The sequence below is a fragment of the Dietzia sp. NPDC055877 genome, from assembly GCF_053615975.1.
This window is the reverse complement of the sequence record NZ_JBSHCV010000016.1, coordinates 1-56,236: the sequence shown is the minus strand read 5'-3', so window position 1 is coordinate 56,236 and position 56,236 is coordinate 1. Positions and strand designations below refer to the sequence as shown.

Sequence of the window (56,236 nt, the reverse complement as noted above, 5' to 3'; positions counted from 1 at the left end):
CTGGAGCAAGGAGGCTTTTCGATGTTGATGCGTACGGATCCGTTTCGGGAGCTTGATCGGCTGACTCAGCAGGTGATGGGGACCGCATCACGGCCCGCGGTCATGCCCATGGACGCCTGGCGTGAGGACGACAGGTTTGTTGTTGAGTTCGATCTTCCCGGCGCCAACGCCGACTCGATCGATCTGGACGTCGAACGCAATGTGCTGACCGTCCATGCCCAGCGTCCCGAGCGGGAGAGCTCCACCGAGATGGCGGTGGCCGAGCGTCCACGGGGAGTGTTCAGTCGCCAATTGTTCCTCGGTGACAGCCTGGACACTGACAAGATCAACGCGCAGTACCGCGACGGTGTCTTGAGGCTGGAGATCCCGGTTGCCGAGCGCGCGAAGCCTCGCAAGATCGCCATCTCCACCGCCCAGGACGCCTCGGAGCCGAAAGCGATCAAATCCTGACATCCGGGGGCCCTATCTAACAGGCCGGTGAGGAGGTGAAAGCAGCGATGACGGCCCCGACTACACGTTCCCGCCCAGTCTGGTTGGCTACAAGCGATGATCGGCTCGCACTGGAACAGATGTGGCTGGCCACAGTCATCGAGGACATCTACGCCGACATTCTGGACCCGCCGGCGAAAGCGCCGGCCTCGGTCGGCACCTACTGCGCAGCGACCGCCCCCCGGCCCAGCGAGACCGGTCGGCGCCCGCACGCGAGCTCGACACCCGCTCAGCCGCGACGCCCGCTGTATCACCAGCGCTCGCCTCCGACATCGTGGACGAGCTCATGTCTGCCGCCATCCCCCGGAAGCGGATTAGATGGCGGCGGACATGAGTGACCGGTGCGGCATCGCTGGGTGCTGCGGCCACAGAGCCGGGCGCAGTGCGGCCGTCCGTACGCGAGTGCGGGGCGGGGTCATCCGGTGCGGTGTCGACCGGCCAGGTTGTGTCTGTCGATCTCTGTCAGCCCGCCCCACACTCCGTACAGCTCGTTGGTTTGCATCGCGAACTCGCGGCAGGTGGTGAGCACGGGGCAGGTGGCACACACGGTCTTGGCTTGATCTTCTTTGCGACGCCGTTGCCCTTTGAGTTCATCCTCCGTGCTGTAGAAGAGGTCCTCATGCCCGATGCAGGCCGCCTGATCACGCCAGGCCCAAAAGTCGGAGGTCGGCTCGAGAGTGCGGTATCTAGGTATATGCGCTCCTGACATTGTCTGGAGTGCTCCACAGTGAGCCCTAAAGTCCAGGGCGATTACTCGACCCCCCTGACCCTATGCGCTATCGAACGCTTGTGCACAATGGCCGGGGTTGCCGCGTCGTCGATGGGCGCTCGCTCGCTCGGCTTCGGACTTACTGCCGAAGTCGCATTTCAAACCAGATCTACCCGACCCCGCCCGTCCTGGCCGCTGACACAACCGCCCCTGCGGCCGAATGGGCCCGGACCTCGCCATGAGGCGGGGTCCGGTTAGTGGTTTAACCGTAGCGGATCTTTAGAACAGGGCGGGATGCTCCGGTGGTGGGGTGATGCCTGAGGCCGCGGCGTAGGCGACCGGGTCCCAGCCGTGCCGTAGTGCTTCGCGGACGGAGACCGGGCGTGCTCGGCGGTCGTACGAGGTGGCCGGTCGCCTGGTGTCGCCGGCGCGTCCGCCCGCGACGGCGTAGCGCAGGTTTGCTGACTGGGTGGAGGCGATGACGTGGCCCGGGTCCACACGAACGCACAGGGGTTCGTTGCAGCGTTGTTCGGCGACGATGCCCTCGCGTAGTTGGCCGGCGAGCAGAAGTGCGAAGCGGTGTCCGGATTCGGTGCGGCTGACATCGCCCGATCGCCACGAGATGCGGGTATAGCCATCGACTCCGGCGACCGCCGCAACGAGCAACCAACAGCCGTCGCCGGCGCTTTGACCACTCGGGACCAGAAGCGGTGCACAGCCTTGAACCGTCCCAGGTTTCCCGCCGCTCCCTATGTGGGCTGCAGCTCTCGGTTGAGAGCGGTCTGCCGGTGTTCTTCGCCGACCCCCGCAGCCCATGGCAGCGCGGTTCAAACGAGAACACCAACGGATTGCTGCGCCAGTACTTCCCCAAGGGCACCGACCTATCCCGCTGGACCGCAGAGGACCTTGCAGCCATCGCGCACACGCTCAGCACGCGGCCACGAAAGATTCTCGGATGGCGAACTCCCGCCAAAGCTCTGGACGAGCATCTACAGTCACTACAAACGTCAAATGTTGCGACGACCGATTGAATCCGCCTTGACTGCCTGCGTCCGAGGGGCTGATCAGCGATTTCGGCTCGACCGGGTGTCCCTCGCGGTCCCGTTGCCACAGCGTCATCCGCAGCGGCGTCATCACCAGATCTGTGGCCATGGTGGTCGCTGCATTCCAGGTAACGATGCACTGGGAGAACACGTTGACGATGAACGCGACGTAGGTGAAGCCGGCCATCTGTTGGCATATGGCCACGAGTCCGTCGGCAGCTTTATCGGCCGCCGCACCGGAATCAGCGCCGCGCACTAAAACGACAGTGCCGCTACGCAGAGCCTGTCGTCGGCACCGCGCCCACGAGAGAATGGCAAGAGCGCAGGGGGACAGGCCATAGCTTGGCATAAAGCCTGGTTATCGGTGTCGACGCGAGATTACGGTGAGGAAAAGCGCTCGACGGTAGCCGACGGTCTCACCGCGCCAGCAGCCCCTTGGCGATGTGGGTCACCTGGATCTCGTTGCTGCCCGCGTAGATCATCAGCGACTTGGCGTCGCGGGCCAGCTGCTCCACCCGGTACTCGGCCATGTAACCGTTGCCGCCGAACAGCTGCACGGCGTCCATCGCCACGTCCGTGGCCGCCTCGGACGAGTACAGCTTCATGGCCGACGCCTCGGCCAGCGACAGGGGTTTGCCTGCCCGCGCACGCTCGATCGAGTGGAAGACCATGTTCTGCACGTTGATCCGCGCGATTTCCATCTTGGCGAGCTTGAGCTGGATGAGCTGGAATTTCCCGATCTCCTGGCCCCACAGCGTCCGCTCACGCGCGTAGTCGATGCACAGCCGGCGGCACTCCTCGATGATCCCGAGCGCCATGATCGCCACGCCCGTCCGCTCGGCGGTGAAGCTCGACCGCGCCGACTCGCGCCCGTCCCCGCCGCGGCCCTCCTCCGACTCGCCGAGCAGCCGGTCGCGGCCCAGGCGGACGTCGTTGAAGAACAGCTCTCCGGTGGGGGAGCTGTGCAGTCCCATTTTGGCGAAAGGCGCACTCTGGGTCAGCCCTTCCATGCCCTTGTCCAGTACGAAGGTGAGGACCTTGCGATTGCGCTTGTCCTCAGCAGACGCGCCTCCGGACGAACCGCCCGCGGCGCCTTCGTCGAGCTTGGCGTAGACGATCATCACGTCCGCGTACGGGCCGTTGGTGATGAATGTCTTCTGGCCGTTGAGGATGTAGTCCTCGCCGTCGCGACGCACGTAGGTCCGCATCCCGCCGAACGCGTCCGAGCCCGAGTCCGGCTCGGTGATGGCCCACGAGGCCACCTTCTCCATGGTTACGATCCCCGGCAGCCAGCGCTCCTTCTGTGCCAGCGTCCCCCGCGACATGATGGTCGTGGCACCCAGCCCGAGACTCACCCCGAGCGCCGACACCAGCCCCATGCACACGCCGGCCAGCTCGCTGGTCACCACGGCCATCAGCGAGTCCTGCCCCTCGAAGGCGCCGCCACCGCGCTCGGTGTCCGAAGTGCCGGCGGCGTTGTCGTCGTCGTCCTCACCGGAGGCCTTTGCCCGCTCCCGGGCCAGCAGCTTCTCCACGCCGTCGCGGGCCATGGCGTCGATCCCGAACTCGGCGAACAGCTTCCGGATGATCGGATACGGCGGGATCTCGCCGCCCTCCAACGCGTCGAGATTCGGGCGGATCTCCTTGTCGATGAAGGCCCGCACGGCGTCGCGGATCATCAGGTCGGTCTCGGACCACTCGTACATCGGCGTCTCGTCTCCTCGGTGTTGTTCTGCAACACGTTCCCGGCCAGTCTGGACCGGCCCCGCGATGGCCGCGGGCGTTTGGCCCAGACGGCCGTCCAAGTCCGGCACACTCGGGGATATGAGTGGCAACCTTGACCCAACCGCCATCCCCACCGCCGGTAGCGCAGGCCGCCCCGCCGGCCGTGGCCAGCTGGGTCGCGTCGGACTGTGGACCGGCTCCCTCGAGGGCCTGACGCCCGGACAACTCCCCGATGTCCTCGGCGAGCTCGATGACCAGGGCTGGGGCTCGCTCTGGTTCGGCGAAGCCGTGGGGCGGGAGGCGTTCACCGCCGCCCAGATGTATCTTGGTGCGACGCGGCGCACGGCGATCGGCACCGGCATCGCCAACATCTATGGCCGCGACGCCTCCGCCGCCGGCGCTGCCGCCCGCACGCTCGAAGCGCTCCACCCTGGCCGGTTCGTGCTGGGCCTGGGCGTCTCGCACGCGCCGCTGGTCGAGCGGCATCGCGGGCACCTCTACGGCCGGCCGTTCGCGGCGATGCGCGAGTACCTCGACGCCCTCGACGGCACGCGCGCGCTCGCCGCGGGTGAGGACGTCATGCCGCCGGTCGTGCTCGCCGCGCTGGGCCCGAAGATGCTGGAGTTGGCGCGCGAGCGCACCGCCGGCGCGCACCCGTACCTGACGTTGCCCGAGCACACCGCGCAGGCGCGCGAGATTCTCGGCGGGACCGCCGACGACGGCCCGGCCCTGGTCGTGGAGACCGCCGCGGTGGTGGCCGAGGGGGTCGACGACGACGAACTCTGGCGTTCCCGCGCCCACGACCACCTGAACGTCTACACGGGTCTGCCGAACTATCGGAACTCGTGGACTCGGCAGGGGTTCGACGAGTCCGACTACGTGCGCGGGGGCAGCGACCGGCTCAAGGCGGCGCTTGTCACGCGCGGGCTGGAGGCCACGCGGGCGCGGGTGCAGGAGCATCTCGACGCCGGCGCCTCGACCGTGCTCGTGCAGGTGCTTGGCGAGAACGTGCTGGTCCCGCCGGTGGCGGACTGGCGTCTGGCCGCGCAGGCGCTGCTCGGCTGACGCACAGCGCGCGGTCTGGTCCGCCGCCGTCAGCCCGGCCGCGGATCGAAATGCATCCGATTCAACACCTGTCTGTAATGTCCGACGAAGGGCTTCGGAAGGACACGGGATGAGTGCACGGGTGCGGGGCGCGGATGTCGGCCGGAGTGAGGGAAGCCGGCTCGTCGCCGTTCTGGCATTCGGTGGAATCCTGATGTCGGTCAGCCAAACCCTGGTCATTCCACTGTTGGGCATGCTGCCCTCGATTCTCGGCACGACTGCCGTTAACGCTTCGTGGGTTGTGACCGTCACCCTGCTGGCGGGCGCGGTGGCGGGGCCGGTCATGGGTCGACTCGGTGACCTTTACCCCAAAAAGTACGTGCTGATTGCCTGTGCGGCGGTGGTCGTGGTGGGTTCTGTGATCTGTGCGATGGCGACGTCGTTGTGGCCTATGGTCATCGGACGTGCGCTGCAAGGCGTGGGAATCTGCGTCATTCCAGTCGGCATCGCGACCATGCGTGAGGTGCTCCCGCCGTCGCGACTGGCTCCGTCGATCAGTTTGATGAGTTCTTCGCTCGGGGTGGGCGGCGCCCTCGGCCTGCCAGCCGCCGCTGCACTGGCCCAGTACGGCTCCTGGCAGTGGATGTTCTGGGGCGTGGCCATCATGGGGATGGCATTCATCGTGATGGCGGGGCTGGCGTTGCGGCCCGTTGCGGCGGCCAAACCTGACGGCACACTCGACCTGGTCGGGGCGGCGGGCTTGGCGGTGGGGCTGGTCTCCTTGTTGCTCGCTGTATCCAAGGGCGCTGACTGGGGCTGGGCTTCCGGGGCGACAGTAGGGTCGTTCCTCCTCGCGGCAGTGGTGCTTCCGGCGTGGGGGCTCTGGGTGCTGAGGCATCGATCGCCGCTCGTCGACTTGCGTGTGGCCGCTCGCCGTCCGGTCCTCATGACCAATATCGCGACGGTGCTGATCGGGATGGGCATGTTCGCTCAGCTGTTGATCATCCCGCAGATTCTGCAACTGCCAGTCGCAACCGGGCACGGCTTGGGCCAGTCGATGGTCGCCATGGGCTTGTGGATCGCCCCGGGTGGCCTCACGATGATGGCAATCTCCCCGCTGAGTGGGCGACTGATCTCCGGAAAAGGACCCAGGGTCACCCTGGTGCTGGGTGCAGTGGTGATCGCGGCTGGATACGGTTCAGCTCTGTTCCTCATGGGGTCGACGTGGGGTCTGATGATCGCGTCGATGGTCGGAAGTGCGGGAGTCGGCCTTGCGTACGGGGCGATGCCGTCGTTGATCATCGCCTCTGTACCCAATTCTGAGATGGGCTCGGCTAACAGCTTCAATACTCTGATGCGTTCGCTCGGCACCACGACTTCTGCAGCCGTCCTCGGCATTGTTCTCACTCAGATGTCCACCGAAACCGGCGGACTGTCCGTCCCCACCGAAGACGGATTTCGGGTCGGTCTGGTCTTGGGTTGCGCCGTCGCACTGGTGGCCGCGGCCGTCGCAGCCAGGATCCCTCCGCCTTGGGGCGAGAAGGACTGACTCTGGGTCGTCGCCCGTCACGGTTATCGCTGCTGACTGAGCAGGGCACTGCCAGCCTCGTCCTACCGGCGGCCGGCCGGCGATGGGCGGGCATTTCCCGGTTCGTGGTCCCGTCCATCGATGAGCTGCCCCGACACGACGGTTGACGTCACGGTGGCCAATGGCTACTCTTGCGGTTGTCGCCAGCAAGGTGATCGTCGTCACGTTGAGGCCTCAGGTCTATTCACTCGGGCACTCACACCCCAATTGCACGGAGCAAAGCGATGCCATACGCAGTTGACCCGGACTTCAGACCGCTGATGGAACATGTCCCGGTCCTCGATATCGCCGATGCCATAACCACCCGAGAGCGACTCCGTGAGCAGGCGCCCGCAGAGCCGATGTCCGTCGTCCCCGAGGGGGTCGAGGTCAGCGACCACTCGGTTCCGGTGCCAGGCGGAACTGATGTCGGACTGGTCATTTTCCGCCCGGGTAAGCACATAGGTCGCGCGCTTCCGGTCATCCTCTACTTCCACGGAGGCGGGTTCGTACTCGGCGATGCGCGCACCGATGTGCGCGTCCCGTCCCGCCTCGCTGCAGACCTCGACGCCGTGGTGGTCTCGGTCAACTACCGACTCGCTCCCGAGCACCCGTTCCCTGCGCCGTTCGACGACGGCTACGCCGCACTCGAATGGATCGCTGCGAATGCCGATCCGGGTTTCGACTCATCCCGGCTGGTTGTCGCAGGCACCAGCGCCGGCGCGGGGCTGGCAGCGGCGGTGGCGCTCAAGGCGCGGGATCACGACGGTCCGCAGATACTCTTCCAGGCTCTGGACTCGCCAGTCGTCGACGACCGCGTCGTCACCGACTCCGCGACGCGGTACACAGACACTCCTATGTGGACCAGGCAGAACGCGATCGACAGCTGGAACCACTACCTGGGACACGACACCGACCGCGACACGCTCTCCGAGTATGCCGCCCCGGCTCGCGCACGGGATTTCTCGGGACTGCCCCCCGCCTATATCGCGGTGACCTCATTCGATCCACTCCGTGACGAGGGGATCGAGTACGCCCGGGCTCTTCTCGATGCCGGCGTACCGACAGAGCTCCATCTGTCACCCGGCACGTTCCACGGAGCCACGAGCCTGTTTCCGCACCTGGATGCCTCGAAGCGGGTCAACGCGGAGTTCACCTCGGCGATCCGCCGGGCCCTGGACAACTAACCGGCGACGTCGGCGGGAGACCACCACCGAGATCGGAGAAACATGCCACACCGTTTTGAAGGAAAGGTCGCGATCGTCACCGGCGGGGCGAGAGGCATGGGCGAGCAGATCGTCCGGTTGCTAGTTCGTGAGGGCTGCGCTGTCATGATCGCCGATGTTCTCGAAGGGCCTGGCCAGGCGCTTGCAGATGAACTCGGGGACAGAGCTGTCTACGCGTGCGTCGACGTGGCTTCGGAAGCCGACTGGGAAGACGCGGTGGCGACGGTGGAGATCACCTATGGAGGCCTCGACGTTCTGGTCAACAATGCGGCGATCTACCGTCGGCAATCGCTGGAGAACGAGACCGTCGCCGAAATAGACAAGGTCATGGCGGTCAATCTCCACGGTCCGTTCCTTGGCATCAAGGCGGTGGCCACCGCGATGCGGGAACGAGGTGGGGGTTCGATAGTCAACGTTTCGTCGCTGGCCGGCACCACGTCCTACGCGGCACACGGCGCGTACAGCATGTCCAAGTGGGCCCTACGTGGATTGACCAGGACCGCGGCCATCGAGCTGGAGCCGTCGGGCATCCGGGTGAACGCCGTCCTCCCCGGGAATATCCGTACCGAGATGTCGCCCACGACAGCGTCCGGCGAAACGCCGACTGGCCTGAAACGTCAGGCAGACCCCAGTGAAACCGCCAACGCGGTGGTCTTTCTCGCCTCGGATGAGTCCTCGTTCGTGAACGGGACAGACCTCATCGCGGACGGCGGTTCCCTTCTCGGGTAGCGGACGTCACGTCGAGCACTTCCTGTCGCATTACCTGTATTCCCGCGATCCAGAGCGGGCTGAACCCTGGAGGATCATGACCACTTCGACTCCGAACAACGGTGTCGCCGAGCACTTCGATGTCGTTGTAATCGGCGCCGGATTCAGCGGGATGTACGCGCTACACCGCCTACGGCAACAGGGTCGGAAGGTCGTGTGCCTCGAGGCCGGAGACGGTGTGGGAGGCACCTGGTACTGGAACCGCTACCCGGGCGCACGTGTGGACATCGAGAGTGTGCAGTACTCGTACTCCTTCGACGAGGATCTCCAGCAGGAGTGGTCGTGGTCGGAGCATTTCGCTCCTCAGCCCGAGCTGGAAGCGTATGCCAACCATGTCGCCGATCGGTTCGGAATCCGCGAGGACATCCGTTTCGACACCGTGGTGGACAGGTTGGAATTCGACGAGTCGACAGATAGCTGGAGCCTGGGCACGGCGGCCGGGCATGTCTTCACCGCGCGGTTCGTCATTGCCGCCACAGGAAGTCTCGATGTCTCCAATGTTCCCGACTGGCCCGGCCTGGAGACTTTCCGCGGCCAGGCGTATCACACCTCGCGGTGGCCCGAGGGGGGCGTTGAACTCGCCGGTAAGCGGGTCGGAGTGGTGGGCACCGGGTCCACAGGAATTCAGGTTATCCCGGAGGTCGCGGCAGTTGCCGAGCACCTCACGGTCTTCCAGCGGACCCCGAACTACAGCCTCCCCTCCTTCAACCGGCCTCTGGACCCGGAACACGAGCGGAGCTGGAAAGCCGAGTACACACAGCGGCGTGCTGCGGCTCTCCAGACGTACGGCGCGACACTGATGGACCACATCGATGAGCCGCGGTCGATTTTCGACTACACCGTCGAGGAGCGGGAAGAGGTGATGGAGCGGGCCTGGAACGGACGCAAGGGGCTCGAATTCATCCGGACCTTCACCGATACCTCGTCCGATCCGGCGGCCAACGAGATCCTGGCCGAGTTCGTCCGCAACAAGATTCGTGCGACGGTCATCGATCCGGCCACAGCTGAAATGCTCTGTCCGAAGACCTACCCGATCGGCGGTAAGCGCATCTGCCAGGACTCCGGCTACTTCGAAACCTACAACCGGGACAATGTCGATCTAGTTGATGTGAAGACCGATCCGATCGCCGAGGTCACCCCCACAGGACTACGAACGAGCAGCGCCGAGTTCGATCTCGATGTGATCATCTTCGCCACCGGCTTCGACGCCATGACCGGCTCGATGCTCAGGATGAATCCCGTTGGAGTCGGCGGAGTGCGTCTTGCTGACCGGTGGAAGAACGGGCCCCGGGCGGTGTTCGGGCTGATGACCGCGGGATTCCCCAACTTGTTCATGGTGCACGGGCCGGGTAGCCCTTCGGTCCAAGCGCAGATGATCACCACGGGCGAGTGGCAGGTCAACTGGATCCTGCGCGCCATCGACCAGATGGACGCCCAGCAGATCTCCCGTTTCAGCGCGACAACCGATCTCGAGGACGAGTGGTCGGCGGAGTCGAACACGGTGGCCGCACGCACGATGCACACGAAGACCGACTCCTGGTACACCGGCGCGAACATCCCCGGTAAGCCCAGGCAGCTGCTGATGTACGTCGGCGGATTCAAGCGGTACTCGGAACTGGCCAACGAGGTAGCCGAGTCGGGATACGCAGGTTTCGAACAGCTGGGGTTGGAGGCGAGCGCACGATGACGGCTGATTCGGCCGTGGGGATGGGTACCGGGCTCGGTGAGGGAGAGGGCCCGGGCTTTCAGCTGGAGGTGATCGACGTCATCGACGAGACCCCGGACGCCAGGTCAATCGTCATGAAGGTGACCGACGATCTCCGGGAGCGGTTCACCTATCTGCCCGGGCAGTTCCTCACCTTCCGGATCCCCAGCGATCAGACCGGGTACGTCGCACGGTCATACTCGCTGTCGAGCGCCCCGGGAATCGACGACGGGCTGAAGGTCACGGTCAAGCGGACCGCAGGCGGCTACGGCTCGAACTGGATGTGCGACAACGTGGTGTCCGGCAGCACTGTCCACGTCATTGCACCGTCGGGTCGGTTCACCCCGGACGGGTTCGCTCACGATCTCCTCCTGTTCGCCGCGGGAAGCGGAATCACGCCGGTCATGTCGATTCTCAAGACCGCGTTGACACGCACAACCCGAAAGGTGGAGCTGTTCTACGCCAACCGTGACGTGGAATCGACCATCTTCCGGGACGAACTGGCCGCCCTGGCGGACCGGTACCCGGACCGGTTGACGGTGCAGCACCATCTCGATGACCAGCAGGGTCTCGTCACCCCGGACTCCCTGGTGGAACTGGCGAGAACGCACCACGCGTCGGAAGCCTTCGTCTGCGGACCGGCCCCCTTCATGGACCTGGTCGGGGATGCGCTCAGAATCGCCGGAATGCCGGCCGACCGTCACCACCGTGAGGTGTTCCTCTCGCTGACCGGGGACCCGTTCGGTGTGGTGGCACCGGTTACCAACGACCCGTCAGAGCCGACGGTCGAGACCGTCGTCCACCTGGACGCCCAGTCACACCGCTTCGACTGGCCGGTTGGACAGACGCTCGTCGACGTCCTCCTCGACCGCGGCGTCGACGTCCCGTTCCAGTGTCGCTCCGGTGAATGCGGTTCCTGCGCCTGCACGATTGTGGCCGGCCAGGTCACCATGGCGAACTCGGAGATCCTCGACCCCGTGGATGTCGCGGATGGCTTCATCCTCGGCTGCCAGTCGAGACCCGACGCCGGGCCGATCGAGATCGAGTTCTGATCCGGGGCCCGGTCTCAGATTCCCCAGGCGATCCATATTTCAAGAGCCAATCCAGGATTTCTAAAGTAAGGGTTCCAATGAGAGCAATCATTTACGACGGCACGGAGAACAAGCTGGTCGACGGGGTCACTCTCCGTGATCTCCGTCCGGGTGAGGTCCGCGTCCGGATCGTCGCCAGTGGCCTGTGCCAGAGCGACCTGAGCGTGATCAACGGGAAGATCCCGTTCCCGGTCCCGGTCATTCTCGGACACGAGGGCGCGGGCGTCATTGAGGAGGTCGGTCCGGGTGTGAGCAGCCCCGTCGTCGGCGACCACGTGGTCTTGTCCACCCTTGCCACCTGCGGGCGGTGCGCGCAGTGCACGTCGGGCCGCCCGACCATGTGCCGGGAGTCCTTCGGGAAGACGGCGACCCCGTTCGATCTCGAGGGGAAGCCGGTTCACAACTTCGCGACCCTCTCGACATTCAGCGAACAGATCATCGTTCAGGCCGGTCAGGCGATCCCGATCCCGAAGGAAGTGTCCATGACGACCGCCTGCCTCATCGGCTGCGCGGTCCTCACCGGAGCCGGAGCAGTGCTCAATCGCGCGCGTGTCGTCCCGGGCGACACAGTTGTGGTGATCGGAGCCGGCGGAATCGGACTCAACGTCATCCAGGCGGCGAAGGTCGCCGGGGCCACGACGATCATCTCCATCGACACCAACTCGGACAAAGAGAAGAAGGCCAGGGCCTTTGGTGCGACCCACTTCGTCCTAGCCGGGAACGTCGATACCGTAGTGGCGGTACTCGAGGTCACGGGCAGCGGCGCTGATCACGTCTTTGACTGCGTGGGTGGTGAGGCAATCACGAGCCAGGCGATGGAAATGGTGGGCTGGGGTGGCCAGATGATCATGCTCGGCGTGGCCGGCCCGGAGACGAAACTATCGGTACCCGCCTCCACGTTTTACATGGACCGCTCAGTGCTCGGGTGCCGCTACGGTTCCTCCCGGCCCGGGGCTGATATCCCCAGGTACATCGACCTGTACCGGAACGGCGACCTCCTCCTCGACGAACTGGTCACCAAGACGTATGAGTTCGAGAACTACTCTGCGATGTTCGACGACGCCCGCGCCGGCAAGCTGGACCGGGGCGTCCTCCTCATGTCGTCCTGAGAATTCCCCGACATGCTCCTCCACGAGGCTGGCAGCACACGCGCCCGGATCGGTTACCGATTCGGGCGCGTGGCGTAAAGCAGCACCTTGAGCATGTCGGTGACCTCGTCGCGGACATCTTGGGGACTGCGGTCGGGCATGTCTGCGAGCTCGGCGAAGTACGGTTCGTACAGCTCCCACACCGAGCCGACGAGCGCGATCAACGAGGCCAGAACATTCGAGTCGAAAGTGTCCCTGACCTGGGGTTCCGCCGGGTTTTCCCAGAGGTCCTCGATCTGGGCGCGGTATCCGCGAGAGCGGACCCCACCGAGGAGTCGTTTCGGTTCTGTCCCCTCGAACACGGCCCACGTCAACATCCGACCGAACTGGCCCGAGTCGAGGTCGGCGCCGAACGAATTCTCGATGGCGGCGTAGGCGTTGCTCTCACTGGTCAGGCGTTCGCCACCGTAGTTCACCAGGAGGCTCATCACGGCCACGAGAAGATTCTCCTTGGTCCGGTAGAACCGGTGGATCAGACCGTAGGACACGCCTGCGGCCGCGGCCACTTCCCGCAGGGACACCTTGGCCGGCCCCTTGCGGGCGAAGAGATCCGCCGCGGCCACGAGAATCGCCTGTTCTGCTCCGTTCCCCTCCTCGCTGGTCGGGGTCCAGTCGGCTACATTCCGGCGGTTGCCCGAGGGCTCCGGAGCGGCTGGAGTCCTGTCCACGTCGTCCAGGTCGTCCGCGATGTCCCGGCGGCACGAGCGCGCCAGTGCGAGGGCTTCGTCCTTGCGGGCGGGGTTGAGGAGGAGTTCGGCCGGAACCCGTTCGGTGTCGGGCTGGGGGGTGATGGACCACCGCGCGATCACGTCGGCAGGGATCGACTCATCGAATGATTCCAGAAACTCGGCTATCTCCGGACGGACAGCAGAGTTCTCCACGTCGAATTGCCACGTCGGGAACCGTGTTTTCCCACCGCCAGGATAGCCGAGCATTTTTTTATTCTGGACGCGCTTGTTGATCGCCTGTCGGCTGATTCCCAAGAATTCGGACACCTTAGGAGTAGTCCACGCCTCACCCGAGGCAGCGGCGTCGGCACTCGATATCGACATTAGGTAGAAACCTCCAAGTGCGTTCCGGGAAAAATGCTCGGCCCCAGCGTCACCTTTGGGCAATACGGACAGGAACCCACTCGAAGTGAGGCCACTGGCTTCCCCTAGACACTACCCAGTTCCGAGGATCGGCGGCGAAGGTACCTCTCAACGGCGCCGTGGTCAGGTCTCGAGGTGAGAATCGCGTCGCAGAACTGGCAGATCCCGGCTGGTCTCGGAAATGGCGGCGTCACGACTCAGCGCTGGCCCGGCCACCGGAAAGTCGTGGCAATGGTCAATTGATTACCTTGCGCAAACCGTGGATTTAGATCGGTCGAATGGGCCGAGGCAAAACGCCCAGATTGTAGAATCATGGCATGTCAACCGATATTGAAGCGCGATTGAGCGTCCTGGAAAATAGGACTGAGATACTCGAATTAGAGGGCAGGTACACTCGCTTTTTCGATAATCATGAAGGGGCTGCCTGGAGTCAATTGTTCGTCGAGGACGGGATCTATCGAGCGCGAGAGCCCGGGGGGACATACGTGAGTGGTCGGGCGGCATTGAAGGCGTTCTGCGACGAGGCGCCGTTCGACGGGCTCCACCTCTTTCATCTTCCCCAGATCACTATCGACGGTGACCGGGCAACGTCTCGCATCCACCTGGAGTACCGGGGAGTGTGGCCCGGCGAACCCGGCGCCCCCCGCGTGGACATGATGGGCTACTACGACGTGGCCTACGTCCGGGTTGACGGAACGTGGCTCATCAAGCGGCGCGTGACGACCACCTGCTCGCACCACGCAGCGTCAACTGCGGGGTACCTGTCTGGCAGCGGCCTGAGTGATCCGCAGCTGACCTGGTGATCTGCCGCTGGGCAGGGCCGGTCCCTCTCGGGACCGGCCCTTGTCGCCGTCAGTCGCTCTGGCTGACCCGGGCCTCGGCGGCGAGCTTCTCGCAGTGCGTCCTGAGGGCCAGGGCGGTCTCGTCAAAGGCACGCTTCACCCATGCTCCGGAGTCGGCCATGATCTGGTGAGCCTCGACACCCAGGAAGGCATCGGTCGAGTAGTACAGGGTCTTCCCGCCCTCGAGCCGCTCGAGCACCTGGTCTCGGCGCGCCGCCTTGGGGTCGTCGTCTGTGGCTCGGAGCTCCCAGGACAGCAGCTGGTTGGGGACGAATGCGCACACATACTCGGTGTTGAGGGAGGTTCCCCCGTTGCCGGTGTAATCAGCGAGGACCATGTCGACAGGAGCGCCCATCTCGAGCGTCGACCGCGCCTCGAGGCAGAACGGGTTCCAGTCTCCGTAGTTGTCCATGTCGGTGAGTACGTCCCACACCACCTCGGGCGGGGCGTCGATCGTCACTTCCACCGAGCGGATGGTCGTGGCGGGGTCGTAAGTCGGGATGGCGAGGTCGGGCGTGGGATTCCTTTCGTTGAAGGGTCGAAGATCTCGAAGAGCAGGGTGGGCGTGAGCAGGGGTCGTGCCTGTGTGCCTCACACGGTGGCCGGGTCGAACCGCGGGTAGTCGATGTATCCCTCGGGCCCGCCTCCGCCGTAGTAGGTGGCCGGGTCGGGTTCGGTGAGCGGCCAATCGTTCCGGAGCCGATCGACGAGGTCCGGGTTGGAGATGAACGGCTGACCGAACGCCGGCATGTCGATCAGGCCCCGGCCCACGAGATCGTCGGCGATGTCCTTGCTGATAGCGCCGGCCAGCAGGATCGTCCCCGTGAAAAGGCCTCGGAACTCGGTGAGGAAGTCCGGGTCCAGGAGCCGGCCGCCGTCTCGGTTCTGGTCGATGAGATGGGTATATGCGATGCCGCGGTCGGACAGTTCGGACGCCAGGTGCAGGTAGGTGTCCCGGGCCTCCGGGTATGCGGGCATGTCGAACAAGTCGCTGAACGGGGAGAGCCGGATGCCGACGCAGTTCGGGCCGACCTCGGCGATGACCCGGTCGACCGCCTCGAGCAGGAACCGGCACCGATTGGTCAAGGACCCGCCGTACCTGTCCGTCCGGTTGTTGGTCGCCGGGTTGAGGAACTGCTCGAACAGGTACCCGTTGGCGCCGTGGAGTTCCACGCCGTCGAATCCGGCGCTGAGCGCGCTCGCTGCGGCGGCGGCGAAGTCCCCGTGCACCCGGGCGACCTCCTCAGTGGACAGGGGTCGTGGCGCGCTAACGTTGATGAACCCGACCTCGCCGTCATCGGTGTACGCGAAGGTCATGCACCCTTCGGCTGCCTTTTCTCCGGAGCTGACAGGTGCCTGCCCGTCCTCCTGGATCGACACGTGGGACAGTCGCCCGACGTGCCAGAGCTGGCAGAATATGTGGCCGCCCTCCCCGTGCACCGCATCGGTGACCGTTTTCCAGCCCGAGATCTGTTCATCGGTGAAGATCCCGGGGACAAAGACGTAGCCCTGTGCCTCCGAGGAGATGGGGGTGCCCTCGGTGACTATGAGGCCCGCGGAGGCTCGCTGCCGGTAGTACTCCGCCATCGTCTGGTTGGGGTTCGTGTCCAGGCTTCGTGCCCGGGTCATGGGGGCCATCGCGATCCGGTTGCGGAGCTTTATCCCACCGAGCCGGTACGGGTCGAACAGATTGCTCATTCGGTGCTGCCTTCTGCAGGGACGGTCGTGTGCGTCGTGGACAGGTGCCGGTGTTCCGGCCACATCGCCCGGTTCGCCCGCGAAGGGGGACCGGGACTGGCCTCGGAGCGGAGAATGCCAAGTTGACGCACGCTGAACCCGGGGTTGTGGCCTGGAGCGGCCGGGGTCTGGCGAGGGTCACGTCGACCCTCAGTGGGGAGACGGGGAATCTGGCGTGAACCTGGCCGCTACCATGTGTGGCGCTCGCCACTGTAGCCCTCGGCCTCAGTGGCGTCAATCACAGTTGGCGCGAGTTTTACGTGGAGGAGGCGAGTCCGAGCGCGGATTCCGCGGCTGGCCGGTGTGGTGTCAACCGGTTTGACTGGTGGGACTCAGGCGGCGTGTCGGGGCGCCTGATCGGCGCCGGACAGGCCGACGGGATTCGATGTTGACGTGAGGGTGGCCAGTGGCTACAGTGATGCTAGTCACTGCGCCGGGTCCGATCGCGAACCCTGATTTCGGCTCTGGCTCCCAGGAGTCCACGGGGTGCCCTGGAGTGCTTCCCCGGGCACCGTCCGACGCACCCCTTGCCGAGCGCGAACCGAGGGCGCACACGGGTGGCTGTCGAGATCGTTCAGGAGGATGAAATGTCGCGAATGGCCTTGTCCATGAAGCCCACCGGGTGGTTCCAGATCGGCTGGTCCGAAGAGGTTCGGGTTGGGGACGTCAAACCCATGAAGTACTTCGGCCAGGACCTGGTGGCGTACCGATCCTCGACCGGCCGGCTCGTGGTCCTCAACGCGTACTGCGAGCACCTCGGCGCCAACCTGGGGTACGGCGGAACGGTTGTCGGCGAGGACATCAAGTGCCCGTTCCACGGTTGGGAGTGGAGTCCGGAGGGGCGCAATACCTGCATTCCCTACCAGGACCGCACCAATCGGGTCCGCAGGATCGGGACCTGGACCACCGCCGAGCGGGACGGGGTCATGTACATCTGGCACGACGTCGAGGGGCGGGAGCCGTACTTCGACGTGCCCAGTGTCTTCGAGTTGTTCGAGGAGGCGGGATCAGCCGACAACTTCCACGAGCTCGGCGAGGCCGGCAAGTTCGAGACGGCCGCTCTCCCCATTCATCCGCAGTACGCGGCGGAGAACGGTGTCGACTTTGCGCACTTCAAGTTCGTTCATCGCGCAGATGAGATCCCCACCGTTGTCCGGCGCGAGTTCGGCGAGAACGACTTCAACACCGAGCTCGCGCTCAACTTCAAGCGCCGCAGCGCAGACGGTGGGACCGAGGAGGTCGAGGGACGGACTAAGGCCTCGCTGGTCGGGATCAGCCTCGGATTCTCCTATGCTTACGGGGTCGGCGCGATCTGCTCGCTGACCGCGGTGACCCCCGTGGACGACGAGACCTCCATCCTGCGGTTCTCCGCCTGGCCGAGCAAGGAGTCCGGCGAGGACGACCGACGCGTCGCCAAGCGGCAGGCCAACGCGGTCTCGCAGCTCAGGGCTGATATTGCTATCTGGGAGCACCAGCGCTACACCGAGCCCCCGGGCTTGGCCACCGCCGAGGCCGCGGGCTTCCGTGACATCCGCCGGTGGGCGAAGCGCTTCTACCCCGAGGGCCACCTCGGGCACGGCGACGCTGAACAGAACGCTGGCACGGACGCGGCCGCCGTTAATACCGACACGGCAGCCACCGCTCCCGTCGAGAACTCGGTGGTGAACGGCTGATGAGGCTCGAACTGGCCGCAGAGCACGAAGCCTGGCGGGCTGAAATCCGTGAGTTCCTCGCAGCGGAACTGCCCCCGGAGAAGGCCTTCAATCCCGAATTCGACGACGAGCCCGAGCAGTGGGCGATCGCGGTCGAGTTCAGCAAGAAGGTCGCGGAGAAGGGCTGGATCGGCCTGACCTGGCCGAAGGAGTATGGCGGCAAGGGACTGCCCCCGATCGCGAACCAGATTTTTCTGGAGGAGCTGTACGCGGCCGATGCGCCGATGATCAACTCCGTCGGTATCTTCCTCGCGGCGGGCACCATCCTTGTCGGCGGGACCGAGGAGCAGAAGCGGGAGCTCCTCCCGGAGATCGCGAACATGCGGACCCTGTGGGCGGAGGGACTCACCGAGCCCGAGTCCGGCAGTGACCTGGGGTCTCTCCGGACGAGGGCCGTTCGCGACGGCGACGACTGGGTGATCACCGGAGAGAAGGCCTTCACCTCATGGGGGCCGATGTCCGATGTGCTGTACGTGGCCGCCCGCACCGGATCAGGAACCGGGGCCAGCGGGGCCATCAGTATCTTCGTCGTCGACCTTCGTTCCCCTGGCGTCACGCTCCACCCGATGCGGAACTATGGCGGCGGCGTCCAGTCGAGCACGCACCTGAACGGCGTCCGGGTGCCTGGCAAGGCCCTCATCGGTGAGGAGGGCAGAGGCTGGCAGTACATCATGCGGGCGTTCTATGCGTCCGGAACCGTGGAGCCGATCTACGCGATGCAGGAGTCACGGCTCGAGGCGCTCGTCGAGCACTGCCGCGACATCCCCGGCAAGCTCGACGACCCCGCTGTTCAGGCCGACCTGGCGAAACTCGCCGACATGGTCCAGACACAGCGGTTGCTGGCGTACGAGATCATCGGCGACGCCGCGAAGGGGCGCCAGACCCCATGGGGCGGTGGCGTCCAGCAGGTCGTCGCCAAGGAATACGAGCCGGTGTTCGCGCAGGTCTTCGACCGTGTGCTCGGCCCCACCAGCCAGTTGCGCCCGGCTTCGTCGCACGCCCCGCTGGGCGGCAGGCCAGAGGCCTGGTACCGACAGTCGTTCGCGAATCACGCCGGCGGCACGACCCAACTCAAGCGGATGGTCCTCGCCACGCGGGGCCTGGGCCTGCCGCGTTAGGAGAAGACATGGAACTGGCATGGGGTGAGGACTTCGACGTCCTCGCAGAAGTGAGTCGCTCGGTGTTCGCGCGCTATTCGCCGCTCGAAGACCGCTCCAATGGCGTGGCGCTCGCCGAGCAGGTGGCGCAGTTCGCGGAGTTGGGGTGGCTGGGGCTCGGCGACCCGTCGGGCCAGGACCCGGACAGTGCGTCGCTGGGTACCATCGCGGCGATCTTCGTGGAGATGGGGCGGGCTCTGGCAGCCACGCCGTTGCTGGAGTTGACGATGACGCGCGACGCGGCACTGGCGGTCGGATCCGAGGCCGCCCGCGGGCTGGCCGACGGGATCGCCTCCGGCGCGGCAGCCATGGTTCCCGTGTTCCCGTCCGCCTCGTGGGGCTCGACGTTGACGTACTCCGACGGTGTTCTCAACGGGGTCGCGAAGGGGATCGACCACGCCGCGTTCGCGGACCGGTTCATGGTGCACGCCACAGGAGGCGACGGTGCCGGGGCCGGTGAGAGTGTCCTGGCGTTGGTGCCCCCGGGCCCGCAGGTCACCGTCGAGGAGATGGCCAACCTGGGTGGTCACCCGATGTTCGCGGTGACGTTCGACAACGTGCCCGTCGCCGATGTCGACGTGCTGGCGCGTGGGGGCACCGCCGAGGACGCCGTGGAGACCGCCGGGTTGCGTGCGTCGGTCCTGCGGGCGGCCCAGGTGCACGGTGCCGGACTGCGACTGCTTGACATGACGGTCCTGTACGCGAACCAGCGACACCAGTTCGGTGGCCCGATCGGCCGATTCCAGGCGGTGCAGTACCTGTGTACGGACCTGGCCATCGCTGCGCATCTCACCGGGGCGCACGCCCGGTCGGTGGCCGCGGTCCTCGACGCCGGGATCGATCCGCAGCCACACGCCGGGTTGCTCCGTCGGCAGGCGGCCGAGGCCGCCTGGACGATGGTCCACAGCTCCCACGAGGTCCACGCCGGTATCGGCTACATGGTCGAGTCCGACGTCCACCTGTTCACCGATGCCGCCAAGAGGTGGCAATACGACTTCGGCCCGTCGAGCCGCAATGACAGAGACGTCACTGCCGCCCTGGGTCACATCTACGCAGGAGTAGGCCGATGAGTTACATCGATTACAAGGTCGACGACGACGTCGCGGTGATCAGCCTTGATCGTCCCGACAAGCACAATGCGCAGGACGCCTCGCTGCTCCAAGATCTCGATCAGAGGTGGCGGGAAGCGGCGGCCGACGACGCCGTCAAGGTGATCGTGGTGCGTGCGAACGGCGATAATTTCTCGGCCGGTCACGACCTCAAGACCCCGGCGGAGGGCTACTTCCAGGAGGGCAAGACCGCCCTGGAGAGCGCCTATGTGTGGGAGACCGAGCACTACCTCGGCTTCTCGCGGCGTTGGCGGGATGTCCCCAAGCCGTCGATCGCCTCGGTACAGGGCGCGTGCGTCGCCGGCGCGCTCAACGTGATCTGGCCGTGCGATCTGATCGTCGCCGCGGACAACGCGTACTTCAGCGACCCCGTGGTGAGGTTCGGGGTGGGCGGCGTCGAGTACCACGCGCATACGTGGGAGCTCGGGGCCCGTCGGGCCAAGGAGATGCTGTTCACCGCCCGACCGGTCACCGCCGAGGAGGCGCTGGACGTGGGGATGGTCAACCGCGTGGTCCCCGTTGCCGAACTCGACGAGCAGACGATGAGTCTGGCCCACGAGATCGCCGGGATGGACGGATGGGGACTGGCCACTGCGAAACGCGCCGTCAACCACACCCTCGATGTGATGGGGCAGCAGGCCGCGATGCAGGCCGCGTTCGACATTCACTGGCAGGGCCACGCGAACGCGCTCCTGAGGACCGGGTATCCGCTGCTGACCCCCGATCCGATCCCGTCGGCGAAGACCGGTGAGGGGGAGCGCTCGTGAACATCACGATCCAGCCGGACACCGTCACCTCGATCTGGGACTACCTCAGCCGCCGGGCCGCCATGAGCGGGGAGGCCACCGCTGTTGTGGATGAGCACGGGCGTCGGCTGACGTTCGCGGAGGTCGTCTCCTCGGCCGAGCGTGTCGCCGCCGGCCTGCTGGGCCTGGGGATCGGACCGGGGTCAACGGTCAGCTGGCAGTTGCCGACGAGTATCGACACGATCGTGCTCAGCATGGCGCTGTGCCGACTCGGGGCGGTCCAGAACCCGATCATCTCGCTCTACCGCGGCCGCGAGGTCGCGCACATGCTCGAGCAGTGCCGTTCGGAGTGGATCATCACGGTCGGTGAGTTCCGGGGTTTCGACCACGCTGCGATGGCGGAGGAGCTCAGTCGGGCGAGCGAGGGTGCGCTGCGCGCGCTGGTCGTCGACGGCAGGCTCCCCGACGGAGACCCGGATGCGCTACCGCCCGCACCCCCGGCCGGCGAGGAGATCCGCTGGATCTACACCACCTCCGGCACCACTTCGGCGCCCAAGGGGGTGTGTCACACGGACGACACGCTGATCGCCGGTGGCGTGGCCCTGGCCGACGCGGTCGGGTACCGGGCCGACGACGTCGGCACGATCTTCTTCCCGTACGCACACATCGGGGGGCCGGACATGCTGATCGCTTCCCTCGCCACCGGTATGGCGCTGGTGGTCATGGAGGCCTACGAGCCCGTGGCCGCGGTTGAGCTGATGCGCCGAGAAGGGGTCACCGCGACCGGCGGGTCGACCCCGCACTACGCGCTGCTGCTGGCCGAGCAGCGGAAGAACCCGGGAAGCCCCGTGGTCCCGACCCTGCGCCTGGTCGCCGGCGGCGGCGCGCCGATGCCGGCGAGCCTGTTCCGCGAGTTCCGGGCGGAGGTCGGGGTGCCCATCCTGCACGCCTACGGGATGACCGAGTGCCCCACGATCACGTCGGCGCGTTTCGACGACACAGACGAGCAGCTCGCCGAGACCGAGGGCCGTCCGGTCTTGGGCTGTGAACTGCAGATCCGTGACGAGGACGACGTGGTGCTCCCGGACGGTGAAGCTGGTCGAGTGTGGCTCCGCGGGACGATGCTGTTCAACTACTACCGCGCCGACGGCGAGGACATCACACCGTTTGACGAGCAGGGGTGGATGTTCACCGGTGACGTGGGGCGGATCGAGCCGGACGGTCACCTGGTCCTCGTCGGTCGCGAGAAGGACCTGATCATCCGCAAGGGCGAATCGATCAGCCCGTCGGAGATCGAGGCCGTCCTCTCCAAGTCCCCCGACGTCGTGGACATCGCCGTGATCGGCCTGCCCGACGAGCAATCCGGCGAGCGGATCTGCGCTGTCATCCAGACGGTCGACGGGGCCGGTCCCATCTCGGTCGAAAAGCTGCGCGAGTTCTGCCGCGACGCGGGGCTGTCGCCGGCGAAATTTCCGCAGGACGTCGTCGTCGTCGACGCGATGCCCAAGACGCCCACGATGAAGATCCGAAAGCAGAGCCTTCGCGAGACGGTCATCAAGCGCTATGCCGCAACCGGCGTGCCCGCCATGTGATCCGCCGGGGACGCAGACCTTTCTTACCCATGAGAGTTGGATGACCCATGCAAGGACGTAGCTACATAGAACGAGCGGTGGAGCACGCTGACCTGAACGCGCTCCGGATGGCGCTCTACCAGGCGACCGGTGACCCGGAGATCGCGGAGATCACGCCCACCAGGGAGTTCGGCCCGGTCGCCGACATCGTGACGTTCACCGAGGCGGACGCCGTACTGATCAGGAAGAAGGCGGTCGACTTCTTGCTCACCGCTCCTGATGAAGTCGCGCTGCCGATCCCGGACGAGGACGAGATCGTCGAGCTCCTGCAGATGGCGGAGGCCCGAGAGCTCGCTCCGGACGATCTGATCATGCGGCACCGCATCCCCGCGTTCTCGGACATGCCGTTCCAGGCCGAGTGGACCAACGGCAAAGTTGTCCCCGAGGGGTACCACGTGGCGATCGTGGGTGCCGGCTTCGCCGGAATCGCGATGGGCGTGCAGCTGGCCCAGCTCGGGATCCCCTTCACCATTTTCGAGCGTCGCGCCGAGGTGGGGGGCGTGTGGAGCATCAACACCTACCCAGACGTGCGAGTTGACACGATCAGCTTCACCTACGAGTTCTCATTCATGAAGAAGTACCCGTGGACCGAGTACTTCGCTCCCCAGGGTGACGTCCGCAGGTACATCGACCACGTGGCCAAGAAATACGGGGTCCACCAGCACATCCGCTTCGGCCGGGACGTCCGCGAGGCGACGTATGACGACACCTCTCAACGCTGGACGCTGTCGGTCCACGGTGAGGACGCGGTGGAATCCGTCGAGGTGAATGTGGTGATTGCGGCGAGCGGTGTGTTCGCCACACCCCGCGAACTGGTCGTCGACGGCGTCACCGAGTACACGGGCCGGATCGTCCACACCGCAGAGTGGTGCGACGACGTCGATTACGCGGGCAAAGATGTCGCAATCATCGGCAACGGATCAACGGGCGTGCAGCTACTGTCGAAGGTCGCGGCGGCAGCGAATTCGGTGACCGTGTACCAGCGGACACCACAGTGGATCTCGCCGCGGACCCACTACGGTGAACCGATCTCCGAGGAACTCCAGTGGTTGATCCGTGAGATGCCGTTCTACTGGAACTGGATCAAGTACGTCTCGGGCCTGAGCACGATCGACATGCGCGCGAACGTGCTGCAGCCGGACGAGAAGTGGATCGCCGGCGGCGGTGACGTAAGCGAGCGCAATGATCTGCTTCGCGGAATGCTCGAGCAGTACATCAGCGTGCAGGTCGACGGCCGGCAGGACCTTATCGACCAACTCATCCCGGACTACCCGCCGATGACCCGGCGTCCGGTGGTCGACAACAACTGGTACAAGTCGCTGACCCGCGACAACGTGTCGCTGGTCAGTACCGACATCGAGCGGATGACCGAGACCTCGATCGTCACCACGGACGGTGCCGAACGCGCCGCGGATCTGGTGATCGCCGCGGTGGGGTTCCAGACCGAGAAGTACATCTGGCCCACGGAGTACCGCGGCATCAGCGGCGTGAACTTGGAAGATGTCTGGACCGCGCAGGGCGCCCAGGCGCATCTCGGCATGACCGTCCCGGGATTCCCCAACATGTTCATGCTGTACGGGCCGAACTCGCAGCCTGTCGCCAGTGGCGCTGGCCTACCCGTGTGGTTCGAGGTCTGGACCGGGTACATCGCACAGTGCATCGTCGGGATGCTCGAGAACGGTCGGTTGTCCATGGAGATCCGTCGCGAGGCATTCGTCGACTACAACGACCGGCTCCACGAGGAGGCCAAGACGTTGATCTACCTGTCGGAGAACTCGGCGTTGAAGAAGAACTACTACGTCAACGAGTTCGGGCGAATGCAGATGAACGCCCCGTGGAACGGCGAGCAGTATTACCAGATGTGCTCCCGCCCGGATGAGGCCGACTTCATATTCACCAGCGCCGACGAGTCCAGCACTGACGGTGCCGACGACCGTGGGTCCGGGACTGGCGACCTCGCCGCATTCTCACTCATGGCGTCGAGGGCGCGGTAGGGACGTCAAGGCCCCAGCGGCACCGCGATACGTCAGAGCCGCTGCCTACCTTCGGGAGGGCAGCGGCTCTCGTCGTTCTCTGCTGGCTTTCCCGTTACTCGCCCGGTTGCTCCGGATTCGAGACGCCGTTCATCCGGTATGGGTACGTCATGGTCGCGCCTTCGTCCATGACGAGGACCTGCCCGGTTACGGCGGCGGCGAGGTCGCTCGCGAGGAACGAGATACCGGCGGCGATGTCGGACGGGGTCGTCCGCCGCGGGAGAGGTTCCGCGGCAGCGATATTGGCCAACTGCGCGCCATCGAGGACGTCGCGCATGCGTGGGGTGAGCGTGCTGCCCGGGGCGACGGCATTGACCCTGACACCGGACGGTCCCAGTTCGAGTGCGGCCGTGCGCACCAGCGAGGCGAGGGCGGCCTTGTATGTGCCGTATGCAGCATGACCCGGTGCTGTGCTGATTCCGGAGACGGATGCGACGAACGTCAACGAACCCCGGCCCCGAGTGCACATCATCGCGCCGAAGTGTCGTATAGAGAGCCAGGCGTGGCGCAACACGAGGTCGTGGGCGGTGCCCCAGTCGTCGTCGGAGAGCTCAAGTAACGGACGGTAAACGGCCATTCCGATGACGTCCACCAGACCGTCGACCGGTCCGAGCTCGGCCGCCAGCTCACGGATCCCTTGATCGTCCGTGGCGTCCACTGTGATTGCCAGTGCGCCGGCACCGATCTCCTCGGCGACCGCGGTCGCGCGCAGGCCATCTGCATCCACGACGGTGACCCGCGCGCCGAGTTGGGCGAGTGAATGCGAGGTGTGTCGGCCGATTCCGCGTCCTCCCCCGAGCACTACGAAGTGCTGATCGGCCAGTCTGAAACGGTCGACGACCGTGGAGATGTGGTCTGCCGCATCGACGAGCTCGTCGACGAGCAGTGACCCGGTTTCGGGGTAGGGAGCCATGGTGTTGCCCTTCTTCTCGGGGGTGGATCGCGCACCTCGGTCTTGTCCCGGAGGGGTGATCGGGGACGGCGGCGAGTCTGGCTTTGGGGGTGCTGAGCCCCCGCTCTCCTTAATCCTGGTGAGCGGGGGCTCGGGGTGGGCTCCGGTAGGCGGGGACCTACAGTGCTACGGAACCCTCTTCTGAGGTCCGGACGTCGCGTATGTCGTCATCTTCGGTCATCCGGTAGGCTTCCGGCGCTGCGTTGCTGTTGCTGTTGGGCATGGTGATGATCACGATGATTCCCAGCAGGGCCGCGGCCGCGACGACCCCCGACGCCGCGTAGGAGTTGCCCGTCAGCGCAGTGAACTGGCCTGCGAGGTAGGGGCCGAATCCGCCGCCGATCGCGGAGCCGAGGCCGAATCCGATCGCGGCGCCGGTGTACCGGACTGCGGCGGGGAAGGCCGACGTCAGTGTCGCGTATACAGGCACAGCGGCCCCGCCGGCCATCGCGACGAGGATCATGTGTCCGGGGGCGGCGACCCACAGGTTGCCGCCGGTGACCTTGATCGCCCACATGATCGGGAACATCCCGAATAGGAGCACGCCAAGGGTGAAGACCATGGTGTTGCGACGGCCGGTCCTATCGATCATGAATCCCACGACGAAGCCGATCACCACTGCTGTGGCGGAGCCGGCGGTGGCGATCCATGCAGTGGTGCCTGGGACCATTCCGACCTCTTGCTGCATGAACAGGGGCATGTAGGCCGGGACCACATATCCGATCGCGAGGACGGATGTGCTCAATGCGATCACCCGCAGCAGCGTTGCAGGGTAGTTGGTGACCACCGAGCGCACCGGCGACGACTGGACCTCGTGCTTGGTCGAGAGCTCCTGGAATTCCGGGGTCTCCTCCAGGCGGTTGCGCAGGTAGAGCACGAAGAGCATGAGCGGGAGCGAGGCAATGAGCGGGACGCGCCATGCCCAGGAGGCCATCGTCTCCTCGGACGAGAGGGTGGTGGTCAGGGCGACAACCATCGGGGCAAGGACGCCACCCATGGCGAACCCGACCGGGGTCATGGCGCTGAGGATGCCGTAGTTTCTGGCGGTGGCGTGCTCGGTCACGAACGTCGCCGATCCCATTTGTTCGCCGCCGGCGAAAAAGCCCTGCAGCAGCCTGGTCAGGACCAGGAGGACCGGTGCGAGGATCCCGACCGAGGCGAATGTCGGCAGGATGCCCATCAGTATCGTGGCCAGACCCATGCCGCCGATAGTGACGATCAGGGCGAATCTGCGACCGAGGCGGTCACCGACCCGGCCGAAGAAGATGCCGCCGATCGGCCGGGCGAGGAAGCCGGTTCCGAGGACGGCGAGCGAGCTGAGGACACTCGTGGCCGGATTGTCACTCGGGAAGAACACTGGCCCCATGTAAGCGATGAGGAACGTGAAGACCATGAAGTCGTAGGCCTCGACGGTGGTGCCGAAGAAGCCTGCGAGCGACGCCCGACGCACCAGTGATGGTGAGGGCGTGATCGCGGAAGCGGACATGAGGAGATTCCTTGTGGTGTGAGGGCGTGATCGGGTTGACACACGCCGTGGGGAGGGTCATGGCGGGAAGTAATGCGAACCTCGGGATAGATGTCGTGAGCGTCAACGAAACGCAGACGCTGCCGAGGTGGAGATGTGGCTGCCGGACCTGGTTGCGATCGGGCAGGTTCGACGAGCGGAGAAGGCCCCGGCCGTGGGGATGAGGGCGGGGTCGGACGGGCGTCGCGTTCAACGCAGCTGACAGTGTCAACCAGGTGCGTGGTCGATCCCGAGTCGGCGCCGGGCACGCCGATCGGGCAGATCATTGCCCGAGCCGTTGGTGCTCACGCAGGCCGGGTACTAGGCCGCCTGGGCCGTGGTGGACGTGCCGGATCGGTGGCGTCGGACGAGTTGGTCACGGAGGCCGGAACGGTGGTCCCCACACGTGCGCGTGCTCGCCTCGTCCTTGCCCCGGCCTGATCGGGGCGTTCCCCTATCGGCGCCGTGGAAATGGTTGTTGAACTGGGAAGAATCTTCTCTCCAGCCGGTGGGCGCCGCTATGGGGCCGGGCGGAAGACGCGTGTGTCGGAGCATCCAAAGAGGTCCTTCCTGTTCTGGTGATCCGCGTGCAGTGGGGGCGTTCCGGCAGCGCCGGACCGGGCGCCGGCCGGCGTTGTCGCAGCCCTTGCTGAAATGCTCGACGGGTGTCGGGCGCCAGTGGGCCGTGGCGTTCGCCGGGATGGCGAGGACGACGTCTGGCTGTCCGAGAACCGGTCACTGAGGTAGTGACGCGCATCACTGTAGCCATTGGCTGCGTCAATTGCCAGCCCCTCGTCCGTGCCTGCCCGCCTTGGGGCCGGTCGGCGTGCCGGCGCGCCGCGCCGGGTGGCCGCGGGCTGGGAAGTCGATCGGCGCGCGCTATTGACGCAACGGTAGCCGTTGGCTACAGTGAGCTCGATCACGTTTCGGGCCTGCTGCCGGCCGGGCTATTGGAAGGGCCGGATCCCGATGGTCATCGACCCGGCATCGATCGGAATCAATTCTGCGCTCTACATGCGAGGCGCACTTACCTGAGGAGTCTATGTTGAGCACCCGTAAGTCGAACTGGGGCCGGTGGGGAACCGACGACCAGCTCGGCGCCCTCAACCTGCTGACGCCAGAGCGGGTACTCGCCGCACTCCAGCTGCCCAAGACTGGGAAGTCCTACAGCCTGGCGATCCCGATCCAGCGTTCCGGCGTTCCGAACTTCGAGTACCGGGGAATACCGCAGCGGTTGACGATGATCAACCACGAGGACGAGGCTATGGCGCGCGCAAACGGAGGCGAGCCGGGTGTGGGTGCTAACGAAGACCAGCTCATCATGCCCTCGCACACGTCCACCCACATGGACGCACTGTGCCACGTCTATGCGGAAAACAAGATCTACAACGGTTTCCCGGCCGACGAGGTCTCGCCGTACTCCGGAGCTGCCAAGTGCAGCATCGACAAAGTCGGGGGCATCACCGGACGCGGCGTCCTAATCGATGTGGCCGCCGCGAAGGGCCTGGACAAGCTTGAGCCCGGGTACGTTGTCACCGCCGCCGACCTCCGGGAGGCCCTCGAGGCCCAGGGCGTCGAGTTGCAGACCGGCGACTTAGCGCTCGTCCGCACCGGCTGGCTCGAGGACTACCTGGTCAACCAGGGAGACATGTTGCCGCAGCCCGGCATAGGGCTCGAGGCCGCGGAATACCTCGCGGAGAAGGACGTCGCACTCGTCGGTGCGGACAACGCTGCGATCGAGCCCATTCCTTTCGACCAGAACGTCTACCTGGGAGTCCACATCATCCTCCTGGTCGATCACGGAATTCACCTGGTCGAACACCTGGACCTGGCAGAACTGTCCAAGGACAAGTGCTACGAGTTCCTCCTGACCATCGGTGCACTGAAGATCACAGGCGGTACGGCCAGCCCGGTGGCCCCCGTAGCCATCGGCTGATCAGCCGCCACACCCTCTCCCCGACACCCCCTAACTGGTAAGGACCTCTCATGTCTGACCCCGGGCAGCCCACGCTGCACGAATTCCGCAGCTCGCACGTGGGACTGTGCGTGTCAGACCGCGACCGGAGCCTGCGCTTCTACTGCGACGGTCTCGGCTTCACGAAGATCATGGAATACGAACTCGACGAGCAGATCCCCGAGGTCGACTCGCCGTGCAAACTCACCTCGACCTTCATCGAGAAAGATGGTCTGCGGCTCGAGTTGCTGTCTTACGAGCAGCCCGGAGTGTTCGGCGTCCCGCCCACGCGCCGTAACCAGCTGGGCATGACCCACCTGTCGTTCTTTGCTGACGACATTGATGCGGCTGCAGACGAGCTCATCGGGTTCGGCGGAACCCTCGTACCCGACACCCGTGTCGGGGCCGGCCAGCCGGAGGCCGCCCAGTATGTCTTCCTCGCAGATCCGGACGGAAACCGGGTCGAGCTCATGAACATCCCCGCCGGCACCCCCTGGTGACGTGCCCGCGATCTCGCTCACGACCAAAGGACCAACGATGAGTGCTCCCACGATGACCGCACGAGACCCGCATCTCTGGGTACCCCAGCGCAAGGTGGAGGACCTGGAACCGTTCCGTGACAAGTACGCAGCCGAGCGCGCCAAGCGCATGCCGAACACCGGCGCGGACACGTACACGGCCGTCAACTTCGACGGCACGTACGCGGACTTCGATCGCGACCCCCATGCGACCTCCAACCGGACCGCCCCGCCCGAGACCGCGGAGGTGGACATGCTGATCGTCGGCGCCGGCTTCATGGGCATGAGCGCCGGCATCGAGCTCACCAAGGTCGGGATCACTGACTTCAAGATCCTCGACGTGGCAGCCGACTTCGGCGGCACCTGGTACTGGAATCGATACCCTGGAGTTCGCTGTGACGTAGAGTCGTACGTCTATCTCCCGTACCTCGACGAGACGGGCTACATGCCCACTGAGCGTTACGTCAGGGGCAGCGAGATCTTCGCCTACTGCCAGCAGCTGGCCGAGAAGTTCGACCTCTACGACAGGGCGCTGTTCCAGACCCGCGTGACGTCGATGGAGTGGGACGAGCAGTCCGCCCGGTGGACTGTCCGCACCGACGGCGGAGATGAGTTCCGGGCGAAGTTCGTCTCCACCCAGAGCGGCCATTTCAGCCGCCCACAGCTGCCCGGCATCCCCGGCATCGAGACGTTCAAGGGACACAGCTTCCACACGAGCCGGTGGGACTACGACTACACCGGCGGGGATATCACCGGCGGGCTCGACAAGCTCCGTGACAAGCGGGTTGCCATAATCGGCACAGGGGCGACCGGTGTCCAGGTCATCCCGCAGCTGGCCGAGCACGCGGAATCGCTCGTCGTATTCCAACGGACTCCCACGCAGATTGCGCCGCGTGAGAACGCGCCGACCGACGAGGAGTGGTTCAAGAACCTACCCGAGGGCTGGTACCAGGAGCGTCGGGCGTCGTTCGATAAGTGCGCGATGGACCGTGCGACCACCGATTGTGCGATCGATGACGGCTGGATCAAGTTCGCCAAGTATCAGATGGGCGCGATCTACGAGGCCGGAGGCATGGAGCCGACAGTCGAGCAGTTCATGGACGCGATGGAGCGTTCTGACTACGAGTGGAACGAGATGCTCCGCGATCGGGTCGACGCGATCGTCGACGACCCGGACAAGGCGGAGAAGCTGAAGAGCTACTACCGCACGATGTGCAAGCGCCCGGGCTTCAGTGACGATTTCCTCCCCACGTTCAACAAGGAGTCTGTGGAGATCGTCGACACCTCGGAGACCCCGATTCACCGGATCACCGAGCGCGGTGTGGTGGTGGGTGGACGTGAGTGCGAGGTCGACCTCATCGTCTATGCGACTGGTTTCCAGCTGGGCAAGACCTGGACAGAGAAGGCCGGCTACGACGTCTCGGGCCGCAATGGCAGGCGCCTGTCGGAGAAGTTCGCTGAAGGGGTCAGCACCTTCCACGGTTTCCTCAGCAAGGACTTCCCCAACCTGTTCTTCCTCGGGTTCACCCAGTCCACCCAGGTGTCGAATATCGCGAACCTCATCGATCACCAGGCCCGGCACATGATCTACATGGTCGACAGGGCCACGCGCGAGGGGATCCGGGCCATCGAACCGACCGCGGAGGCGGAGGCCGGTTGGTGCGAGGTGATCGCCGAGCACGCGGAGATGCGTCGTGACTGGAACAGCACCTGTACCCCGGGTCAGTACAACAACGAGGGACGACTGGACGACAAGCGGAGCACGCTCGTCGGGGGGCTCTACGGACCCGGCTACGAGTACTTCGAGATTCTCCGCCAGTGGCGCGAGAGCGATTCGCTCGAGGGCCTCTCGCTAACCCGCTGACGGTGGCGCCGTTCCGGTCGCAGCACGTCGACAGGGCGGGGTGGTCACAGAATCCACGACCACCCGCCCACCCATGAACTGATCTAGGAGATGACTATGGCACTCACCCCTGTGCGACTCGGCCAGGCACTGTTCACGATGGTGGATCCCACCCGTGGCCACGAGGTGGACTACAACCGGTGGTACGAGCGTGATCATCGCTACTCCGGCTGCATGATCGGCCCCGGTTGGTTTGCCGGTAGTCGGTGGGTCGCGACCAAGGCCCTGAAGGACCTTCGATTCCCTGAGTCCGGCCCCGTGGCCACCAAGACCGACGACGGCTCGTACCTCGCGATCTACTGGGTTCATGAGCCCGAGATGGAGGAGGCCGAGGCCTGGGCGCGTACGCAGGTCGGGGAACTCTACTCAGCCGGACGAGGATTCGCGGATCGAGAGCACGTTCACACCGGGCAGTACCTGCCGGATTCGACGGTGTCCGCGCGGGAAGACGGGGTGCCGCTGGAGTTGGCGCACGACCACAGGTACGGCGGTCTGGTCGTGGTGATGATCGAGCCTGCTGACGGAGTCGCGCGGGCGGAGGCGATCCGGAAGATCGACGCCGGCCCGGCGAAGACGCTCGTCGGTAAGGGGGCCGTGGACCTGGTGAGCAGTTGGAGCGCCAAGCCGTGGCCTGCCGATCACAATGTCCCGATGAAGATGGGTAACGACGGCGGGACGCCGGAGCGCATCCTGCAGATGTGTTTCCTGGAGGACGATCCCGTGCAGAGCTGGCAACAGATCATCGACTACGCCTCGGAGATCGAGAGTTCCGGCGCCGGCACGGTCACGTTCGCCTCGCCGTTCCTCCCGACGGTGATCGGCACCGACAAGTACACCGACGAATTGTGGTGATGTAGGTGTTGAACGGCGAGAAGATTCTGGTCACCGGCGTCACCGGTCAGATTGCCCTGCCCATCGCGAGACTGCTGGCAGGGGGGAACGAGGTGTGGGGGCTGGCGCGCTTCAGCCGGGCCGGATCCCGTGAGCAGGTGTCAGAGGCGGGGATCACCCCGGTGGCGTGCAATATCGGCGAAGGCGACTTCACCGACGTCCCGGACGATTTCACCTATGTGGTCCATCTGGCCGCCGACCAGTCACCGGGTTGGGACTACGACGCCGCGATCACGGCGAACGCCGAGGGAACCGGGCTGCTGCTCAGGCACTGCCGCAAGGCGAAGGGTGCGCTGGTGATGTCCACGCACTCGGTGTACCGGCCGCAGGACGACCCGATGTATGTGTTCACCGAGCAGTCGCCGCTGGGGGAGTGCAACAGCACGCATGCTCCGACGTACTCGGTGTCGAAGATCAGTCAGGAGGCGACCGCCAGGCTCGCCGCCCGGGCGTTCGACCTACCGGTCACCATCGCGCGGATGAACGCCTCGTTCGGGCCGAACGGCGGACTTCCCGCCATGCATGCCGATGCCGTGGCCGAGGGGCGGACCGTGACCACCCGGTGGGATCCGTGCATGTACAGCCCCATCTACGAGGACGACATCAATGCGCAGGTGAGCGCGCTGCTCGAGGCTGCGACGATCCCGGCCACCATCGTGAACTGGGGTGGCGACGAGCCGGTCAGCGCCCAGGAGTGGACGGCATACGCCGGCGAATTGATGGGGGTCGAGGCGACCGTCGAGGTGGAGCCGATCGAGGGAACCCTGCGAGGTTCGATCGCGGATACGACGCGGCGTATGTCGATAACGGGGCCCTGCACCGTGGACTGGCGGGAGGGGCTGCGGCGCACGATCGCCAGTCGTCACCCCGAGCGTCTAGTCCAGCCGCTGAACACTTGACCGACCCATTCAGAAGACAACCTGGGAGACCTGATGCCGAACACGATCCACGACGGGTTGCCCCCTCTGCGGCCGGGACGCCCGGCGCCCCCGGAGCTTCAGGAACGTCGGGCGATGTTCGCGCCGACGCAGATCGCCCCGGGCCTAGAGGTCTCGTCCGAAACCACCGAGATCGCGGACGTCCAGTGCCGGATCCTCAACCCGGAAGGGTCGGTGACCATCCTGTATCTCCACGGTGGCGGATACCGGATGGGCAGCCCGGAGGCATACAACGCCTACGGGGCGGCGCTGGCGGCGGGCGCGAACGCGAGGGTCGTCCTACCGAGATACCGCCTGGCGCCCGAAAGCCCGTTTCCCGCCGGCCTTCACGACGCGGTTGCGGTGTACTGGGAACTCGCCACCATGACGAGTCGGCCGGTGGTCCTGGCCGGAGATTCCGCAGGTGCGGGGCTGGCTGCCGCAGTGGCTGCCACCGTCGGGAAGAGCGAAATGCGCGGGCCCGCGGGATTGATGTTGATGTCCCCGTGGCTGGACCTCCGGTGTATCTCGCCGTACTACGAGTCCTCAAGCGATGTCTTCTTCTCGCGCGCGACGGCCGAATCCGCGCGGGAGGACTACCTTCAGGGTGCCCCCCAGGATGAACCGTTGGCGTCGCCGCTCCTAGCGGACCACTCCGCCTTTCCTTCCACTCTCATCCAGGTGGGCACGAACGAGGCCTTGACCGGAGATGCTCTGGATTTCGCCGAGTCGCTGGCGAGAAACAACGTCAGCTGCACTCTGGAGATATTGGCGGATCAGGGTCACACCTGGCCGTTGATCTACCCGGACAGCGATGTAGCGCATGCCTCGATCGCCTCATGTGTCCGGTTCGTCGCGGGCAGGGCGGACGCTGTCTGAAACGAGGTCCGGGCTCCCTCTTGCCGGCTCCCTCGCGCGCCTAGACCGCGTCGCGGGCCCGCGCGACGATCGTCTCCGCCAGCTCGACGGGCCGCTCGTCGGGGATCCAGTGGCTGACCCCGTTCATCTCGAGGAACCGGTAGTCGGCGTCCACGTACCGCTCGGTGAGTTCGGCGCCGCCGCGGCCGAGTGCCGCGTCGTTGTCGCTCCACACGAAGGTCGTGGGCACCCGCACCCGCGCGGTCGCGCCTCGGGGCGAGGCGAAGGGCAGCGCCCGGTACCAGCCCAGGCCGCCGCGGACGGCGCCGTCGGTGACCATCTCCGCGCGGTAGCGCTCGATCATGTCCCGGGTCATCCCCATCCCGGCCAGTGCCCGGGCGGGTAGCGGCCCGGACGAGGTGAGGACCAGCTCCGGCAGCAGCGGCAGTTGGAAGAAGCCCATGTACCAGGACCGCAGCAGCTGGTCGGAGACCACCATCGACTTGAGGAACGCCGCCGGGTGCGGGACCGAGACCGCGGTCAGCGAACGGACACGCTCGGGGTGGTTGCCGGCGAGGCCCCACGCGACGGCGGCGCCCCAGTCGTGCCCCACCACGTGGGCGTCGGCCAGACCGGCCGCGTCGAGCAGCGCGATCACGTCGCCGACCAGCTCCGAGATCCGGTACGCGCGCCGGCCGCGGGGCCGGGCGGAGGCGCAGTAGCCGCGCTGGTCGAGCGCGATCGTCCGCAGTCCGTCGGCATGCAGCAGCGGCGTGACGCGGTCCCAGCTGGTGGCGCGCTGCGGGAAGCCGTGCAGAAGAACGACCGGCTCGCCGTCCGCCGGTCCCGAGTCGACGGCGCGCAGTTCCATGCCGCCACGCTCGACGTAGATCTCCTTCGGTCGTGACTCAGCCACGGACGTACCCCCTCCGGACGGCCCGCTCGAGGATCCCGAGCGTGGCTTTGAGCGCCGACGCGTCGAGCACCGGCAGGACACCCGAGTCGCGCCACTCCGGGTGCGCCTCGGACCAGTCGTAGTAGCTGACGACCTCGGTGGCGGAACCCGCGTCGACCGGGGTGAGACGGTACCCGTACGTGTGGCCGATCGGGGGCTCGATGGCGCCGTCGATGGTCCAGGCGATCTCCGCGCCGGGATCGAAGCGGGTGATGATCACGGTGACGTCGTAGTGCCCGAGGTCGTAGTCGCCGAGCGACTCGCGGTCCATGTGGACCACGAACCGATCGTCGACCGCGGTGACCTGCGCGCCCTCGGCCGACTGGAGCATCCCGGAGGAGTCGATCGCCACGTGCCCGTCCGGATCGCACAACACCGCGAACACCTCCTGCGGAGGAGCGGGGATGACCCGCCGGGCCTCGAGCCGGTACCCGGGATTCGCATCGCCGTGGGACGAGCCGTGCTGTTCGCTGTCCGTCATGTCGGCGACGCTACCCCGGGCACCGGCCCGTCGGAGACCGTCCCTCAGACCCGCGCGGGGTCCGGCCGGTCCCACGCCCGGTGCGCGGCCAGCAGTGGCGTCAGCGCGGGGAGCACGTCCGCCGCCGCGCCGACCTCGACCACTCCCGGGGTGGAGGAGGTGATCTCGAACTCGCCGTACCGGTCGATCGGGACGAGGGTGGCGAGGGCCTTCTTGTGCCGGTACATCTCGCTGATGAGGATGTCGGAGTGCGGGTCGGCGGGGAGGTCGACGACGACGAGGGCGTCGAACTCCACCGAACGCTGTGTCCGATAGGTTCGCGAGATCGTCACCTTGGGGGCGTCGTCGGCGTCCGGGTCATCGCCGCCGAGTGTGCCGCCCGTGGCGGCGATCACCAGAGGCACCATCCCGGCCCCGAACACGGCCTGCTGGATCTCCGCGACAGCGGCCACGTCGGAGTCGGCGCTGACGAGGATACCGATCTGCCGCCCGTCGGTCGGCCACTCACGACCGACCTGCGACAGCGCCGGGCTGGTCACGACCTCGGCGACCGGCACCTCGGCCGGTGCCGGCAGGCCCAGCCCCTGCGCGACGGTGGTGGCGAGGCCATGGTCGATATGCGCGAGCTGTTCGACCTGTCGGATCTTGACGGCCTCCTCGTAGCATTTGCCCAGTTCGAAGGTGTACGCAGCCGCGGTGTGCTCCCTCTCGACCTCTGTGAGGCTCGCCCAGAACAAGGTGGCCTGGGAGAAGTGGTCGTCGAAGCTGGCCGGCGCCCGACGCTCGATCTGGGCGTCGGCGATCTCCTGGGCCACCTCCACGAGGGCGCCGTCGGCGGTGCCGGCCAGGAAGGGACAGCCGCCGTCGAGACTGTTGGGCCGGTAGGGGGCCACTCCCACGTGGTCGGCGGTCTGGTGCATGCCGTCGCGGAGCATGTCGTTGACCGGCGCGTGCGGACGGTTGATGGGGATCTGCCCGAAGTTCGGGCCGCCCAGGCGCGAGAGCTGCGTGTCCAGGTAGGAGAACAGGCGGCCCTGCAGGAGCGGGTCGTTGGTCACGTCGATTCCCGGGACCAGGTGGCCGGGGTGGAAGGCCACCTGCTCGGTCTCGGCGAAGTAGTTCTTGGGGTTGGCGCCCAGCGTCATGGTGCCGATCACCTGCACCGGCGCCAGCTCCTCGGGCACGATCTTGGTCGGGTCGAGCAGGTCGATGCCGTGGAACATCTCGCTCACCCCGTCGGAGTCCACGGTGTCGGGGAACACCTGGATGCCCAGGTCCCAGCTCGGGTGGGCGCCGGCCTCGATCGCGTCGGCCAGGTCGCGGCGGTGGAAGTCGGGGTCCATGCCGCCGGCGAGCTGGGCCTCCTCCCAGAGCTGTGAGTGCACGCCGAGGTGGGGCTTCCAGTGGAACTTGACCAGACTCGTCTCGCCGGCGGCGTTGATGAGGCGGAACGTGTGGACGCCGAAGCCCTCCATCATCCGGAACGAGCGGGGGATGCCGCGGTCCGACATGTTCCACATGGTGTGGAACTGCGCCTCGGTGTGCAGGGAGACGAAGTCCCAGAAGGTGTCGTGCGCGGACTGCGCCTGGGGGATCTCGCGGTCCGGGTGCGGTTTACCGGCGTGGACGACATCCGGGAACTTGATGGCGTCCTGGATGAAGAACACCGGGATGTTGTTGCCCACCAGGTCCCACGTGCCCTCGTCGGTGTAGAACTTGGTGGCGAATCCCCGGGTGTCGCGGACGGTGTCGGCGGACCCGCGCGAGCCGAGCACGGTGGAGAAGCGGACGAAGACCTCGGTCTCCTTACCCTCCGCGAACAGGCCCGCACGGCACACGCTGGCGGCGGCGCCGTTGGCCGTGAACACCCCGTGGGCGCCGGCACCGCGGGCGTGGACCACGCGCTCGGGGATCCGCTCGTGGTCGAAGTGCATGATCTTCTCGCGCAGGTGATGGTCCTGCAGGAGGGTCGGTCCGCGACGGCCCGCCTTCTGCGAGTGGTCGGTCTCGGACAACCGAGCGCCCTGGGCGGTGGTGAGGTACGCGCCCTGCTGACGCTGCGCGTCCTCGCTGTCCTTGGACGGCGCGCCCGTGGGGCTGTGCGGGGTGGCCCCCTTCTGGTCCGGCTTGGGCGGCAGCGGGTTGGTGGGTTCGGTCGGCTCGTCGACGCTCGGCGGCTCGGAGCCGGGCGCGCCGGGGACGACGTCGTCGCGGGGCGAGAGGGCGTCGGTGAGGTCGTCAGCGACCTTCTCGGCCTTGTCGACGAGCTTCTCGGCGGCATTTCGGGGGTCGGGCTTCTTGGCGGACACGATGCTCCTTCGCTGAGCCGACCCGCTCACGCGGCAGGGACGGTTCTCGTCGTGGTCGTGTGTACGCCGGGCCGGTGCAGGCCCGGTGGCCAGTCACTGTGCCACTCCTGCCGCGGCGCGCAACCAGTCGCGGACGGACTGTGGGAGGCGTATTCTGCGTCGGCCCCGCCGACACGCCCCCGGGGCGGGCCGCTGGTAATAGGGTCGGTGAGGTGCCGACCCCGTCCCTGTCCGACCCGCATGGCTCACCCGCGGAACCTGCGCCGCCGCCCCGCTCCTGGCTGCATCTCGCGGTCGCGGGACTGATGTTCCTGTTGCCCTTGCTGGTGTTCGTGAGCCTGGCCTCCGACGTGGTGACCTTCGGTGCGTTGCCCTACGACCGTTCGATCATGGTGTGGCTTAACGAGCGCGCGTCGCCGGTGGTGACGACGACGATGATGGCGGCCACCGAACTGGGCGGTCTCGTGGTGGTGCCGATCATCGCGGTCGTCTGGGCCGGGCTGCTGTGGCGGGGTGGTCGTCGCCGGGATGCGGCCCTGCTCGCGGCCGCGGTCATCGGGTCGGCCCTGCTCAACACGGCGTTGAAGGCGGTCTTCCAACGGGACCGGCCGGACTTCTGGGAGCACCTGGTGGTGGAGCACTCGTACTCGTTCCCGAGCGGTCACGCCATGGCGTCGATGTCGCTCGCGGCGTCCCTCGTCGTGATCGCCTGGTCGACCCGGTGGCGGTGGGCCGCGATCGTCGTGGGGGCGGTGTACGTGCTCGTGGTGGGTCTCTCGCGCATCTATCTGGGCGTGCATTTCCCGAGCGACATCCTCGCCGGCTGGTGCGTGGCGGTGCTGTGGGTGACGGTCGTCGTGATGGTGCTGGACGGTGCGTCCCGTCGGCGTAGGGCGGGCCGCCCCGGGCCGTGGGTCGGACCGGTCGGCGGGTCGCCCGAGGGAGTGGGACCGGCCGGGGGCGCGGCGCCGTGACGTGGGTGCAGGCGGCCGCCGACCCCCCGCTCAGCGGCCCGCTCCTCGGGGTTCCCGGTCTCATCGCGGTGTGGGCGGCGCTCGTCGTGGGCGCGGTGGTGCTCGGCGCGCTCGGCTCGACGGGCGGCGGAGCCCGCCGGTGGTGGTCCCGGGTGCTGCCGCTGTCGGTCCTCATCGCGGCCGTCGTCACGCTCGTCGGTGCGCTGCTCGTGGAGAAGGTGCTGCGGCCGTTCCCCGACGCGATCCCGCCCGGGGTCTACCTGTGGATCGGGGTGGGTCTGCTCGGTGTGCTGCTGGGGGTCCGCGGCGCCGCGGTGGAGGCACGGGCTCGCCGACCGTGGCGGGCGGTCGCCGCGGTCGTGGCCCTGCTGCTCGTCGTGGTGGCGGCGGCCGGGCACGTCAACCGTGTCTACGCCGAGTTCTCCTCGGTCGGCACGCTGCTGGGCCTGCGGGAGTACCGGACCATGTTGCTCGAGCAGGTCACCGGCCGCACGGCGGCGACGGTCGGTGGGGACCTCGGGCCGGGGGTCACGCTCGAGTCCGTGTGGACACCGCCGTCGGGGATGCCGGGGACCGGCGCGGTGGTCGAGACCCCGATCCCGGGGACCGCCTCGGGATTCGAGGCCCGCCCGGCCCAGGTCTATCTGCCGCCCGCCTATTTCACCGAGCCGCGGCCGCTTCTGCCGGTCCTGGTGCTCATGGCCGGGCAGCCCGGCGGCCCCGAGGACTGGGTCCGTTCGGGCCGCCTACCGGTGGTGGCCGACGAGTTCGCCGCCGACCACGCCGGACTCGCCCCGGTGATCGTGGTGGCCGACCCGATCGGATCGTCGCTGGCCAACACACTGTGCGTGGACTCGCCGCAGGGAAACGCGCACACCTACCTCGCCCGGGACGTTCCCGGGTGGATCCGCGCCACCCTGCAGGTGGATGAGGACCCGGGGGCCTGGGCGATCGGCGGGCTGTCCTTCGGCGGGACGTGTGCTCTCCAGCTCGCGCTCACCGAGCCGGAGGTCTACCCGAACTTCCTCGCCATGTCCGCCCAGGCGGAGCCGACCGTCGGCACGCGCGCCGAGACCGTCGCCCGCTTCTTCGGCGGCGACGCCGAGGCGTTCCGGGCCGCGAACCCCGCCGACCTGCTCGCGAGCCGGCCGTTCCCCGGCCTCGCCGGCGCGTTCGTCGTGGGCTCCGACGACGCCGAGTACGGGCCGGGCGTGCGCGCGCTCCACGACGCCACGATGCGGGCCGGTGCGGACGTCCGCTACGCCGAACTGCCCGGAGGGCACAGCTACGCCGTGTGGTCCGAAGGCCTGCGCCTGGAGCTGCCGTGGCTGGCGCGGCGAATGGGGCTCATCGCCTGAGCGCCCCGCCTAAGCTGCTCTTCATGACCACAGAGGCCCCCGTTCGCATCGCGCGTGACCACCTGCCGTACCCGGTCCGTCTGGCCGCGGCCTGGTCGGTGTGCCTGCTGCTCATCGCCGCCGGCGCGTGGCTCATCGGGGAGGGCATCGGCCGGCTGGCGTTGATCGTCGGCCCGGTGGCGATCGCGGTGCTGTTGGCCGCCATGCTCAGGCCCCTCGTCAATCGGATTCCGGACCGGGTGCCGCGGGTGATGGCAGCCGTCGTCGTCGTCGTCGGGGTCCTCGCCGCGGTGGTCACCGCGCTCGCCCTGGTCGCCTCCCAGCTCGCCTCGGGGGTCCCCCGGATGCGCGATCGGATCGCCTCCGGCACCGACCTGGCGATCCGGTGGCTCGAGGACGGGCCGCTCCATCTCACCGCCGACCGCCTCGAGCAGGCCGTGCATCAGGCCCGCGGCTGGCTCACCCACCACTCCGACCTGCTGGCCACGGGCGCGGTCCACGTCGGCCACACCGCGGTGGAGTCCGTCGCAAGCGCACTCATCTGCCTGGTCTCGCTGTTCTTCTTCCTCTATCAGGGAGAGAAGCTGTGGATGTTCTTCGTCCGCTGGATGCCGGCCGCGAGCCGTGAGCACTTCGACATCGCGTTCCGCCACGGCTGGACCAGTCTGGGCGCCTACACCCGCACGCAGCTCGCGGTGGCCGCGATCAACGCCGCCGGGGTGGGCATCGGCGCGGTGATCCTGCGGGTGCCGTTCGTCATCCCGATCGTCGTGGTGGTGTTCCTAGCCTCGTTCGTGCCGATCGTGGGCACCCTCGTCGGCGGGATGGTCCCCACGGTGCTGGCGCTGGTCGAGCGGGGGCTGGGCGTCGCACTGATCATGCTCGCGATCGTTGTGGTGGTGCACCTGACCGAGTCGCACGTGCTTCAGCCGCTGCTCATGGGTCACGCGGTGGCGTTGCACCCGCTCGCGGTGATCCTCGTGGTGGCGGGCGGTACGTACCTGTTCGGCATCCTCGGTGCGTTGTTCGCGGTGCCCATCACCGCGATGGCCAACTCGATCGTCAGGTACCTGGCCAACCGGGACACCGGGCCGGGTGTGTTGCCGTCGTTGGGGGACCTGTCCGGGCCCGATCACCCGCACGACCACGAGCACGAGCACGACGACGACGAGGCCCCCACCCCCGGCACGGACACCGGGGCGGATTCGGGTGCGGATTCGGGCCCGGGGCCCGCGGGCCGCTGACGGGGCGGGCCGGGGTGCGGGCCGTGGAGGTGGTGCGCTCGAGCGTCGTCGATGCCCCACGGGAGCAGGTGTGGGCCCGGGTCGTCACGGTGGCCGGCGTGGCCCACGAGTTCGGCCCGCTGCTGACCATGCGTTTCCCGGCGGCGCTCGAGGGCCGGTCGATCGCGGACGTGCCCTTGGGCCGGCCGCTCGGGCGGGCGTGGATCCGGCTGGCCGGGCTGCTGCCGGTGGAGTTCGACGATCTGGTGATCGTCGAACTCGAGGAGCCGTGGTTCTTCCGTGAGCGCTCCCGCCTGGGCTCGTGCCGGGTGTGGGAGCACCATCGTGCACTCGAGGAACTCCCGGGCGGCTCGACCCGCGTCACCGACACCCTGCGGGCCGAGCCCCGCGCGCTGCTGCCCGGGCCGGTCGTGCGCGCGATCGTGGGCGCGTTGTTCTCACACCGGCATCGCCGGCTGGTTCGGGCGTTCGGTCCGACGGCCTGATCCTGCGCCACCTATCCGATCGCGCGCCGCCTATGGGACCCGATAGGCGGCGTGACATCCGATAGGTGACGCTGCATGGTGCTGACCTGCGGGAACTTCTCAGCTCGACCAGGCCCGGAGTGTGATGGGGAGAACTGCATGGCGGCCCGCGAACGGGGCAGAATGGGTTCCAGGCAGTCCTTGCGACGAGATACGGCGCGGAGTGCCTCCCTCAAGGGAGTGTGACCATGCAGACCACGATGATTCACGGCCGAGAACTGGCTTATCGAGAGGCGGGCGCCGGTGAGGGCAAGCCGACGGTGCTGCTCATCCACGGGATGGCCGGAAGCTCGAACACCTGGCGGGAGATGATTCCCCGCCTCGAACACCACTTCCATGTCATCGCCCCGGACCTGCCGGGCCACGGTGAGAGCTCGCTCGAGTTCGACGACTACTCGCTCGGCTCCATGGCCTCGGCGCTGCGGGACCTGCTGGTGGTCAAGGGCGTCACCCGGTGCACGATCATCGGACAGTCGCTCGGTGGCGGTGTCGCCCTGCAGTTCGTCTACCAGTACCCGGAGTTCTGTGAGCGGATCGCGCTGATCGACAGCGGCGGCCTGGGCAAGGAGGTCAGCTGGATCCTGCGGATGCTGGCCGTGCCCGGTGCCGGATTCCTGCTCTCCGGCGCCGCGGCGCCGGTGTTCGTCAACGCCGGCAAGTCCGTACGCCGCTTCCTCCAGGACAAGGGCGTCCGCGCCGCCGCGATGGACGAGTCGTGGGCGGCGTTCGAGTCCCTGGGCCGGCCCGGGCACCGGCGGGCGTTCTTCAAGACGCTGCGCGCGGTGGTCGACAACACGGGCCAGGCCGTGTCCGCCGCCAACCGGTTCCACCTGGCCGGGCAGCTACCGGTCCAGCTGATCTGGGGCGACCGCGACCCGATCATCCCCGTCTCCCACGGGCACGCCACGCACGAGGCGATCCCGGGCAGCCGCCTGGCGATCATCCCCGGCGTCGGCCACTACCCGCACGTCGAGGACCCGGCAGCGGTCGAGCGGGTTCTCCTGGACTTCATGACCTCCACCGAGCCCGGATACATCGGCCACGAGGCGCTCGGAAAGCTGGTCTCGGCGGGCGCGCCGCAGCGCTGAGTCCGGCTCGCCTCTGCCCGCCCGGCCCCGCCCACCGGCGGTCCTCCGACCGGCCGGGGTGCGCGTCCTCTTTGCCGGGGAATCGTTGACTTACGCGCCCTCTATGGACCAGGAACGGCGCGTAACCGTGTGATGCATGGTGTCGGGCTGGTGTCGGAGGTCGGGGATACTCTCATGTTGAGTCCGTGACAACTGGAGGATGCTGGCAGATGGCTAAGGGATCGTCGAAGGCCGCGCGAGTGGACGACAGTGGCGGTGAGGTCGGTGGCTCGTCGGATTCCCGCAGCCGACCCCAACAGGTCAGCGACCTGAATCGGCGCTATCAGGCGTGGACGGTCCCCAAGTGGAACGATGTACCGCTCGATCGCGCACGCAACGAGCTGGAGATGCTCCTGACCGCCGAGATCAAGGAGAACCTCGACACCAACCAAGCCCGGCTCGACGAGCTCGTAGCGATCAGGGATATCGACGACCACAGGGTATCGAGCCCCGCCCGGTGGTTCGAACTCCCCGGAGAGCGTGATGACCGGCTGAAGCGGTGGGTGAAGGCCGGGCGTCGTGAACGTCGCCTGCGCCGACTGAAGGTCGTCTCGGCGATGCTGCTGTTAATCGCTTACTGCGTCGGGATCGTAGCCGCAGGAATCCTGCTCCCGATTCCTGCGGAGCTCGTGTTGATCGGGCTCGCAGCCCCGGTGGTGATCGTCGTGCTGGCGGTGGCCCAGCGGTTCCTGCTGCCAGGGCCCCCGCCTCCGCGGGTTGAGCTCGAGCCTCTGACGCCCGAGGCGCTCATGATGCAGCGGTTCCTCGACCTCGCCGACGGGATCTCCGCGACAGAGGCCTGGCGATCTGATGTCGCAGGCAGGTTGGATCTGGACCTCGAGCAGCATGACATCGGCGACCAGCTCCGTCAGATGGAGGAACTGGGCACGTCGATCGCGAGTCTCACGGGAAGCGAGGACAAAATTCTGGCCCACGCGCTGACCACGCAACGGGCCAGGCTCAGCTCGGTGAGGATGTCGATGGTGGACCGGCTCGCAGTGCTGGACCGCTACAGGATGTCGCTTGAGCAGGTCGACATTGACACTGAACGAGCCGCGAAGTTCGGCAGGGTCGACGAGATCAGCAGCGCGATGGACATGCTGGAGGTCGGCAGGGCCTCCTCCGAGTTTTCGATCGGCCACACCACCCGGGTATCGGATCAGTTGGACCAGTCCATCCGTATTTCCCGCCAGATGCTCGAGGAACTCCGCGGGCACCACTGAGCCCCGGCAGCCGTGAACTCACGCCTGCCGGGGCTCAATGAGAGATCCGCCGGGCGGCGATCACCTCACCGAAGAGGTCAGGCCACCGGCTCGGCGTCGCCCGCGTCGTCACCCTCGGGGGCGCCGCTCAGCGAGTCGAACCCGTCCAGGAGGCCGGCCGAGCCGGTGTCGACGGCGTCGTCGGGCAGCTCGGCCTCGATGCCGCGCAGGATATCGAGCGCGCCACCGATGTCACCGCTCATCGCGGCCTCGATCGCAGCGTCGGCGTTGGCCTCGCACTCCTCGCCCTCGAGGCCGGGGACGAAGCTACCCGCCGAGCCGAGGAAGTCGTAGGCCGAGATGGTGCCGCAGAGCTGCATGGCGATGTCGGAGACCTCCTCGGGGGTGTCGACCTCGTCGTCGTTCCCGTTCTCTCCGTCACCGGGCTCGTCGTCGTTCTGGGTCGTCTCGACCTGCACGCCCTGGGGGGCGCCGGTGTCGTCATCGAGAGTGTCGACGTCCTGGGCGGCGGCCAGGCCCGCACCGGCGAAGGACAGGGCGGCGGCGGAGCCGATCACGGCAATGGTCTTCTTCATCGTGCGTTACCTTCCGTCGGGGCCACCAGGGAGCATCCCCGGGGGTATGGCGGCGACCGTATCGGCCATCGCGCCGCGGTGCAGTGACCGTACTCACATCCGAGGCGGCCCTGACCGGGCGTGCAGCGGCCGTGGACAGCGCGAATGCCCGCCCGGGGAATTCTTCTTCACCGACCCACCCGGCGGCCCATCTGTTTGCCGGACCGCGCATCGTGGGGGATTCTTAGCGCATGAGTGGAACCGCCGAGATCTATGACGCCGTCCTCGACCCGGGCAAGCTCGACCTGCTCCGGTCGTGGGTTCGCCACCAGTCGTGGTTCGACGGTGACCCGGAGCGCCTCGAGCAGGTGACCGCGTACCGGTTCGTCGACCCGGCCGGCGAGGTCGGCATGGAGTCGTTCCTGCTGTCCGACGGCGAGAACACCTTCCATGTCCCCGTGACCTACCGCGGTGCCGAGCTGGACGGTGCCGCCGACTCCCTGGTCGGCACGATGGAGCATTCGGTCCTCGGTCGTCGCTGGGTGTACGACGCGCCCGCCGACCCCGTCTACAAGACGGAGGTGCGCCGGGTGATCAGTCACCGCGACACCGCTGCCGACCACGTGCAGATGGAGGACGGCGCGATCACCCCGTCGCCGGTCAACATCCGCGGCGGTGGCGACGGCCCGGCCGAGGGCGTGGACGCCCCGCAGGTCATCCGTGTGATCTCCGAGGAGAACAACGCCGAGGCGGACCGCCCGCTCATCGGTTCGCCCGGCACGCTCAGCGGGACCTGGCAGGACGTGGACGGTTCCCATACGGCGGTCCTCGTCGTCGTCGACTGATCGGCGACTCCTCGCGCGGCGCCGCACCGCTCGGACCGGGCCGCGCCGCCAGGCCACGCCGCGCGCAATGAAGAACACCGCCCACCCGCGTTCTGCGGGTGGGCGGTGTCGTCCGGCTCTGGGCCGGGGTGCGGTGCGAGCCGCGAATAGGCAGGTCAGGCGCTCTTGATGGCCGAGATCTCGATCTCGAGGGTGACCTTCTCCGAGACCAGCACGCCGCCGGTCTCGAGCGCGGCGTTCCAGCTCAGGCCGAAGTCGCTGCGCTGGATGACGGTCGAGCCCTCGAAGCCGGCGCGCTGGTTGCCGAACGGGTCGGTGGCGGTGCCCTCGTAGGTGAAGGGAACCGTGACGGACTTGGTGGTGTCCTTGATGGTGAGGTCGCCGGTCACGTCGACGCCGCCGTCGCCGTTCGGGGCGATCTTGGTGGAGTTGAAGGTGATCTCCGGGTAGGTCTCCATGTCGAAGAAGTCGTTCGACTTGAGGTGGCCGTCGCGGTCGGCGTTGCGGGTGTCGATCGAGGAGGCGTTGATCGTGACCTTGGCCTCGGCGCCGCTGATGCCGCTCTCCGGCACGGTGACGGTGCCCGTGAAGTCGTTGAACGAGCCGCGCACCTTGGTGATCATCGCGTGGCGGGTGACGAAGCCCAGACGGGTGTGGGTGTCGTCGAGGGTCCAGGTGCCGGTGAGGTCGTTGAGCTGAGCGGTCATGGTGACTCCTTGTGGGGTTGACCCCGGCTGTGGAGCCGGGCAACTTCTTGTTGTTGTGTCACCAACAGTAGGACTGATTGGGTGACGTGTCAACAAGTGGAGTTGTGGTGTGCCTCACACCGTACGCGCGCCGGGTCCCGGTCTCAGCCCACGTGCCGCCGCAGGAAGTGGACGGCGTGCCGCACCGCGCGGTCGTGGCAGGGGCGCCCGGCGAACAGGTCGAAGTGGTCGCCCGGGTAGTGCCGCACCTCGGCGCGCGCGGCGAACGCGGCCGTCGCGGCGGCGTGCGGTGGGGCGCTCCGGTCCAGGTCGGCGATCTGGACGAGCAGGGGGACGACGACGAGGTCGTCCGCATGCCGGGCGGGCCGGAACGAGCCCAGCTCGGTGCCGATCGAGGCGCCCACCTCGTTGCGCCAGGTCGGGCCCGCGACGGACGTGTAGGCCTCCTCGTAGCCCTCGAGGGAGAGCAGCGCGGTCGAGCCGGGCGGGCCGGCCAGCGGGACCATGGGTTCGGGGCGGCCCGTCGCGGCGACGGCCTTCGCGGCGAGCGCGGTGCCCGTGGCCCGCAGGAGGGCGGCGGGCTTGTGTTGCTTCGCGGCCGCCATGGCCGCGGCACGGCCGTCGACCAGCGGGATCATGGAGATCACGGCGGCGATGTCCTCGCGTCCGCGGGCCACCTCGAGGACGTGCCCGCCGGCCAGCGAGCAGCCCCACAGTACGATCCGCTCCGGGTCCACGCCGGGCTGGGCGGCCGCCGCGGCGATCGCGGCGCGGTAGTCCTCCTGCTGGCGCGCGGGCGAGACGACCTGGCGGGGCCCGCCGTCCGAGCGACCGAAGCCGCGGTAGTCAAAGGCGAGGGCGGCGTACCCGGCGGCGGCGAACGCCTCGGCGAACGGCATCAGCCCCGAGTCGGCGGTGCCGCCCAGGCCGTGGGCCAGCACGACGCAGGGGCGCGGGCCGCCGCCGGGTTCGGGCCCGTCGTCGACCCGGCCGGCCGGAACGGAGGCGGGCAGGAACCAGCCGCGGCAGTCCGCGGCCTCGCGGCCGGTGCCGGACCGGAACGTGACATCGACGGGGCTGGTCATTCGGCGCTTCCGGCGGTCAAGGCGGCAACCGTCGCGCCGGAGGGGTCGACGGCCGGGTCGATACGGCCGTAGACGGTGCGGACCCACATGTCCGTGGTGATGGTCAGGAGCGCATCCCGTGGCGCCTCCGGCTCGTAGACGACGCGCTCGAGGATCTGCTGATTGAGCTGCATCAGGCCTTCGGCCAGGCTCTGGGCATCGGCACCCTCGGGGGCGCGGCCGGCTGCGCGTTCGGCGCGGATGAAGTCGGCGACCGGCTCGGCGTTATAGCGGCGTCCGGCATCCCACATCTCGCGCGTCGGCTCGTGCTTGGTGCGCGCGGTGAGCAGGGCGCGGTAGATGTGGTCGACCTCCAGCACCCGGTCGATGAGCCGGGTGAGCCCGGCGGACACGCGTCGGCGGAAGTCGCCCTCGCCGCCCACGATGATGTCGATGGCCTCGCCGGCCTCCTTGTTCACCACCACCAGCAGCATGGACACCGCAGCGGCCTTGGAGTCGAAGTAGAAGTAGAACGCCGATCGGGTGATGCCCGCCGCCTCGGTGAGGTCGGCGACCGAGATGTCGTCGAGCGCGGTGGTCTTCAGGCGCTCGTCGAGGGCGGAGAGGATGTCCTCGCGGCGCCGGTCGCCGCGGGGGGAGGTGCTGCCCGACGGGGCCGCGGGGTTCATGCCGTCACCCGCGCCGAGGCGGTGGCGCGGCGTGCCCGAGCGCGCTCAAGTCCGCGGGGGATCTCCGCGGTGCGCATGTCGTGTTCGTACAGGAAGTAGTCGACCTGCTGCTGGTGCCGGGGGGTGTCCAGCATGTGGCCGATGTACTTCTTCTCGTCCTCGACGATCACGCGGCGCATCTCCTCGATATCCGGGGTGGCGTACAGGCCGGCGGCCCACGCTGCCACCAGTCTGGCCTGCGCCTCGACGAACGGGAACAGGGTGGGCGTCGACTGGGCGAAGCCCACGAATACGAGGTCGTCGATGCCGGGGGAGAACATCCGCTTGTACAGCGGGATGTGGTTGTGGGCGTCCGCGCTGAGGAACTCGCGGTCGAAGAACGGGAACGTGGTGTTGTAGCCGGTGGCCTGAATCATCACGTCGAAATCTCCGCTGGTGCCGTCGGCGAAGTGCACGGTCCGGCCGTCGAGGCGTGCGATGTCCCCCTTGGCGGCGACGTCCCCCGAGCCCAGGCGCAGAGGTAGCTCGACCGACTGCGTGGGGTGCGCCTCGAAGAACTTGTGGTTGGGCTTGGGCAGGCCGTATGACTCCGGGGTGCCCGCCGACATGGGCTGCATCGCCTGGATGACCTTGCGCTGCCACGAGTACGGGATGTACGGCAGCGTGGCGAAGTACTTGTCGGCCGGCTTTCCGGCGATGTACTTCGGCACGATCCACGCGCTCGAGCGGGTGGACAGCACCACCTCGTTGCGCATGACCTTGGACGAGAGTTCCACCGCGATGTCCGCCGCGCTGTTGCCGATCCCCACCACGAGGATCTTCTTGTCCATCAGGTGCAGCGGGTCCCACGGGTCGATATAGGCGTGCGAGTGGATCGTCTCGCCGGTGAACTCGCCCGGGAAGTCGGCGAAGCGCGGATCCCAGTGGTGCCCGTTGCCCACCACCAGCAGGTCGAATCGGCGGGTGTGGCGGCCACCGGCCTCGCCCGCGGCGGATCCGGTGCGCTCGAGCGTGAGCTCCCAGCCGCCGTCGGCCAGGCGCTCGGCGTGCGCGACGCGGGTCTCGAACTCGATCGAGCCCAGCAGGTCGAACGCGTCCGCGAAGTCGTCCAGATACTGCTTGATCTGGGTGTGGTGCGGGAAGTCCGGGAACTCCTCCGGCATCGGGAAGTCACGGAAGCTCAGCTGGTGCTTGGAGGTGTCGATGTGCAGCGACCGGTACGCGCTGGAGCTGCCGTTGGGGTTGTTGAAGGCCCAGTTGCCGCCGATCCGGTCCGACGCCTCGAAGCACACGGCCTCGATCCCGTAATCCTTGAGCATCTTCAGCGAGGTCAGCCCGCTGATGCCCGCACCGATCACGGCGACGGAAGGGGTGGATGTCATAGAAAACCTCTTCGGCAGGGATGCCCGAGCGCGAACAAATGCTCGGCAACTATGGCATATATCACATTATGGCCGTTGTTGACGAGCGTTAACAACCTACATTCTGCACGGGAACGGCCCGAGGGTGCGGCTGAAGCGCAGGTATCGGCGCCATGCGACGGACGGGCCGGTGGCATCAATCTGGTTGACGCATCACCTAGGGTGGCGGTATGAACTCCTCCGCCTCCGCTCACGGTTCCGCCGGTACCACCTCGTCGTCGTCATCGTCGTCGCCCACCTCGGTCCCGGTGCCCCCCGCACACGGCGTCGCCCCGGGGCAGGTCGCCCTCGGTCTCGACACCTTCGGCGACATCACCGTCGACTCGGGCGGTCGCCCCGTCCACCACGCGCAGGTCCTGCGCGACGTGGTGGAGCAGGGCGTCCTCGCCGACCGGGTGGGCGTCGACGCGTTCGGGATCGGCGAACACCACCGGCCCGACTTCGCCGTCTCCGCCCCCGACGTGGTGCTGGCCGGCATCGCCACCCGTACCGAGCGCATCACCCTCGGCTCGGCCGTGACCGTGCTGTCCAGCGACGACCCCATCCGCGTCTTCCAGCGCTTCTCCACCATCGACGCCCTCTCGAACGGCCGCGCCGAGGTGGTGCTGGGCCGCGGCTCGTTCACCGAATCCTTCCCGCTCTTCGGCCTCGACCTACAGCAGTACGAGCAGCTGTTCAGCGAGAAGCTCGACCTGTTCTCGGCGCTGCTGCCGGAGGAACCCGTCACGTGGTCCGGCGAACTGCGGCCGCCGCTCGTGCAGCAGCGCGTCTACCCCGAGACCGAAGGCGGCCTGGCGTCCTGGATCGCGGTGGGCGGCAGTCCCGAGTCCGTGGTGCGCGCGGCCCGCTACCGGCAGCCGCTCATGCTGGCGATCATCGGCGGATCCGCCGGCCGGTTCGCGCCGTTCGCCGACCTCTACCGCGAGGCCAACGCCCAGCTCGCCGGCGCCGACGCGCCGCGGTTGCCGATCGCCGTCCACTCGCCCGGCTTCATCGCCGAGACCGACGCCAAGGCCGCCGAACTCGCGATGCCGCACTGGCTGACCAACCGCAACCAGATCGGCCGCGGGCGCGGGTGGGGAGACGCCGGTGAGGCCGACTTCCACCGCGAGGCCCGCTCCGGCGCCTTGTACGTCGGCTCGCCCGAGACGGTCGCGCAGAAGATCGCCACCACCGTGCGCACGCTCGGTCTGGACCGCTTCGACCTCAAGTACGCCTCCGGCCCCACCCCGCACGAGGACCTCATGACCTCCATCGACCTCTACGGACGTAAGGTCATCCCGCGTGTCCGGGAGCTTCTGACTGAGGCCGGGTTCACACCCGGGGTACCCCAGGCCGTCTCGAGGCTCTGACGGGTTTACGGTGTGCGCATGCTGTTCGCGTTCTCCGTAGCCCCTACCACGACCGCTGACGAGACCGCCTCCATGAGCGAGGCGGTGGCCGAAGCCGTGCGCGTCGTCCGCGACTCGGGCCTGCCCCACGAGACCACTTCGATGTTCACCACCATCGAGGGCGAGTGGGACGAGGTCATGCCGGTGATCCGCGCCGCGACCGACGCCGTCCTGGCCATCTCGCCGCGGGTCAGCCTGGTGCTCAAGGCGGACCTGCGGCCGGGGCGCAGCGGGGAGATCGCGGGCAAGGTCGAGAGGGTCGAGCGTCGGCTCGCGGGCTCGGACGACGCCTCCGGGGGCGGCGAGGCCGGCGCTTCCGGCGCCGGGGGTGGCGGGGCTTCCGGGCCCGACGACGACGAGGCAGCCCGCCGATGACCTCCGGTGGCTCCGCCGAGCACTCGTTCGGGCACTCGCTCGCGCAGTCGCCCGACACTGCTGGCCAGCGCCCTGTGGGTGAGGTCGCGACCGAGACGGGTGCGCGGCGCAGGCGGAGCGGGCAGACCATCGCGTACACGGTGACCACGCTGGCCGGCGGGATAGGTGCGCTGGTCGTGCTCGGAGGCACGGTGTTCTCGGAGGACGCGTCCGTGGTCGATTTCCTGCTGTGGGGCGCGCTCGCGGCGTTGCTCTTCGCCTCGGCCGCCCACCAGTGGTGGTTCGCCGGTGCCGCCGAAGATCGTTCGCAGCGCATCGTCGCCGGCATCTCGTCCGCGGAGGTGGAGGCCACCGCGCAGCAGGCGGCAGGAGAAGTCGACACCGTCCGCCGGCTGCGGGTGGCGCATCCGGGCCTGGGCCTGCGTGACGCCTACGAGCTCATGCAGGCGCACAAACGGGGAGACAAGCAGGAGCAGCCGCGCGATAACGCCTGATCCGCCGGGTCGATCCAGACCTTTCGGGCCGCAGCCTGGACAGGCCAACTGCCGCGCGACCGCCGTCGGCCGTCAGCAGCCGCCCGCCCCACCGAGTGCCTGCGACACCAGCGCGTGCGTACGCGGGTCCACTGACATCCCGGCATGGCTCGTCGGCCCGCCGCCGCACGCGTCCTCGGAGACAACGGTCCGGACGCCCGGCCCCGCGACGAAGCTGCGCTCGGGCGGCAGCAGCTCGTCGCCGCGCGTCGCGATGATCGTGTAGTCGACCCCCGGCAGATACGGGCTGCCCTCGAGGCCGTTCCACGCCACGAGCATCGGGCTGTGCGGCGCCAGCTCGGCGAGTCCGCGCAGGTTGGCGGCCCACAGTCCGGCGACCGCGGTCTCGGACGGGAGGCCGTCGGGGACGAGCCCGCCATGGTTGCCACCCCAGAAACCGCCGACCGACACCACGCGCCCGACAGCACCCGGTCGCAGCATCTTGGTGGTGTAGCCGGCGATCGCCGCGCCCTGCGAGTAACCCACCAGGTCGACCTGCTCGGCCCCGGTCACCGCCCGGACGTGGTCGATCACCCCGGCGAGCTGCGGGCCAGAGGCCCCGACGATCGAGTCGAGCCCGCCCCGCTCCGGCTTGGCGGCGTACGCGCCGAGCGTCGGAGCGATCACGCAGAAGCCCTGCTGCTGCAGCGGTACGCCGAAACGCGGCATGGTGTTGGGGCCGTTGTCGAAGGTGCCGTGCACGAGGATGACCGGCCGCGGATGCGCGGGCGTCGGCCGGCAGTTGACCGGCGTGTCCACGACGGCGGGCGGGCCCGGCGCGCCGAGCGGGCCGTTGGCGCCGTTGAGGGCAGCGGTCACGTGGTGGCCGAACTCCTCGGACTCCTCGAGCGCGCGCACCTGTTCCCCGATCGCACCTTCCTCCAGCGATTGCGCGGTCGCGACGCCCACCCCGGGCCCGGCCACGAGCGGGATCGCGAGCGCGGCGGCGGCGATCAGACCGGCCAGCCGGGAGCGAGAGGGAAGCGAGGCGCAACGGCGGGGGAACAACATGACGGCTCCGAGGGGGAGAAGTGAGGCTGAACACAGTATGCGAGCCGCTCGCGCGAAAGTGAACAGACGCGGCCTGAGAATCTGCCTGGTCGATCGGCCACCCGCCGCGGCCCTCGCGCGCGCAGCCCCTTCGGACGCCCCGCCACCTCACGGAAATGCCGCCGGACGCGACTACCTCCTGAACGGCCCCGCGCGGGCCACCGGACGAGGAGGGGAGAATCGGGCCCATGAGGTCAGCCTTCGACGCGGCGGTACAGCGCCATGGCCCCACCGTCCTGCGGGTCTGCCGCGCGGTACTGGGCCCCGGCGCCGACGCCGACGACGCCTGGTCCGAGACCTTCCTCTCGGCACTGCGCGCGTGGCCCGACCTGCCGGACGACACGAACGTCGAGGCCTGGCTGGTCCGGGTCGCGCACCGACGGGCCGTGGATGTCGTCCGGGCATCCGCGCGTGCGGATGCCCCGGGCGGGGGCGCCGACGACCTCGCGCTCCTCGACGCGCGTGGCGTGGGAGGAAATGACGACGACGACAACCCCGCCGCCACCGTCGACGATCACGAGATCTGGACCATCGTCTCGGCCCTGCCGGCCCGGCAGCGGGTCTGTGTGGCCTACAGGTATCTGGGCGGTCTCCGGTATTCCGAGATAGCGGCATTGACGGGGGGTTCGGAGGCGGCGGCCAGGCGCGCCGCGTCGGACGGGGTGGCCGCCCTGCGCAGGATGATGGTGAAGGAGCAGGAATCATGACCGATCACGACACCGACCGCACGGCCGGGCGCGCAGTCGAGCGCCTGCGGGGCGCCCCGGCCGACATCGCCGATCTGCGCGATCGACTGGCCGCCGAGGCCGTGCGCGGTGACCTGGTGGATGTGGCCTACCGGGTGGTCGACTCGCCGATCGGCGGGCTCCTCCTGGCGGCGACCACCGACGGTCTGGTGTACGTGGCGTTCGAGGTCGAGAACACCGACGAGGTCCTTGACATGCTCGCGACCCGCGTGGGTCCCCGCGTGCTGCGTACCGACGCGCCGGGCGCGGACGGCTTCCCGGCGGTCCTCGACGCGGCCGCGGCCCAACTCGACGAGTACCTCACCGGCGACCGCCGCGACTTCGACCTGCCTCTGGACACCCGCCTGGCCACCGGCTTCCGCGGGCAGGTTCAGCGTCATCTCGCCGACGTCACCTACGGCCGGACCGCCACCTACAAGCAACTCGCAGCGGAACTCGACCGGCCCGGCGCCGTCCGGGCGGTGGGCACCGCGTGCGCCACCAACCCGCTCCCGCTGGTGTGGCCGTGCCATCGGATCCTGCGCTCCGACGGCGGGCTCGGCGGGTACCGCGGCGGCGTCGAGGCGAAGCAGCGGCTCCTCGCGATGGAATCTGCCGCGTGACCGCTGCAGCCGTGACCGCGCTGTTCGCGGTGTGGGTGGTGGCCGTCATCTCGCCGGGGCCCGACGTCGTCGTCGTCCTCCAGCGATCCCTCGCCGGACGGCGACAGGGGGTGGCCACCGCGGGGGGCATCGTCGCCGGACTGTCGGTGTGGCTCGTGGCCGCGTTCGCCGGCGTCGCGGCGCTCGTTCGCGTGTACCCGCAGGTCATGGTGGCACTCCAGGTCTCCGGGGGGCTGCTGTTGGCCACCCTCGGCGTGCTCGGACTGCGCGGCTGGTGGCGATCTCGTGCGATCCCGTCAGCGCCGCCCGCCCCGTCAGCGCCGCCCGGCCCGCTCGCGCTCGACCTGCTGCCGCGGGCCGACTTCATGCGCGGACTGCTCACCAACCTCGCCAACCCCAAGGCGCTCGTGTTCTTCGGCGCCGTGCTCACGCCGTTCCTGCGCGGCGAGGTCTCGGTGGTGGCGTCGGTGGGGATCGTCGCGGGGCTGATCGCCGTCGCGCTGGCCTGGTTCGGCGGGCTCGCGCTGGTCGCGTCGCACCGGGTGGTCAACGAGCGTGTCGGCAGGCTGCTGCCGTGGGTCGACCTGGTGGCCAGCGTTCTGTTCGTCGGCGTGGGGGTGGCCTTCGTGGTCGCCGCGCTCGCCTGATCGGGAGGCGGGCTAAGTTCTCCTGCATGGATTCTCACGTCGACCACCGCAGCTGGCTGCGCGCAGCCCTCGCGGTGTTCGCCGTGGGGTGGGGCGCCAACCAGTTCGCGCCGTTGCTGTTCCTGTACCGCACCGACCAGGGGCTCTCACAGTCCGACGTCACCGCGATGTTCAGCGTGTACATCGTCGGACTGCTGCCCACGCTGCTGGTGGCGGGCCGCTGGTCGGACCGCAACGGGCGGCGCGTGCTCATGCGTCCGGTGCTGGTGCTGTCGCTGGTCGCGACCGTCTGCATGTTCTTCGGGCCCCAGGACCCGCTGTGGCTCTACGCCGGCCGGTTCCTGGCCGGGCTCGCCTCCGGTGCCGCGTTCGGGGCAGGCAGTGCCTGGGTGCGCGAGCTCTCGGCCGGGGACCCGCCGGGCACGGGCGCGCGGCGGGCCGCCATCGCCCTGACGGGCGGGTTCGGGCTCGGCGGATTGGTCGCCGGGTTGATCGGCCAGTGGGTGCCCGCGCCGATGATCTCGCCGTACGTGCCGCACCTCGTCCTGGGGGCCGTCGCGCTGGTGGCGGCCTGGAACGCTGCCGATCCGTACCAGCCTTCGGGGCAGACCGCGCCGTCGCCGCTTCTCCCCGCCAGCGCCGGCAGGCGCCGCTTCCTGCTGGGCGTGGCGCCGTGGGCGTGGCTGGTGTTCGGCTGCGCCAGCATGTCGTTCGCGGTGCTGGCCGACCTGCTCGGCGGCGACGCCTGGGGCATGCCCACCGCGTACGCGGGCGTGATGGTGGGCGTGACGCTGGGGTCCGGCGTGCTGATCCAGCCGGTGATCCGCCGACTCGCCGAGACCGCGCCCGCGTCCCGCCCGCCGATCGTCGGGCTCGCGGCCGCCTCGCTCGGTATGGCCGCCGGCGCGATCCTGGCCGCCGCCTCGGGCCTGCCGGGCCGTGCGCTGTGGCTGTTGCCCGTCGCGGTGCTGCTGGGCATCGGGTACGGAACGCTTCTGGTCGCGGGGCTGGTGGAGGTCGAACTGCAGGCCGGCCCGCGCGATCACGCCGGGCTCGTGGCCGTGTTCTACGTGATCGCCTACCTGGGGATGGGCACCCCGTACGTGCTGGCCGAGCTCTCGCGATTCGGCGGGCCGGTGCCGTGGATCGCCGCGATCGCGGTGGTGTGCGCGCTGCTGATCCCGCTGACGGCCCGCCAACTCCGCTGACCGCCGGTCCCGGTGCACCCCGCCGCCCCGCCGCCCCGCCGCCTCGCCACCTCATTGATAAGAGCGTTCGGCGCAGGTGCTTCTGGGTGGTCTCAGGGAGCTAGTGCAACACCCTGGCTGGATCGGGGTATGTGGTGGC

Annotated in this window: 52 protein-coding genes and 2 pseudogenes; 36 read left to right on the top strand and 18 right to left on the bottom strand. The window is 67.7% G+C overall.

Translation table 11 applies throughout. The features are described 5' to 3' along the window. Nucleotides 1-21: 21 nt before the first annotated feature. Entirely contained in the window at nt 22-450 is a 429-nt protein-coding gene (locus ACWGLC_RS14405) for an Hsp20/alpha crystallin family protein (protein WP_182631945.1), read from the top strand. A 454-nt stretch (nt 451-904) separates the two neighbouring features. On the opposite strand, the gene ACWGLC_RS14400 is transcribed toward ACWGLC_RS14405, so the two are convergent. Both ACWGLC_RS14400 and ACWGLC_RS14395 read right to left on the bottom strand, forming a co-directional pair. After that, nucleotides 905-1,183, bottom strand: a complete 279-nt coding sequence (locus ACWGLC_RS14400) for a WhiB family transcriptional regulator (RefSeq protein WP_452100552.1) — start codon at nt 1,181-1,183, stop codon at nt 905-907. Between the two features lie 294 nt (nt 1,184-1,477). Continuing rightward, nucleotides 1,478-1,864, bottom strand: coding sequence for a hypothetical protein (locus ACWGLC_RS14395; RefSeq protein ID WP_452100539.1), 387 nt, complete (start codon nt 1,862-1,864; stop codon nt 1,478-1,480). A 95-nt stretch (nt 1,865-1,959) separates the two neighbouring features. Between ACWGLC_RS14395 and ACWGLC_RS14390 the strand changes: the two are divergent. Next, nucleotides 1,960-2,229 (top strand): annotated as a pseudogene (locus tag ACWGLC_RS14390) (IS30 family transposase); the annotation flags it as partial. Here the strand turns inward: ACWGLC_RS14390 and ACWGLC_RS14385 are convergent. Then, nucleotides 2,192-2,425 (bottom strand): annotated as a pseudogene (locus tag ACWGLC_RS14385) (IS3-like element ISPfr13 family transposase); the annotation flags it as partial. The pseudogenes ACWGLC_RS14390 and ACWGLC_RS14385 sit on opposite strands and share 38 nt — an antisense overlap. A 232-nt stretch (nt 2,426-2,657) precedes the next feature. Further along, the gene (locus ACWGLC_RS14380) at nt 2,658-3,947 is read right to left on the bottom strand and encodes an acyl-CoA dehydrogenase family protein (protein ID WP_452100538.1); all 1,290 of its coding nucleotides are present in this window, start codon (nt 3,945-3,947) and stop codon (nt 2,658-2,660) included. A gap of 118 nt (nt 3,948-4,065) precedes the next feature. Between ACWGLC_RS14380 and ACWGLC_RS14375 the strand changes: the two genes are divergently transcribed. The 7 genes from ACWGLC_RS14375 to ACWGLC_RS14345 all read left to right on the top strand — a co-directional run bounded on the left by ACWGLC_RS14375 (nt 4,066) and on the right by ACWGLC_RS14345 (nt 12,476). Further along, complete coding sequence (locus ACWGLC_RS14375) at nt 4,066-5,031, top strand: TIGR03620 family F420-dependent LLM class oxidoreductase (protein ID WP_452100537.1); 966 nt, start codon at nt 4,066-4,068, stop codon at nt 5,029-5,031. A gap of 109 nt (nt 5,032-5,140) precedes the next feature. Further along, the gene (locus ACWGLC_RS14370; protein WP_452100536.1) at nt 5,141-6,559 is read left to right on the top strand and encodes an MFS transporter; all 1,419 of its coding nucleotides are present in this window, start codon (nt 5,141-5,143) and stop codon (nt 6,557-6,559) included. 263 nt (nt 6,560-6,822) lie between these two features. Continuing rightward, nucleotides 6,823-7,764, top strand: coding sequence for an alpha/beta hydrolase (locus ACWGLC_RS14365; RefSeq protein WP_452100535.1), 942 nt, complete (start codon nt 6,823-6,825; stop codon nt 7,762-7,764). Between the two features lie 42 nt (nt 7,765-7,806). Next, on the top strand, nt 7,807-8,532 hold the full coding sequence (locus tag ACWGLC_RS14360; RefSeq protein ID WP_452100534.1) for an SDR family NAD(P)-dependent oxidoreductase: 726 nt from the start codon (nt 7,807-7,809) through the stop codon (nt 8,530-8,532). A 76-nt stretch (nt 8,533-8,608) separates the two neighbouring features. After that, nucleotides 8,609-10,258, top strand: coding sequence for a flavin-containing monooxygenase (locus ACWGLC_RS14355; protein WP_452100533.1), 1,650 nt, complete (start codon nt 8,609-8,611; stop codon nt 10,256-10,258). A 20-nt stretch (nt 10,259-10,278) separates the two neighbouring features. After that, a complete protein-coding gene (locus ACWGLC_RS14350) occupies nt 10,279-11,328 on the top strand; it encodes a 2Fe-2S iron-sulfur cluster-binding protein (protein ID WP_452100551.1) in 1,050 nt (349 codons plus the stop codon). Nucleotides 11,329-11,405: 77 nt separating this feature from the next. After that, a complete protein-coding gene (locus ACWGLC_RS14345; RefSeq protein ID WP_452100532.1) occupies nt 11,406-12,476 on the top strand; it encodes a Zn-dependent alcohol dehydrogenase in 1,071 nt (356 codons plus the stop codon). Nucleotides 12,477-12,529: 53 nt separating this feature from the next. Here ACWGLC_RS14345 and ACWGLC_RS14340 read toward each other — a convergent pair whose 3' ends face one another. After that, on the bottom strand, nt 12,530-13,498 hold the full coding sequence (locus tag ACWGLC_RS14340; RefSeq protein WP_452100531.1) for a TetR/AcrR family transcriptional regulator: 969 nt from the start codon (nt 13,496-13,498) through the stop codon (nt 12,530-12,532). A gap of 425 nt (nt 13,499-13,923) precedes the next feature. Here ACWGLC_RS14340 and ACWGLC_RS14335 point away from each other — a divergent pair, with 425 nt between their 5' ends. Continuing rightward, entirely contained in the window at nt 13,924-14,409 is a 486-nt protein-coding gene (locus ACWGLC_RS14335; RefSeq protein WP_452100530.1) for a nuclear transport factor 2 family protein, read from the top strand. Between the two features lie 49 nt (nt 14,410-14,458). Here ACWGLC_RS14335 and ACWGLC_RS14330 read toward each other — a convergent pair whose 3' ends face one another. Then, entirely contained in the window at nt 14,459-14,914 is a 456-nt protein-coding gene (locus ACWGLC_RS14330) for an SRPBCC domain-containing protein (protein ID WP_452100529.1), read from the bottom strand. Nucleotides 14,915-15,039: 125 nt separating this feature from the next. Further along, nucleotides 15,040-16,146 (bottom strand): alkene reductase, encoded by a 1,107-nt coding sequence (locus ACWGLC_RS14325; protein ID WP_452100528.1) that lies wholly within the window; start codon nt 16,144-16,146, stop codon nt 15,040-15,042. Between the two features lie 626 nt (nt 16,147-16,772). On the opposite strand from ACWGLC_RS14325, the gene ACWGLC_RS14320 reads away from it, so the two are divergent. The 6 genes from ACWGLC_RS14320 (at nt 16,773) to ACWGLC_RS14295 (ending at nt 24,534) form a co-directional block, all read left to right on the top strand. Then, nucleotides 16,773-17,858 carry a Rieske 2Fe-2S domain-containing protein gene (locus ACWGLC_RS14320; protein WP_452100527.1) on the top strand — a complete coding sequence of 362 codons (1,086 nt, stop codon included), beginning with the start codon at nt 16,773-16,775 and terminating at the stop codon, nt 17,856-17,858. Continuing rightward, nucleotides 17,858-19,015, top strand: a complete 1,158-nt coding sequence (locus ACWGLC_RS14315) for an acyl-CoA dehydrogenase family protein (protein WP_452100526.1) — start codon at nt 17,858-17,860, stop codon at nt 19,013-19,015. Before ACWGLC_RS14320 ends, ACWGLC_RS14315 begins: the two co-directional genes overlap by 1 nt. Nucleotides 19,016-19,023: 8 nt before the next feature. Then, nucleotides 19,024-20,124, top strand: coding sequence for an acyl-CoA dehydrogenase family protein (locus tag ACWGLC_RS14310; RefSeq protein WP_452100525.1), 1,101 nt, complete (start codon nt 19,024-19,026; stop codon nt 20,122-20,124). Continuing rightward, nucleotides 20,121-20,930 (top strand): enoyl-CoA hydratase, encoded by an 810-nt coding sequence (locus tag ACWGLC_RS14305; RefSeq protein WP_452100524.1) that lies wholly within the window; start codon nt 20,121-20,123, stop codon nt 20,928-20,930. The genes ACWGLC_RS14310 and ACWGLC_RS14305 overlap by 4 nt, the downstream gene beginning before the upstream one ends. Then, nucleotides 20,927-22,501: a class I adenylate-forming enzyme family protein gene (locus ACWGLC_RS14300; protein ID WP_452100523.1), complete on the top strand. Its 1,575-nt coding sequence runs from the start codon at nt 20,927-20,929 to the stop codon at nt 22,499-22,501. The genes ACWGLC_RS14305 and ACWGLC_RS14300 overlap by 4 nt, the downstream gene beginning before the upstream one ends. A 77-nt stretch (nt 22,502-22,578) precedes the next feature. Next, nucleotides 22,579-24,534 (top strand): flavin-containing monooxygenase, encoded by a 1,956-nt coding sequence (locus ACWGLC_RS14295; protein ID WP_452100522.1) that lies wholly within the window; start codon nt 22,579-22,581, stop codon nt 24,532-24,534. A 94-nt stretch (nt 24,535-24,628) separates the two neighbouring features. On the opposite strand, the gene ACWGLC_RS14290 is transcribed toward ACWGLC_RS14295, so the two are convergent. Then, nucleotides 24,629-25,486, bottom strand: a complete 858-nt coding sequence (locus ACWGLC_RS14290) for an SDR family NAD(P)-dependent oxidoreductase (protein WP_452100520.1) — start codon at nt 25,484-25,486, stop codon at nt 24,629-24,631. 157 nt (nt 25,487-25,643) lie between these two features. Further along, nucleotides 25,644-27,011: an MFS transporter gene (locus ACWGLC_RS14285; protein WP_452100519.1), complete on the bottom strand. Its 1,368-nt coding sequence runs from the start codon at nt 27,009-27,011 to the stop codon at nt 25,644-25,646. Between the two features lie 1,060 nt (nt 27,012-28,071). Between ACWGLC_RS14285 and ACWGLC_RS14280 the strand changes: the two genes are divergently transcribed. The 6 genes from ACWGLC_RS14280 (at nt 28,072) to ACWGLC_RS14255 (ending at nt 34,091) form a co-directional block, all read left to right on the top strand. Next, nucleotides 28,072-28,965 carry a cyclase family protein gene (locus ACWGLC_RS14280; protein ID WP_452100518.1) on the top strand — a complete coding sequence of 298 codons (894 nt, stop codon included), beginning with the start codon at nt 28,072-28,074 and terminating at the stop codon, nt 28,963-28,965. Nucleotides 28,966-29,015: 50 nt separating this feature from the next. Then, a complete protein-coding gene (locus ACWGLC_RS14275) occupies nt 29,016-29,483 on the top strand; it encodes a VOC family protein (protein ID WP_452100517.1) in 468 nt (155 codons plus the stop codon). 37 nt (nt 29,484-29,520) lie between these two features. Next, nucleotides 29,521-31,365 carry a flavin-containing monooxygenase gene (locus ACWGLC_RS14270; protein WP_452100516.1) on the top strand — a complete coding sequence of 615 codons (1,845 nt, stop codon included), beginning with the start codon at nt 29,521-29,523 and terminating at the stop codon, nt 31,363-31,365. 96 nt (nt 31,366-31,461) lie between these two features. Beyond that, nucleotides 31,462-32,256: a hypothetical protein gene (locus ACWGLC_RS14265; RefSeq protein WP_452100515.1), complete on the top strand. Its 795-nt coding sequence runs from the start codon at nt 31,462-31,464 to the stop codon at nt 32,254-32,256. 5 nt (nt 32,257-32,261) lie between these two features. After that, nucleotides 32,262-33,194: an NAD-dependent epimerase/dehydratase family protein gene (locus ACWGLC_RS14260; protein ID WP_452100514.1), complete on the top strand. Its 933-nt coding sequence runs from the start codon at nt 32,262-32,264 to the stop codon at nt 33,192-33,194. A 33-nt stretch (nt 33,195-33,227) separates the two neighbouring features. Next, nucleotides 33,228-34,091 carry an alpha/beta hydrolase fold domain-containing protein gene (locus ACWGLC_RS14255; RefSeq protein WP_452100513.1) on the top strand — a complete coding sequence of 288 codons (864 nt, stop codon included), beginning with the start codon at nt 33,228-33,230 and terminating at the stop codon, nt 34,089-34,091. 40 nt (nt 34,092-34,131) lie between these two features. On the opposite strand, the gene ACWGLC_RS14250 is transcribed toward ACWGLC_RS14255, so the two are convergent. From ACWGLC_RS14250 to ACWGLC_RS14240, 3 genes are read right to left on the bottom strand one after another with little or no spacing between them, the layout of a single operon-like run. Then, a complete protein-coding gene (locus ACWGLC_RS14250) occupies nt 34,132-34,941 on the bottom strand; it encodes an alpha/beta fold hydrolase (protein ID WP_452100550.1) in 810 nt (269 codons plus the stop codon). A 37-nt stretch (nt 34,942-34,978) separates the two neighbouring features. Next, the gene (locus ACWGLC_RS14245; RefSeq protein WP_452100512.1) at nt 34,979-35,506 is read right to left on the bottom strand and encodes an SRPBCC family protein; all 528 of its coding nucleotides are present in this window, start codon (nt 35,504-35,506) and stop codon (nt 34,979-34,981) included. Nucleotides 35,507-35,550: 44 nt separating this feature from the next. Next, entirely contained in the window at nt 35,551-37,815 is a 2,265-nt protein-coding gene (locus ACWGLC_RS14240) for a catalase (RefSeq protein WP_452100511.1), read from the bottom strand. A 212-nt stretch (nt 37,816-38,027) separates the two neighbouring features. On the opposite strand from ACWGLC_RS14240, the gene ACWGLC_RS14235 reads away from it, so the two are divergent. The 6 genes from ACWGLC_RS14235 (at nt 38,028) to ACWGLC_RS14210 (ending at nt 44,265) form a co-directional block, all read left to right on the top strand. Beyond that, complete coding sequence (locus ACWGLC_RS14235; RefSeq protein ID WP_452100510.1) at nt 38,028-38,789, top strand: phosphatase PAP2 family protein; 762 nt, start codon at nt 38,028-38,030, stop codon at nt 38,787-38,789. Continuing rightward, nucleotides 38,786-40,147 (top strand): alpha/beta hydrolase, encoded by a 1,362-nt coding sequence (locus ACWGLC_RS14230; RefSeq protein ID WP_452100509.1) that lies wholly within the window; start codon nt 38,786-38,788, stop codon nt 40,145-40,147. Before ACWGLC_RS14235 ends, ACWGLC_RS14230 begins: the two co-directional genes overlap by 4 nt. A gap of 23 nt (nt 40,148-40,170) precedes the next feature. Beyond that, on the top strand, nt 40,171-41,391 hold the full coding sequence (locus ACWGLC_RS14225; RefSeq protein ID WP_452100508.1) for an AI-2E family transporter: 1,221 nt from the start codon (nt 40,171-40,173) through the stop codon (nt 41,389-41,391). Nucleotides 41,392-41,414: 23 nt separating this feature from the next. Next, nucleotides 41,415-41,876 (top strand): hypothetical protein, encoded by a 462-nt coding sequence (locus ACWGLC_RS14220; protein ID WP_452100507.1) that lies wholly within the window; start codon nt 41,415-41,417, stop codon nt 41,874-41,876. 227 nt (nt 41,877-42,103) lie between these two features. Then, entirely contained in the window at nt 42,104-43,003 is a 900-nt protein-coding gene (locus ACWGLC_RS14215) for an alpha/beta fold hydrolase (protein WP_452100506.1), read from the top strand. A 209-nt stretch (nt 43,004-43,212) separates the two neighbouring features. Then, nucleotides 43,213-44,265: a hypothetical protein gene (locus tag ACWGLC_RS14210; RefSeq protein WP_452100505.1), complete on the top strand. Its 1,053-nt coding sequence runs from the start codon at nt 43,213-43,215 to the stop codon at nt 44,263-44,265. 77 nt (nt 44,266-44,342) lie between these two features. Here ACWGLC_RS14210 and ACWGLC_RS14205 read toward each other — a convergent pair whose 3' ends face one another. Further along, the gene (locus ACWGLC_RS14205) at nt 44,343-44,840 is read right to left on the bottom strand and encodes a hypothetical protein (RefSeq protein WP_452100504.1); all 498 of its coding nucleotides are present in this window, start codon (nt 44,838-44,840) and stop codon (nt 44,343-44,345) included. A gap of 230 nt (nt 44,841-45,070) precedes the next feature. On the opposite strand from ACWGLC_RS14205, the gene ACWGLC_RS14200 reads away from it, so the two are divergent. After that, complete coding sequence (locus ACWGLC_RS14200; RefSeq protein WP_452100503.1) at nt 45,071-45,664, top strand: maltokinase N-terminal cap-like domain-containing protein; 594 nt, start codon at nt 45,071-45,073, stop codon at nt 45,662-45,664. Between the two features lie 155 nt (nt 45,665-45,819). Here ACWGLC_RS14200 and ACWGLC_RS14195 read toward each other — a convergent pair whose 3' ends face one another. The 4 genes from ACWGLC_RS14195 to ACWGLC_RS14180 all read right to left on the bottom strand — a co-directional run bounded on the left by ACWGLC_RS14195 (nt 45,820) and on the right by ACWGLC_RS14180 (nt 49,506). Then, nucleotides 45,820-46,371 (bottom strand): YceI family protein, encoded by a 552-nt coding sequence (locus ACWGLC_RS14195; RefSeq protein WP_452100502.1) that lies wholly within the window; start codon nt 46,369-46,371, stop codon nt 45,820-45,822. A 143-nt stretch (nt 46,372-46,514) separates the two neighbouring features. Next, nucleotides 46,515-47,456, bottom strand: coding sequence for an alpha/beta hydrolase (locus tag ACWGLC_RS14190; protein WP_452100501.1), 942 nt, complete (start codon nt 47,454-47,456; stop codon nt 46,515-46,517). Continuing rightward, nucleotides 47,453-48,124, bottom strand: a complete 672-nt coding sequence (locus ACWGLC_RS14185) for a TetR/AcrR family transcriptional regulator (RefSeq protein WP_452100500.1) — start codon at nt 48,122-48,124, stop codon at nt 47,453-47,455. Before ACWGLC_RS14185 ends, ACWGLC_RS14190 begins: the two co-directional genes overlap by 4 nt. Continuing rightward, complete coding sequence (locus ACWGLC_RS14180; protein ID WP_452100499.1) at nt 48,121-49,506, bottom strand: flavin-containing monooxygenase; 1,386 nt, start codon at nt 49,504-49,506, stop codon at nt 48,121-48,123. The genes ACWGLC_RS14185 and ACWGLC_RS14180 overlap by 4 nt, the downstream gene beginning before the upstream one ends. 209 nt (nt 49,507-49,715) lie before the next feature. Between ACWGLC_RS14180 and ACWGLC_RS14175 the strand changes: the two genes are divergently transcribed. Genes ACWGLC_RS14175 through ACWGLC_RS14165 form a run of 3 tightly spaced genes read left to right on the top strand, consistent with a single transcriptional unit; the run spans nt 49,716 to nt 51,805 of the window. Further along, a complete protein-coding gene (locus ACWGLC_RS14175; protein WP_452100498.1) occupies nt 49,716-50,897 on the top strand; it encodes an LLM class flavin-dependent oxidoreductase in 1,182 nt (393 codons plus the stop codon). A gap of 18 nt (nt 50,898-50,915) precedes the next feature. Continuing rightward, complete coding sequence (locus ACWGLC_RS14170) at nt 50,916-51,311, top strand: thiamine-binding protein (RefSeq protein WP_452100497.1); 396 nt, start codon at nt 50,916-50,918, stop codon at nt 51,309-51,311. After that, a complete protein-coding gene (locus tag ACWGLC_RS14165; RefSeq protein ID WP_452100496.1) occupies nt 51,308-51,805 on the top strand; it encodes a hypothetical protein in 498 nt (165 codons plus the stop codon). The genes ACWGLC_RS14170 and ACWGLC_RS14165 overlap by 4 nt, the downstream gene beginning before the upstream one ends. Nucleotides 51,806-51,877: 72 nt before the next feature. On the opposite strand, the gene ACWGLC_RS14160 is transcribed toward ACWGLC_RS14165, so the two are convergent. After that, the gene (locus ACWGLC_RS14160) at nt 51,878-52,855 is read right to left on the bottom strand and encodes an esterase/lipase family protein (protein ID WP_452100494.1); all 978 of its coding nucleotides are present in this window, start codon (nt 52,853-52,855) and stop codon (nt 51,878-51,880) included. Nucleotides 52,856-53,082: 227 nt separating this feature from the next. Here ACWGLC_RS14160 and ACWGLC_RS14155 point away from each other — a divergent pair, with 227 nt between their 5' ends. From ACWGLC_RS14155 to ACWGLC_RS14140, 4 genes are read left to right on the top strand one after another with little or no spacing between them, the layout of a single operon-like run. Beyond that, nucleotides 53,083-53,601, top strand: a complete 519-nt coding sequence (locus ACWGLC_RS14155) for an RNA polymerase sigma factor (RefSeq protein ID WP_452100493.1) — start codon at nt 53,083-53,085, stop codon at nt 53,599-53,601. After that, nucleotides 53,598-54,242: a methylated-DNA--[protein]-cysteine S-methyltransferase gene (locus ACWGLC_RS14150; protein WP_452100492.1), complete on the top strand. Its 645-nt coding sequence runs from the start codon at nt 53,598-53,600 to the stop codon at nt 54,240-54,242. The genes ACWGLC_RS14155 and ACWGLC_RS14150 overlap by 4 nt, the downstream gene beginning before the upstream one ends. Beyond that, complete coding sequence (locus ACWGLC_RS14145) at nt 54,239-54,889, top strand: LysE family translocator (RefSeq protein ID WP_452100491.1); 651 nt, start codon at nt 54,239-54,241, stop codon at nt 54,887-54,889. Before ACWGLC_RS14150 ends, ACWGLC_RS14145 begins: the two co-directional genes overlap by 4 nt. A 26-nt stretch (nt 54,890-54,915) precedes the next feature. Then, entirely contained in the window at nt 54,916-56,097 is a 1,182-nt protein-coding gene (locus ACWGLC_RS14140) for an MFS transporter (RefSeq protein WP_452100490.1), read from the top strand. Nucleotides 56,098-56,236: the final 139 nt, after the last annotated feature.

Excerpts from the sequence above, each read along its gene's own strand:
- ACWGLC_RS14270 (WP_452100516.1), top strand. The coding sequence starts at position 29,521 with ATGAGTGCTCCCACGATGACCGCACGAGACCCGCATCTCTGGGTACCC.
- ACWGLC_RS14380 (WP_452100538.1), bottom strand. The coding sequence starts at position 3,947 with ATGTACGAGTGGTCCGAGACCGACCTGATGATCCGCGACGCCGTGCGG.
- ACWGLC_RS14180 (WP_452100499.1), bottom strand. The coding sequence starts at position 49,506 with ATGACATCCACCCCTTCCGTCGCCGTGATCGGTGCGGGCATCAGCGGG.
- ACWGLC_RS14190 (WP_452100501.1), bottom strand. The coding sequence starts at position 47,456 with ATGACCAGCCCCGTCGATGTCACGTTCCGGTCCGGCACCGGCCGCGAG.
- ACWGLC_RS14305 (WP_452100524.1), top strand. The coding sequence starts at position 20,121 with ATGAGTTACATCGATTACAAGGTCGACGACGACGTCGCGGTGATCAGC.
- ACWGLC_RS14225 (WP_452100508.1), top strand. The coding sequence starts at position 40,171 with ATGACCACAGAGGCCCCCGTTCGCATCGCGCGTGACCACCTGCCGTAC.
- ACWGLC_RS14360 (WP_452100534.1), top strand. The coding sequence starts at position 7,807 with ATGCCACACCGTTTTGAAGGAAAGGTCGCGATCGTCACCGGCGGGGCG.
- ACWGLC_RS14320 (WP_452100527.1), top strand. The coding sequence starts at position 16,773 with ATGTCGCGAATGGCCTTGTCCATGAAGCCCACCGGGTGGTTCCAGATC.
- ACWGLC_RS14215 (WP_452100506.1), top strand. The coding sequence starts at position 42,104 with ATGCAGACCACGATGATTCACGGCCGAGAACTGGCTTATCGAGAGGCG.
- ACWGLC_RS14310 (WP_452100525.1), top strand. The coding sequence starts at position 19,024 with ATGGAACTGGCATGGGGTGAGGACTTCGACGTCCTCGCAGAAGTGAGT.
- ACWGLC_RS14255 (WP_452100513.1), top strand. The coding sequence starts at position 33,228 with ATGCCGAACACGATCCACGACGGGTTGCCCCCTCTGCGGCCGGGACGC.
- ACWGLC_RS14200 (WP_452100503.1), top strand. The coding sequence starts at position 45,071 with ATGAGTGGAACCGCCGAGATCTATGACGCCGTCCTCGACCCGGGCAAG.
- ACWGLC_RS14375 (WP_452100537.1), top strand. The coding sequence starts at position 4,066 with ATGAGTGGCAACCTTGACCCAACCGCCATCCCCACCGCCGGTAGCGCA.
- ACWGLC_RS14205 (WP_452100504.1), bottom strand. The coding sequence starts at position 44,840 with ATGAAGAAGACCATTGCCGTGATCGGCTCCGCCGCCGCCCTGTCCTTC.
- ACWGLC_RS14280 (WP_452100518.1), top strand. The coding sequence starts at position 28,072 with ATGTTGAGCACCCGTAAGTCGAACTGGGGCCGGTGGGGAACCGACGAC.
- ACWGLC_RS14165 (WP_452100496.1), top strand. The coding sequence starts at position 51,308 with ATGACCTCCGGTGGCTCCGCCGAGCACTCGTTCGGGCACTCGCTCGCG.
- ACWGLC_RS14210 (WP_452100505.1), top strand. The coding sequence starts at position 43,213 with ATGGCTAAGGGATCGTCGAAGGCCGCGCGAGTGGACGACAGTGGCGGT.
- ACWGLC_RS14315 (WP_452100526.1), top strand. The coding sequence starts at position 17,858 with ATGAGGCTCGAACTGGCCGCAGAGCACGAAGCCTGGCGGGCTGAAATC.
- ACWGLC_RS14335 (WP_452100530.1), top strand. The coding sequence starts at position 13,924 with ATGTCAACCGATATTGAAGCGCGATTGAGCGTCCTGGAAAATAGGACT.
- ACWGLC_RS14140 (WP_452100490.1), top strand. The coding sequence starts at position 54,916 with ATGGATTCTCACGTCGACCACCGCAGCTGGCTGCGCGCAGCCCTCGCG.
- ACWGLC_RS14185 (WP_452100500.1), bottom strand. The coding sequence starts at position 48,124 with ATGAACCCCGCGGCCCCGTCGGGCAGCACCTCCCCCCGCGGCGACCGG.
- ACWGLC_RS14175 (WP_452100498.1), top strand. The coding sequence starts at position 49,716 with ATGAACTCCTCCGCCTCCGCTCACGGTTCCGCCGGTACCACCTCGTCG.
- ACWGLC_RS14365 (WP_452100535.1), top strand. The coding sequence starts at position 6,823 with ATGCCATACGCAGTTGACCCGGACTTCAGACCGCTGATGGAACATGTC.
- ACWGLC_RS14345 (WP_452100532.1), top strand. The coding sequence starts at position 11,406 with ATGAGAGCAATCATTTACGACGGCACGGAGAACAAGCTGGTCGACGGG.
- ACWGLC_RS14195 (WP_452100502.1), bottom strand. The coding sequence starts at position 46,371 with ATGACCGCTCAGCTCAACGACCTCACCGGCACCTGGACCCTCGACGAC.
- ACWGLC_RS14370 (WP_452100536.1), top strand. The coding sequence starts at position 5,141 with ATGAGTGCACGGGTGCGGGGCGCGGATGTCGGCCGGAGTGAGGGAAGC.
- ACWGLC_RS14170 (WP_452100497.1), top strand. The coding sequence starts at position 50,916 with ATGCTGTTCGCGTTCTCCGTAGCCCCTACCACGACCGCTGACGAGACC.
- ACWGLC_RS14250 (WP_452100550.1), bottom strand. The coding sequence starts at position 34,941 with ATGGAACTGCGCGCCGTCGACTCGGGACCGGCGGACGGCGAGCCGGTC.
- ACWGLC_RS14160 (WP_452100494.1), bottom strand. The coding sequence starts at position 52,855 with ATGTTGTTCCCCCGCCGTTGCGCCTCGCTTCCCTCTCGCTCCCGGCTG.
- ACWGLC_RS14150 (WP_452100492.1), top strand. The coding sequence starts at position 53,598 with ATGACCGATCACGACACCGACCGCACGGCCGGGCGCGCAGTCGAGCGC.
- ACWGLC_RS14245 (WP_452100512.1), bottom strand. The coding sequence starts at position 35,506 with ATGACGGACAGCGAACAGCACGGCTCGTCCCACGGCGATGCGAATCCC.
- ACWGLC_RS14290 (WP_452100520.1), bottom strand. The coding sequence starts at position 25,486 with ATGGCTCCCTACCCCGAAACCGGGTCACTGCTCGTCGACGAGCTCGTC.
- ACWGLC_RS14155 (WP_452100493.1), top strand. The coding sequence starts at position 53,083 with ATGAGGTCAGCCTTCGACGCGGCGGTACAGCGCCATGGCCCCACCGTC.
- ACWGLC_RS14285 (WP_452100519.1), bottom strand. The coding sequence starts at position 27,011 with ATGTCCGCTTCCGCGATCACGCCCTCACCATCACTGGTGCGTCGGGCG.
- ACWGLC_RS14325 (WP_452100528.1), bottom strand. The coding sequence starts at position 16,146 with ATGAGCAATCTGTTCGACCCGTACCGGCTCGGTGGGATAAAGCTCCGC.
- ACWGLC_RS14265 (WP_452100515.1), top strand. The coding sequence starts at position 31,462 with ATGGCACTCACCCCTGTGCGACTCGGCCAGGCACTGTTCACGATGGTG.
- ACWGLC_RS14275 (WP_452100517.1), top strand. The coding sequence starts at position 29,016 with ATGTCTGACCCCGGGCAGCCCACGCTGCACGAATTCCGCAGCTCGCAC.
- ACWGLC_RS14350 (WP_452100551.1), top strand. The coding sequence starts at position 10,279 with ATGGGTACCGGGCTCGGTGAGGGAGAGGGCCCGGGCTTTCAGCTGGAG.
- ACWGLC_RS14355 (WP_452100533.1), top strand. The coding sequence starts at position 8,609 with ATGACCACTTCGACTCCGAACAACGGTGTCGCCGAGCACTTCGATGTC.
- ACWGLC_RS14405 (WP_182631945.1), top strand. The coding sequence starts at position 22 with ATGTTGATGCGTACGGATCCGTTTCGGGAGCTTGATCGGCTGACTCAG.